The organism is Kitasatospora sp. NPDC048298 (genome assembly GCF_043201465.1).
Taxonomy (GTDB): Bacteria; Actinomycetota; Actinomycetes; order Streptomycetales; family Streptomycetaceae; genus Kitasatospora.
This window is the reverse complement of the sequence record NZ_JBICYZ010000070.1, coordinates 1-50,037: the sequence shown is the minus strand read 5'-3', so window position 1 is coordinate 50,037 and position 50,037 is coordinate 1. Positions and strand designations below refer to the sequence as shown.

Annotated in this window: 43 protein-coding genes; 29 read left to right on the top strand and 14 right to left on the bottom strand. The window is 73.1% G+C overall.

Annotated elements, in window-relative coordinates; all coding sequences use genetic code 11:
* Positions 1-309: 309 nt before the first annotated feature.
* The 3 genes from ACGF0D_RS35680 (at position 310) to ACGF0D_RS35670 (ending at position 2,442) form a co-directional block, all read left to right on the top strand.
* On the top strand, positions 310-1,020 hold the full coding sequence (locus tag ACGF0D_RS35680) for an ArsR/SmtB family transcription factor (RefSeq protein WP_392923447.1): 711 nt from the start codon (positions 310-312) through the stop codon (positions 1,018-1,020).
* Positions 1,017-1,766 (top strand): SRPBCC domain-containing protein, encoded by a 750-nt coding sequence (locus ACGF0D_RS35675; protein WP_392923444.1) that lies wholly within the window; start codon positions 1,017-1,019, stop codon positions 1,764-1,766. The genes ACGF0D_RS35680 and ACGF0D_RS35675 overlap by 4 nt, the downstream gene beginning before the upstream one ends.
* 103 nt (positions 1,767-1,869) lie before the next feature.
* On the top strand, positions 1,870-2,442 hold the full coding sequence (locus ACGF0D_RS35670; protein ID WP_392868857.1) for a dihydrofolate reductase family protein: 573 nt from the start codon (positions 1,870-1,872) through the stop codon (positions 2,440-2,442).
* A gap of 91 nt (positions 2,443-2,533) precedes the next feature.
* Here the strand turns inward: ACGF0D_RS35670 and ACGF0D_RS35665 are convergent, their stop codons facing one another.
* Entirely contained in the window at positions 2,534-3,373 is an 840-nt protein-coding gene (locus tag ACGF0D_RS35665; protein WP_392923441.1) for a class I SAM-dependent methyltransferase, read from the bottom strand.
* 157 nt (positions 3,374-3,530) lie between these two features.
* On the opposite strand from ACGF0D_RS35665, the gene ACGF0D_RS35660 reads away from it, so the two are divergent.
* The 4 genes from ACGF0D_RS35660 (at position 3,531) to ACGF0D_RS35645 (ending at position 7,646) form a co-directional block, all read left to right on the top strand.
* Positions 3,531-4,121, top strand: coding sequence for a DinB family protein (locus tag ACGF0D_RS35660; RefSeq protein WP_392923439.1), 591 nt, complete (start codon positions 3,531-3,533; stop codon positions 4,119-4,121).
* Positions 4,122-4,280: 159 nt separating this feature from the next.
* The gene (locus ACGF0D_RS35655) at positions 4,281-5,495 is read left to right on the top strand and encodes an SUKH-4 family immunity protein (RefSeq protein ID WP_392923437.1); all 1,215 of its coding nucleotides are present in this window, start codon (positions 4,281-4,283) and stop codon (positions 5,493-5,495) included.
* 196 nt (positions 5,496-5,691) lie between these two features.
* Positions 5,692-6,756: a DUF2332 domain-containing protein gene (locus ACGF0D_RS35650; RefSeq protein ID WP_392868861.1), complete on the top strand. Its 1,065-nt coding sequence runs from the start codon at positions 5,692-5,694 to the stop codon at positions 6,754-6,756.
* 131 nt (positions 6,757-6,887) lie between these two features.
* Entirely contained in the window at positions 6,888-7,646 is a 759-nt protein-coding gene (locus ACGF0D_RS35645; protein ID WP_392923434.1) for a MerR family transcriptional regulator, read from the top strand.
* 246 nt (positions 7,647-7,892) lie between these two features.
* Here ACGF0D_RS35645 and ACGF0D_RS35640 read toward each other — a convergent pair whose 3' ends face one another.
* Positions 7,893-10,286 (bottom strand): FtsX-like permease family protein, encoded by a 2,394-nt coding sequence (locus tag ACGF0D_RS35640; RefSeq protein WP_392923432.1) that lies wholly within the window; start codon positions 10,284-10,286, stop codon positions 7,893-7,895.
* On the bottom strand, positions 10,283-11,053 hold the full coding sequence (locus ACGF0D_RS35635; RefSeq protein WP_392870021.1) for an ABC transporter ATP-binding protein: 771 nt from the start codon (positions 11,051-11,053) through the stop codon (positions 10,283-10,285). Before ACGF0D_RS35635 ends, ACGF0D_RS35640 begins: the two co-directional genes overlap by 4 nt.
* A gap of 220 nt (positions 11,054-11,273) precedes the next feature.
* Between ACGF0D_RS35635 and ACGF0D_RS35630 the strand changes: the two genes are divergently transcribed.
* The 4 genes from ACGF0D_RS35630 (at position 11,274) to ACGF0D_RS35615 (ending at position 15,858) form a co-directional block, all read left to right on the top strand.
* Positions 11,274-12,722, top strand: coding sequence for a histidine kinase (locus tag ACGF0D_RS35630; protein WP_392923429.1), 1,449 nt, complete (start codon positions 11,274-11,276; stop codon positions 12,720-12,722).
* On the top strand, positions 12,674-13,321 hold the full coding sequence (locus ACGF0D_RS35625) for a response regulator (RefSeq protein ID WP_392868869.1): 648 nt from the start codon (positions 12,674-12,676) through the stop codon (positions 13,319-13,321). The genes ACGF0D_RS35630 and ACGF0D_RS35625 overlap by 49 nt, the downstream gene beginning before the upstream one ends.
* Positions 13,322-13,748: 427 nt before the next feature.
* Positions 13,749-14,837: an isopenicillin N synthase family dioxygenase gene (locus ACGF0D_RS35620; protein WP_392923427.1), complete on the top strand. Its 1,089-nt coding sequence runs from the start codon at positions 13,749-13,751 to the stop codon at positions 14,835-14,837.
* A 268-nt stretch (positions 14,838-15,105) separates the two neighbouring features.
* Positions 15,106-15,858 (top strand): MerR family transcriptional regulator, encoded by a 753-nt coding sequence (locus tag ACGF0D_RS35615; protein ID WP_392923424.1) that lies wholly within the window; start codon positions 15,106-15,108, stop codon positions 15,856-15,858.
* A 152-nt stretch (positions 15,859-16,010) separates the two neighbouring features.
* Here ACGF0D_RS35615 and ACGF0D_RS35610 read toward each other — a convergent pair whose 3' ends face one another.
* The 4 genes from ACGF0D_RS35610 to ACGF0D_RS35595 form a co-directional block, all read right to left on the bottom strand.
* Complete coding sequence (locus ACGF0D_RS35610) at positions 16,011-18,248, bottom strand: 3-hydroxyacyl-CoA dehydrogenase NAD-binding domain-containing protein (RefSeq protein WP_392923422.1); 2,238 nt, start codon at positions 18,246-18,248, stop codon at positions 16,011-16,013.
* A gap of 33 nt (positions 18,249-18,281) precedes the next feature.
* A complete protein-coding gene (locus ACGF0D_RS35605; RefSeq protein ID WP_224279338.1) occupies positions 18,282-19,496 on the bottom strand; it encodes an acetyl-CoA C-acetyltransferase in 1,215 nt (404 codons plus the stop codon).
* A gap of 141 nt (positions 19,497-19,637) precedes the next feature.
* The gene (locus ACGF0D_RS35600) at positions 19,638-20,780 is read right to left on the bottom strand and encodes an acyl-CoA dehydrogenase family protein (protein ID WP_392923419.1); all 1,143 of its coding nucleotides are present in this window, start codon (positions 20,778-20,780) and stop codon (positions 19,638-19,640) included.
* A gap of 2 nt (positions 20,781-20,782) precedes the next feature.
* Positions 20,783-21,964, bottom strand: a complete 1,182-nt coding sequence (locus ACGF0D_RS35595) for a CaiB/BaiF CoA transferase family protein (protein ID WP_392923416.1) — start codon at positions 21,962-21,964, stop codon at positions 20,783-20,785.
* A 255-nt stretch (positions 21,965-22,219) separates the two neighbouring features.
* Here ACGF0D_RS35595 and ACGF0D_RS35590 point away from each other — a divergent pair, with 255 nt between their 5' ends.
* The 9 genes from ACGF0D_RS35590 (at position 22,220) to ACGF0D_RS35550 (ending at position 31,615) form a co-directional block, all read left to right on the top strand.
* The gene (locus tag ACGF0D_RS35590; RefSeq protein ID WP_392923414.1) at positions 22,220-22,687 is read left to right on the top strand and encodes a hypothetical protein; all 468 of its coding nucleotides are present in this window, start codon (positions 22,220-22,222) and stop codon (positions 22,685-22,687) included.
* A gap of 23 nt (positions 22,688-22,710) precedes the next feature.
* Positions 22,711-24,834: a hypothetical protein gene (locus tag ACGF0D_RS35585; protein WP_392923411.1), complete on the top strand. Its 2,124-nt coding sequence runs from the start codon at positions 22,711-22,713 to the stop codon at positions 24,832-24,834.
* 1 nt (position 24,835) lies between these two features.
* Positions 24,836-25,897, top strand: coding sequence for a hypothetical protein (locus ACGF0D_RS35580; protein ID WP_392923408.1), 1,062 nt, complete (start codon positions 24,836-24,838; stop codon positions 25,895-25,897).
* A 32-nt stretch (positions 25,898-25,929) separates the two neighbouring features.
* Positions 25,930-27,003 (top strand): hypothetical protein, encoded by a 1,074-nt coding sequence (locus ACGF0D_RS35575; RefSeq protein WP_392923405.1) that lies wholly within the window; start codon positions 25,930-25,932, stop codon positions 27,001-27,003.
* 79 nt (positions 27,004-27,082) lie between these two features.
* Positions 27,083-27,634, top strand: coding sequence for a GNAT family N-acetyltransferase (locus ACGF0D_RS35570; protein ID WP_392923402.1), 552 nt, complete (start codon positions 27,083-27,085; stop codon positions 27,632-27,634).
* A 126-nt stretch (positions 27,635-27,760) separates the two neighbouring features.
* Entirely contained in the window at positions 27,761-28,738 is a 978-nt protein-coding gene (locus tag ACGF0D_RS35565) for a hypothetical protein (RefSeq protein ID WP_392868890.1), read from the top strand.
* Positions 28,735-30,063, top strand: coding sequence for a sensor histidine kinase (locus ACGF0D_RS35560; protein WP_392923400.1), 1,329 nt, complete (start codon positions 28,735-28,737; stop codon positions 30,061-30,063). The genes ACGF0D_RS35565 and ACGF0D_RS35560 overlap by 4 nt, the downstream gene beginning before the upstream one ends.
* A gap of 8 nt (positions 30,064-30,071) precedes the next feature.
* Complete coding sequence (locus tag ACGF0D_RS35555) at positions 30,072-30,764, top strand: response regulator (protein WP_392870024.1); 693 nt, start codon at positions 30,072-30,074, stop codon at positions 30,762-30,764.
* Positions 30,765-30,922: 158 nt separating this feature from the next.
* Positions 30,923-31,615 carry a Pr6Pr family membrane protein gene (locus ACGF0D_RS35550; RefSeq protein ID WP_392923397.1) on the top strand — a complete coding sequence of 231 codons (693 nt, stop codon included), beginning with the start codon at positions 30,923-30,925 and terminating at the stop codon, positions 31,613-31,615.
* A 24-nt stretch (positions 31,616-31,639) separates the two neighbouring features.
* Here the strand turns inward: ACGF0D_RS35550 and ACGF0D_RS35545 are convergent, their stop codons facing one another.
* Both ACGF0D_RS35545 and ACGF0D_RS35540 read right to left on the bottom strand, forming a co-directional pair.
* Positions 31,640-32,029 (bottom strand): toxin Doc, encoded by a 390-nt coding sequence (locus ACGF0D_RS35545; protein WP_392868896.1) that lies wholly within the window; start codon positions 32,027-32,029, stop codon positions 31,640-31,642.
* A gap of 109 nt (positions 32,030-32,138) precedes the next feature.
* The gene (locus ACGF0D_RS35540; RefSeq protein ID WP_224280451.1) at positions 32,139-32,351 is read right to left on the bottom strand and encodes a hypothetical protein; all 213 of its coding nucleotides are present in this window, start codon (positions 32,349-32,351) and stop codon (positions 32,139-32,141) included.
* A gap of 263 nt (positions 32,352-32,614) precedes the next feature.
* Between ACGF0D_RS35540 and ACGF0D_RS35535 the strand changes: the two genes are divergently transcribed.
* The gene (locus ACGF0D_RS35535; protein WP_392923395.1) at positions 32,615-34,105 is read left to right on the top strand and encodes a S41 family peptidase; all 1,491 of its coding nucleotides are present in this window, start codon (positions 32,615-32,617) and stop codon (positions 34,103-34,105) included.
* A gap of 48 nt (positions 34,106-34,153) precedes the next feature.
* On the opposite strand, the gene ACGF0D_RS35530 is transcribed toward ACGF0D_RS35535, so the two are convergent.
* Positions 34,154-35,767 (bottom strand): ABC-F family ATP-binding cassette domain-containing protein, encoded by a 1,614-nt coding sequence (locus ACGF0D_RS35530; protein WP_392868900.1) that lies wholly within the window; start codon positions 35,765-35,767, stop codon positions 34,154-34,156.
* Between the two features lie 608 nt (positions 35,768-36,375).
* Between ACGF0D_RS35530 and ACGF0D_RS35525 the strand changes: the two genes are divergently transcribed.
* The 4 genes from ACGF0D_RS35525 to ACGF0D_RS35510 all read left to right on the top strand — a co-directional run bounded on the left by ACGF0D_RS35525 (position 36,376) and on the right by ACGF0D_RS35510 (position 41,028).
* Positions 36,376-37,581, top strand: a complete 1,206-nt coding sequence (locus tag ACGF0D_RS35525; protein WP_392923394.1) for a hypothetical protein — start codon at positions 36,376-36,378, stop codon at positions 37,579-37,581.
* Positions 37,582-37,757: 176 nt separating this feature from the next.
* Positions 37,758-39,395, top strand: coding sequence for an ABC-F family ATP-binding cassette domain-containing protein (locus tag ACGF0D_RS35520; protein ID WP_392868904.1), 1,638 nt, complete (start codon positions 37,758-37,760; stop codon positions 39,393-39,395).
* A 227-nt stretch (positions 39,396-39,622) separates the two neighbouring features.
* Positions 39,623-40,306: a nitroreductase family protein gene (locus tag ACGF0D_RS35515; RefSeq protein WP_392868906.1), complete on the top strand. Its 684-nt coding sequence runs from the start codon at positions 39,623-39,625 to the stop codon at positions 40,304-40,306.
* Between the two features lie 119 nt (positions 40,307-40,425).
* Positions 40,426-41,028, top strand: a complete 603-nt coding sequence (locus ACGF0D_RS35510) for a GNAT family N-acetyltransferase (RefSeq protein WP_392868908.1) — start codon at positions 40,426-40,428, stop codon at positions 41,026-41,028.
* A 130-nt stretch (positions 41,029-41,158) separates the two neighbouring features.
* Here ACGF0D_RS35510 and ACGF0D_RS35505 read toward each other — a convergent pair whose 3' ends face one another.
* Positions 41,159-42,112, bottom strand: a complete 954-nt coding sequence (locus ACGF0D_RS35505; protein WP_392868910.1) for an aldo/keto reductase — start codon at positions 42,110-42,112, stop codon at positions 41,159-41,161.
* Positions 42,113-42,204: 92 nt separating this feature from the next.
* Positions 42,205-42,879 carry a GDSL-type esterase/lipase family protein gene (locus ACGF0D_RS35500; RefSeq protein ID WP_392868912.1) on the bottom strand — a complete coding sequence of 225 codons (675 nt, stop codon included), beginning with the start codon at positions 42,877-42,879 and terminating at the stop codon, positions 42,205-42,207.
* A gap of 271 nt (positions 42,880-43,150) precedes the next feature.
* Here ACGF0D_RS35500 and ACGF0D_RS35495 point away from each other — a divergent pair, with 271 nt between their 5' ends.
* From ACGF0D_RS35495 to ACGF0D_RS35485, 3 genes are all read left to right on the top strand, one after another.
* Positions 43,151-43,747: a choice-of-anchor C family protein gene (locus ACGF0D_RS35495; protein WP_392923392.1), complete on the top strand. Its 597-nt coding sequence runs from the start codon at positions 43,151-43,153 to the stop codon at positions 43,745-43,747.
* Between the two features lie 251 nt (positions 43,748-43,998).
* Positions 43,999-45,522, top strand: a complete 1,524-nt coding sequence (locus ACGF0D_RS35490; protein ID WP_392923390.1) for a carbohydrate binding domain-containing protein — start codon at positions 43,999-44,001, stop codon at positions 45,520-45,522.
* 175 nt (positions 45,523-45,697) lie between these two features.
* On the top strand, positions 45,698-47,101 hold the full coding sequence (locus tag ACGF0D_RS35485; protein WP_392923389.1) for an SDR family NAD(P)-dependent oxidoreductase: 1,404 nt from the start codon (positions 45,698-45,700) through the stop codon (positions 47,099-47,101).
* A gap of 31 nt (positions 47,102-47,132) precedes the next feature.
* On the opposite strand, the gene ACGF0D_RS35480 is transcribed toward ACGF0D_RS35485, so the two are convergent.
* Positions 47,133-47,564, bottom strand: coding sequence for a hypothetical protein (locus ACGF0D_RS35480; protein ID WP_392923387.1), 432 nt, complete (start codon positions 47,562-47,564; stop codon positions 47,133-47,135).
* A gap of 76 nt (positions 47,565-47,640) precedes the next feature.
* Complete coding sequence (locus ACGF0D_RS35475) at positions 47,641-48,228, bottom strand: TetR/AcrR family transcriptional regulator (RefSeq protein WP_392923385.1); 588 nt, start codon at positions 48,226-48,228, stop codon at positions 47,641-47,643.
* Between the two features lie 110 nt (positions 48,229-48,338).
* Between ACGF0D_RS35475 and ACGF0D_RS35470 the strand changes: the two genes are divergently transcribed.
* A complete protein-coding gene (locus ACGF0D_RS35470; protein ID WP_392923383.1) occupies positions 48,339-49,358 on the top strand; it encodes a hypothetical protein in 1,020 nt (339 codons plus the stop codon).
* Positions 49,359-50,037 lie beyond the last annotated feature (679 nt).

The following is a 50,037-nucleotide window of genomic DNA, read 5'->3' as shown; positions in this document are numbered from 1 at the left end:
TCGCCAGCAACCCCACCCGGTCAAACCTCGATGGCAGGAACCTAGCGGTGATCAAACTTCGGTGACAAACGGTGAAGCTTCGCTGTCACAAGACACACCGGGAGGACGGGTCCGGAGGCACGTCGGCGCCGTTACGCCGTCGGGTGACGGCGCCGGGCGGGTGACGCCGGGCGGGTGACGCCGGGCGGGTGACGCCGGGCGGGTGACGGCGGGCGGGTGACGGCGGGCGGGTGAAGGTGCTCGCCCGACCGGACTACCGACAAGTGTTTTTTCCTTGACAAATTTTTTTGTCGGATAGAAGCTGGAACGGTGCTGGAAGTCGCCGTGATCGAAGAACCCGCCGCGGCCGAGGCCTCGCTGGACCCGATGCGGTCACGCCTCCTCGCCGCCCTGACCGAGCCCGCCTCGGCCGCCATGCTGGCCGCCCGGCTGGGACTGCCCCGGCAGAAGGTCAACTACCACCTGAAGGAACTGGAGCGGCACGGCCTCGTCGAACTCGCCGAGGAGCGCCGCAAGGGCAACGTCACCGAACGGGTGTACCGCGCCACCGCGGCCTCCTACGTGATCTCCCCCAGCGTCCTGGCCGCCGTCAGCCCGGACCCCACCCGCTCCCCCGACCAGCTCTCCGCCCGCTGGCTGCTGGCGCTCGGCTCCCGGCTGGTGCAGGAGGTCGGGGCCCTGCTGACCGGAGCCTCCCGGGCCCGCCGGCGGGTCGCCAGCTTCGGCATCGACGCGCAGGTGCGGTTCGCCTCCGCCGCCGACCGGGCCGCCTTCGCCGAGGAGCTGGCCCAGTCCGTGGCCACCCTCGTCAGCCGCTACCACGACGAGTCCGCGCCCGGGGGCCGCAGCCACCGGGTGGTCGTCGGACTCCACCAGATCCCCGCCGCACCACCCGAGGCCGAGGCCGAGGCCAAGGCCGGAGCGGGGACGGAACCGGTCGGGGCCGAGGTGGCGGCCGGGGACATCGCCGCTGCGGCGGACGAGGCCGGGAGCACACCGAACCAGGAGGACCCGCGATGACCCACCCGTTCGAGATCGGGCTGGAGACCTCCCTGCCGGCGAGCCCGGAACAGGTCTGGGAGGCGATCGCCACCGGGCCGGGGATCGACTCCTGGTTCATGGGCCGCAACGAGCTGGACCCGCGCGAGGGCGGCACCGCCGTCATGGAGACCGGGGGCCACCGCGAGGAGGCGGTCGTCACCGCCTACGAGCCCGGCAAGCGCCTGGCCACCCGTACGGCCACCGGCGAGGACGGCCGGTTCATGGCCTTCGAGTACCTGATCGAGGGCCGGGACGGCGGCGCCACCGTCCTCCGCGTCGTCCACAGCGGCCTGCTCGGCGACGACTGGCAGGACGAGTACGACGCGCTGCGCCGTGGCTGGCCCTTCCACCTCCACACGCTCCACGAGTACCTCACCCACTTCCCCGGACGCACCGCCGTCCCCGTCTTCGCCGCCGCGCCGTCGGCCGGGCGGCCGGAACCGGAGGTCCGGGCCCTCCTCGCCCGCGCCCTGTCGCTGCCGCTCCCGGTCACCACGGGCACGCGGGCCCACGGGGAACCGGCGGGCCTGCCGCCGCTGGACGGCGAAGTGGTCTGGGCGGACGACGAACGCGTCGAGGTCCGTACCGCCGACGGGCTCTACACCTTCCACCACGGCTCCGGCCTGGTGCTGCTGTTCCACCACCTCTTCGGCCCGGTTCCGGACGGGGCCGAGGCCGAGGCCGAGGCCGCCTGGCAGCAGTGGCTGGCCGAGGCCCTCGCCTGACCTGCCACTTCGGGCCTTCGGGCCGACAGACCCGATCCCGGCCCAGACTCAGCCCCAGACCCAGACCCAGACTCAGCCCCGCGAGAGAACCGAGGAACCACTCATGCGCACCCTGATCAGCACCGCCTTCATCTCGCTCGACGGCGTGGTCGAGGGCCCCGGCGGCGAACCCGGCTACCGGAACTCCGGCTGGACCTTCAAGGACATCGAGTTCCTCCCCGAGGCGTTCGAGATCAAGGGGCGGGAACAGGAGGAGGCCACCGCGATGCTGCTCGGCCGGGTCAGCTACCAGGCGTTCAGCCCGGTGTGGCCGGACATGGCGGAGTTCGCCCACTACAAGACGCTGCCGAAGTACGTCGTCTCCACCACCCTCACCGAGGACGACCTGGTGTCGAACTGGGGCGAGACCACCATCCTGCGCTCGCTCGACGAGGTCGCCGCGCTGAAGGAGACCGAGGGCGGCCCGATCATCCTCCACGGCAGCGCCGCCCTGAACCGCGCCCTCTCCGACGCCGGCCTGATCGACCGCTACCACCTGCTCGTCTTCCCGCTGCTGCTCGGCGCCGGCAAGCGCATGTTCAGCACGACGGACAAGGACGCCCAGAAGCTGAAGCTGGTCGAGCACGAGGTGTACGGGAACGGCCTCCAGAAGCAGGTCTTCGACGTGGTCCGCTGACCGGCAGGGCCCGTCCGCCCCGCCCAGGCTGTCGCCTCCCTGACCGTCAGCTCCCTGGCCGCCACCTCTCCGGCCGTCAGTTCCCTGATGGTCAACGCCCGTCCGCCGTGCGCCAGACGAACACCTCGCTGCTCGGCTGCCGCTCCGAGAAGCGCCCCGACGACGAGGTCCGGGCGAGGAGTCGACGGAGGTCCGACTCGAAGGCCGGACGGCGCTCGGCGAACAGGTGCGGGGCCGAGGAGGAGAGCGCGAAGACGCCCGCGACCGCGTCGTCGGCCGTGCGCTCCAGCGGCCGCCCGCCCGGGACGACGATCCGCCGCGGACCGGTGAAGCCCGCCCGGGCGAGGACGGCGGCCTCGTCGTCCGGCGTGCCGTGCGGCAGCAGCCCCTGCCCGGCGCGGCGGACCGGGCCGAGGTAGCGCCGGACCAGTTCCCCGATCGCGGCGTACGGGACCGGCGGGTGCGGCAGCCCCTCGGTGGGACGCGGTTCGCCCTTCAGGTCCGAGATGTGCGCCAGGGCGCCGCCGGGCCGCAGCATGCGCCGCACGGTCGCCGCCACCAGGTCGCGGTCCATCCAGTGGAAGGACTGGCCGAAGACCGCCAGTGTGAAGGTGCCGAGCCCCGACGGCAGTTCCTCGGCCCGGGCCCGCACCCAGGTGGCCTTGGGCTCCGCGGCGCCCGCCCGGCGCGCCTCGGCGATCATCCCGGCGTCCGGGTCCACCCCGACGACCTCACCGAACAGGTGCGCCAGGCCCAGCGCCAGCGTGCCCGGCCCGCACCCCACGTCGAGCAGCCGTCCCCGCCCGTCGAGCCCCAGTTCCTCGACCAACGCCTCCGCCAGTCCAGGGGCGTACGGGAGTCTGCCGCGGGTGTAGTGGGCGGCCGTTCCGGCGAACAGCGTCTCGTCCCAGGACCAGGCCTCGTCGGTCATCTCCGCTCCTTCGAAGGGGCCTGACGTTCGGTGAACAGCCTTGATCATGGCACGTGTTGACGCTCGGTCCCGGCCGGCCGGGACCGAGCGGGACGGCCGTGGCCGGCCGGGACGGGAAACCGATGGACAGGCATCCCGCGGCCAACAGACTGGTCCCATGACTTCGACCGACGACAAGAACGATCTCCGGATCTACATCCAGGATGCCCGCGACGCCCTGCTCTGGAAGCTCGAAGGCCTCTCCGAGTACGACCTGCGCCGCCCGCTCACCCCCACCGGGACCAACCTGCTGGGCCTGGTCAAGCACGTCACCGGCGCCGAGGCGCTGTACTTCGGCGACACCTTCGGCCGTCTCTTCCCCGAACCGGCCCCCGTGTGGATCACCGGACAGACCGAGCCCAACGGCGACATGTGGGCGCGGGCGGACGAGAGCACCGAGGAGATCGTCGGGCGCTACCGACGGGTCTGGGCCCACTCCGACGCCACCATCGAGGCCCTGCCGCTGGACGCCGTCGGCAAGGTGCCGTTCGGTGCCCGCCACGAGCAGACCCTCCACCGGGTGCTCGTCCACATGATCGCCGAGACCCACCGTCACGTCGGCCACGCCGACCTGGTCCGCGAACTCGTGGACGGCGCCACCGGCCAGCGCTCCGACGGCGCCAACACCGCCCCCGGCGACGCCGACTGGTGGCGGGCCCACCGCGACCGCGTGGAGCAGGCGGCCCGGGAGGCCGGCGGCCTCGGCTGAGGAGGAAGGGGGCGGGGTTCAGCGGGGGTGAGGCGAGGCTCGCGGGGGTGAGGCGAGGTTCGCGGGGGTGAGGCGGGGAGGGTCTGAGCCGCCGCAAAGGGCCCGGCGCCGCAGCAACCGGTCGGCTCCCACCGGCTGCCCCGCCCGGCGAGTGCCCCGGTGCTGTCGGGGCGGGCCGCTAGGGTCTGGGGGTCACGGGGTAGGCCGGGAGAGGTGGGGCACGTGGGGTGTCAGCGGGTGGTGGAGCTTCCGGCTGGGGTGGTACACGCGGGGAGTCGGGAGTTCCTGGCGCGGGAGGGGCTGCCGGAGACCGGGGCGTTCCTGGACTTCGAGGTGCTCGGAGACGGGGAGCCGGCGGCGGTCTCCGCAGAGGCGGAGCGGCTGTTCGTCCTCGGGGAGACGGCGTACTCCACACCGTTCGCCGCCGACGGCAGCCTGGTGCTGCTGGACGGGGTGACCGGTGAGGTCTTCCTGGACAACAGCGGCCCACGGCGGGACCTGCTGGCCTCCGGCGTCGCCGCGCTGGCGGGCCTGGTGCGCGAGGTGGACGCGGTGGCCGAGGCGGCCCGGCGCCCGGCGGCACTGGACGGGCGGCGCGGCCCGACCGTGATGGCCGAGGTGCTGGCGGAGGCCGAGCGACGGATGCGGGAGATCGACCCCGGGCTGTTCGGCGACGGCTCAGCCCCACCCCCGCACTGGGGCACCGCGCTGCTGGTGCGGGCGTTGGGCTGGGGTGCGCTGCCGGGCGGCCCGGGCGGGCCCGCGTACGAGGTGGCCCCGGAGCTGGTGGCGGAGCTGGCGGCGCTGACGGACCAGGACGGCGGCCCCGGCCGGGTACACCTCTTCCGGCCCGAGGACCTGCCCGCCGCCCTGGTGCACGGGCCGACCCGACGGCTGCTGACCGAGGTCGGCCTGCCGCTGGGCGGGGCGATGTTCGGGGTGTGCGATGAGCCGCTGGTCACCATGGGCGAGGCGTATCCCGAGTACTTCGACGGTGAGGAGGAGCGCCCGTACCAGCGGGAGTTCCTCGCCCTCGGAGACTGGCCGACCGATCTGACGATCGCCCTGGACGGCGCCACCGGCCGACTGGAGCTGCCGGACTGGTACGACGACGGCCAGCCCGAGGCCTACCTGAACCGTGACCTCTCCGCCCTGCTCTACTCCCTCTGGACGTACGAGCGGCTGCGCGCCGAGTGGGACCGCTGGGAGTACGGCCGGGCCCGGGAGACCTGGGCGGTGTTCGATCCGCAGGCGCTGCTGAGCGCGGTGGTGGACGGGCTGGTAGAGGCCGTCGACCCCGAGGCGTTCGCCTCGCCCGGCTGCTCGTGGCGGCTGCTCGCCGAGGACGGGCACATGGGCGGTCTGCTCGGCTGAGCGCGTCCGGTCGGCGTGGCCTTCCGTCGGCGCGGTCCTCGGTCGGCATGGCCTTCCGTCGGCATGGCCACGGGCCGGTTCTGGGTCGGTTCCGGGCCGGTTCCGGATCTGTTCCGGGCGGAGGGCGGCACGTCGGACCGGGCGTAGTCTGGGCCGATTCGATCACTCGAGAAGGCGTCGGAAGGACGTGTGGGGGATGCGCAGCGACACGGGGGACCTCTACCAGGCGTTCGCGGAGCGGGAGGCGCGCGGCAACTCACCGGTCTACCAGGAGCTGGCCGAACGCGTCGCCGGGGACGGGCAGTTGTGTGCGCTGCTCGACGGTCTTCCGGCCGCGAAGCGGCAGCCGAACCTGCTGTTCGGCGCGGTACGGCACCTGGGTGGGCCGGTGACGGACGGCTGGTCGGCCTTCAACGGCTGGGTGGCGGAGCACTGGGCCGAGGTCTCGGCGACGATGCTGGAGCGACGGACGCAGACCAACGAGGCGGGCCGTTGCGCCACCCTGCTGCCGCTGCTGGCCGCGCTGCCGCAACCGCTTGCCCTGATCGAGGTGGGCGCCTCGGCGGGGCTCTGCCTGTACCCGGACCGGTACCGGTATCGGTACCGCTTCCTGGCCGGGGAGGGGGAGGGAGTCGGGCTTGGTGCCGGCGCCACCGTCGCCGAGTTCGGCGCCGAGTTCGACACTGCGTTCGGCGCTGAGTTCGGCGCGGCGGCGAGCCCGGTGACGCTGGACTGCACGGTGACCGGGCCGGTGTCGTTCCCCGGCTCCCTTCGGGAGCGGCTGCCCGAGGTGGTCTGGCGGGCCGGGATCGACCTCAATCCGCTGGACGTGCGGGCCGAGGAGGACATGCGCTGGCTGGAATCGTTGGTCTGGCCCGAGCAGACCCACCGGTTGGACCGGCTGCGCGGCGCCGTCCGGGTCGCCCGGGCCGAACCGCCGTTGCTGGTGCGCGGCGATCTCAACGCGACGGTACGGGAGTTGGTGGCGCAGGCTCCGGCGGGGGCGACTCCGGTGGTGTTCCACAGCGCGGTGCTCGCGTACCTGCCGCCGGAGGGGCGGGAGGAGTTCGCGGCGACGATGCGCGGGCTTTCCGGGCACTGGATCTCCAATGAGGCGGTCTCGGTACTGCCGACCGTCGCCCGACGCCTCCCCCGCCCGGCACCGGCCGGCTCCGGTCTGTTCGTGCTCGCCCTGGACGAACGGCCGGTCGCGTTCACGGGGCCGCACGGACAGTCCCTGGACTGGTTCGGCGAGGCGTAGCCGGCGCGCTGGCGGCGGGGCGCCCTCGGGCTTGAAGCTGCCGCAGCGGCAGCTTCTACCGTCGTGACCAGGGCCGGAGAACCGGCCCCGGTCCATGCGAACGTGCGACGTGGAGACGAGGGAGGCGGACCATGGCCTGGCCCATCGCCGAAGTGGCCCGGATGTCCGGAGTGACTGCCCGAACACTGCGGCACTACGACGAGATCGGGCTGCTGCCCCCGGCCTGGATCGGCTCCAACGGCCACCGCTACTACGAGGAGCGGCAGTTGCTCCAGCTGCAACAGGTCCTGGTACTGCGGGCGCTGGGCGTGGGGCTGACCGAGATCGCCCGGATCCTGGGCGATCAGGTGGACGAGTTGGAGGCCCTGCGGGGCCACCGTCGGCGGCTGGTCGCCGAGCGCGACCGGCTCGACGCCCTGGCCGCCACCGTTTCCCGCACGATCGCCGACCTGGAACGCGCCCGGAAGGACGGCACGCCCATGACCATCAACCGCCCCGAAAACCTCTTCGAGGGCATCCAGCCCGACGACGTCGACGCGAGCCTGCGGGACTTCCCCGAGCACGCCGAGGCGGCCCGGCGCGCGACGGCCGCGATGACCCCGGCCGAGATCGAGGCCGGACAGCGCGAGCGGACCGCCCGCATGATCCACCTGGCGGAGCTGATGACGGCCGGCCACCCGGCCGACGCCGCGCCCGTGCAGAGCACGATCGACGAGGAGTACCAGCTGCTGCGCACCATCCGGTCCGTCCCGACCGAGGAGTACCTGGCGATCGCCCGTTCCTGCACCGAGAACGAGCAGTGGAGTGCCGCGTACGAGGCCATCGCCCCGGGCCTGGCCGCGTACCAGCGCGCCGCCATGGAGGCGTACGCAGCGGCTCGGCTGTCCTGAGTCGGGCCTGGTCGGGCGGCCGGGCCGACGCGCGATCTTTGGTCGCGCTGGGCTGCCCGTCCGGCTCGGGCGGGATCGGCTCTGTCCGATCCCGCTCGGCTCGGCCCGGCCTGACTCGGTCCAGTCCAGCTCGGTCCGGTCCGGCTCGGTCCGGTCCGGCTCTGCCGGGGAGCCTTACCGGGGGCTCCCCTGGGCTCCCTGGCAGAAGCCGGGCGCAGGGCGTGTCCTCTCCTCTCTCCCCCGCCGTCACTCCGTCCGCAGCGCCGTGACCGTCCTGGTGCGGGCCGCCCAGGTGGCCGGGAGGACGGCTCCGAGCAGGGCCAGCACCAGGCCGCCGAGTATCAGCGGCCCCGCCACCGAGGGGTCGAACACGGCGAGGTCGGCGTCCGGCACACCGATTCCGGCGGCTCGGGCCATCGCGGGCATCACCTGGTGGTGCACCAGGATGCCGAGCGGGACCCCGATCAGCCCGGCCGCCAGCCCGCTGGCGCAGACCGAGGTGAGCACCATGCCGACGGTCTGCCGGGGTGACATCCCGAGTGCCTTGAGCACCCCGAGGTCGTGCACCCGTTCCCTGGTGTCCAGCAGCACGGTGTTCAGCACTCCGAGCCCCGCCACCACGGAGAGCAGCAGTGTGAGCGTGCCCGCCAGGGTGTTCATCGCCAGCACCACGATGTTGAGGTGCTCCCCGCCGAGGTCGGCGCCCAGGCCCAGGGGTTTCACGACCTGGTCCAGCCCTTCGGCGTAGGCCTGTGCGTCGGTACCCGGGGTGAGGTCGATGTGGAAGGTGAGCGCCTCGGCGTGGATCGCGCCGCCGAGCGGCACCAGTGTGGACCGGTCCGTGAACACCAGGTCGTTGGTGGCCAGAACCTCGCCGGTGATCTTCGCCGGGGTGCTGCGTCCGTGGTCGGTGAGGGTGACGGTGTCACCGACCTTCGCCTGGTTGGCCCGCAGGTAGGCGGCGGCCACCACGACCTCGCCGGGGCCCTGGAACCAACGGCCGGAGATCAGTTGGAAGCCGCTCCAGGAAGCGTCTCCGCTGAGCGCGACCACCTCGGAGCGCCCGGTGTTGCCGGCCAGGGCGACCGGGGTCGGGGCGCTGCTGTACCAGGCCCGGGTGCCCGGGCGGGAGTCGATGGCCTTGGCCACGGCCGCCTCGTCCACCTGGTCGGCCAACGGCGCGGAGCCCTCGATCGGGGCCTGGACCACCACCTTGCCCGCGCGGCCGGCCATCAGGCCGTCCTGGAGGGAGCTCAGCGAGAGCGTCAGGCCCACGCAGAGGGTGACCCCGACCGTGCCGAGTACCACGGCGGCACCCGTGGTCGCCGAACGGCCCGGCCGGTTGAGCGGGGAGGCCAGTCCGAGGCTGAGGGCCCGTGGCACCGGAAGTCGGCCGATCAGCTCCTGTGCCCGGGACAGCGGGCCGGCCGCCCCGGCCCCGTCGGCCGCGCCGCGGGCGGCCGCCCGCTTGGCGCCCGGCGCCGTCCGGCCGACCGCGAGCGCCTCCACCGTCCGCAGCCGCCCGGCCCGCAGCGCCGGCACCAGCGCGGTGCCCGCCACAGCCCCCAGGGCCACCACCGCGACCACGACGTCCACCCAGACCGGGATGCCGAGCAGTCCGCCGCGCAGGGCCTTGTGGGCCAGCCCGAGGACCGGGACGGACAGCAGGTTGCCGAGGAGTACCCCGAGCGCCGTGCCGACCCCGGCGGGGATCAGCGCCTGGCCGACGTAGGCGCGCACCACCTGGGCCGGGGTGAAGCCCAGGGACTTGAGGATGCCGATCCGCCGGGTGGCGGCGCTGACGGCGCCGCTGACCACGACGCCGATGATCAGCACCGACATGGCCAGCCCGAGCGCCCCGAAGGCCGTGACGAACGGGACGAACGTCGAGGCCGTCCGGTTCGCCTCCTCCTGGACGGGCCGGTAGGAGGTGGCCTTGGCGAGCGCCCCGGCCGGGACGGCGCCGGCGAGCGCGGCGCGGTCGACCTCCACCTCGGCGTCGCTGTCGGCGTGGGCGAAGCGGTAGAGGTACTGGGCGGCGGGCGTGGTGCCGGGCGCCGTCAACCCGGGCACCTGCTCGGGGGCGACCCAGCCGTCCGCGCTCCAGGAGACCGAGGCCGCCAGGCCGACGACCTTGAGCGTCGGGTGCCCCGGAAGGCCTGGGAACTCCATGGTGTCGCCGACCGCCAGCGGGGAGTGCCCGTCCAGGAACACCACCTCCCCGGGGCCTGCGACCCAGCGGCCCTCGGTGATCCGCAGATCGTCCAGCGCGCCCTTCTCGCCGCGGCCGACCAGCGTCGTCGGCGGCAGGGGGCTCCCGGCCGGCGGGATCCTGGTGCCTGGGCCGGAGCGCGGCTGGACGGTGACCGCCTGGTAGGGGCCGGCCGAGGCCGTCACGCCCGGCACGCGGGCCGCCGCGGCGAGCTGGGCCGGGCTCGCCTTGGCCTGGTCGTACAGCACGTTGAGGTGGGCGCCGTGCTGGTCGGCGAAGGAGCGCTGGTACGGGCCCCGGGCGGCGACCAGCAGCCCGAGCGCGAGGATGCACGCCGTCACCGACATCATCGTGGTGAGCACCATGACCAGGGTCTGCACCCGCCGGCGGCCGACCCCGGCGCGCACCACCTTGCCGAGCGCGCTCATCGGCCACCGCCCGGTACCGGCAGGGCGGCCGTGTCCCTGACCAGCCGGCCGTCGAGCAGTTCGATCGTCCGGTCGGCGCAGCCCTCGGCGAGCGCGGTGTCATGGGTGACCAGCAGGATCGTCTGGCCGTCCGCGTTCAGACCGCGCAGCAGGTCGCGGACGTCGGCGGCCGAGGCCGTGTCCAGCGCCCCGGTGGGCTCGTCGGCCAGCAGCAGCGGCGGGCGGTTCATCAGCGCCCGGGCCACCGCGACCCGTTGGCGCTCGCCGCCGGAGAGCCGGCCGGGGAAGGCCTTGGCGTGCCGGGCCACCCCCAGCCGCTCCAGCAGCTCCCCGGCCCGGGCCCGGGCCTGCTCCCGCCGCATCCCGGCCAGCTGGGCCGGGAGCATCACGTTGTCCTCCGCGTTCAGGTCGTCCAGCAGGTTGAAGAACTGGAACACCATGCCGATCCGCGCCCGCCGGTACTCGGCCAGCGCGGCCTCGCCGAGCCGGTGCACGGCCACGCCGTCCACCTCCACCTCGCCCTCGCTCGGGCGGTCGAGGCCGGCGATCAGGTTCAGCAGGGTGGACTTGCCGCTGCCCGATCGGCCGAGCACGGCCAGCGCCTCGCCGGCCCTGACCTCCAGGTCGAGCCCGGCCAGGGCGGGGCGGGCGGCGTCGGATCGGTCGTACGTCTTGCTGACGCCGCGGATCCGGATGATCGGCGCGTTCACGGGCCCTCCACGGTTCGAGATCCGGCACCGGGAATCCCGGTCCGGCTGACGGAACATCACGCTACGAATCCGCGGCGGGGTGCCGACAGCCGTCTGGACGGCCTCCTCGGGGTGTATCCAGATACACCCCGAACTGGGTGTTCAGGCCTAGAGCGCCGGAGGCTCCGGCCGGGCAGACTGACCCAGCGAAAGATCGGAACCGGGGCCCACGGGGGGCTCCGGAGCCGTGGCCTCGAGGCCTCCGGACGGGGGTCTCGGAAGGGAATGGGGGCGCGTCATGAACGCGGGAGTGCTGAACGGGGCGGCCCTGCGGGTCGGCCGGGCCTGCGCGGACGGGGTGCGTGCCTGGTACGCGGTGACGCTGGCCGTGACGGGCCTCCTCGCGCTGCTGGCGGGGCCGGTCCTGCTGGCCACCGCGCTGTTCGGTCCGGACGATCCCCGGGACTTCCACCCGGGCGGGCCGCTGATCCTGGCGGTGCCGATGGCGCCGGTCACCCTCTGGGCGCTGTGCTGGGCCACCGGGGGCGGCGGCCGGGCGCTCGGCGCCGCGCTGTTCGCCCCGGGGGCGATAGCGCTGATGGCGGCGCACCTCTACGGCGGTGCCGCCCCCGGCGGCCGGGCCGGCTCGCTCTGGATGGCGCCCTCGCTGGTGGTGCTCGGGCTGTTCGGCGCCCGCTGGATCGCGACGGAGAGCAGGCGGACGGTCGGGAAGTGGAGCGGGCGGCCGATCCCGGTGCCGTACCGCGGTCCGGCCGGGGCCGGGCCCTGGCAGCGGCTGCGGGCCGGCGGCTGGCTCACCGACCCGGCAACGTGGCGGGACTTCGCCTGGACGCTGCTCACCGGCACCACCGTGCTGCTCGTCGCCGTGATCGTCCTGCTGGCGCCGATCGCCCTGGAGGTCTTCGGCCGGAACGAACGGTTCTTCGCCCTGGGCGTCGTCTACTCGATGGGCCTGACCATCTCCCCGCTGGCCGCCCTGTGGGCCGCGCCACCGGTCCTGAGGATCCACGAGAAGGCCGCCCGGGCCCTGCTCGGGCCGTCCCGGCGGGTCGAGCTCGCCCGCCAGGTCAGCCATCTCGCACGGACCAGGGCGGACACCATCGACGCCGGAGCGGCCGAGCTGCGCCGGATCGAGCGGGACCTGCACGACGGGGCGCAGGCCCGGCTGGTGGCGCTGGGCATGCTGCTGACGGTGGCCGAGCAGCTGAAGCACGACCCGGACGCCCTCGGGCCGCTGCTGGCCGAGGCCCGGCTGTCCTCGGTGAAGGCGCTGGGCGAGCTGCGGGACCTGGTCCGCGGCATCCATCCCCCGGTGCTCGCCGACCGCGGCCTGGCCGACGCGGTGCAGGCGACGGCGCTGGACCTGCCGCTGCCGGTCGGCTTCACCGGAAGCCTGCCCGGCCGGGCGCCGGCCCCGGTGGAGTCAGCCGCCTACTTCGCGGTGACGGAGCTGCTGGCCAACGTGGTCAAGCACGCCGGGGCCTCGCACGTGTGGATCGAGATAGGGCACAGTGACGGGCTGCTGCGGATATCGGTCACCGACGACGGGCGCGGCGGCGCCGAGCCGTCCCGGGGAACCGGCCTCAGCGGAACCGAACGCCGCCTGGCCGCCTTCGACGGGGTGCTCGCGATCAGCAGCCCGTCCGGCGGACCGACCATCGTGAACCTGGAGATCCCGTGCGCGTTGTCATCGCCGAAGACCTCTTCCTCCTCCGGGACGGCCTGACTCGGCTGCTGGAGGCCAACGGCATGAAGGTCACCGCGGCGGTGGAGGACGGCGAGCAACTGCTCGCCGCGGTGGCCGCGGACCGGCCCGACATCGCCGTGGTGGACGTCCGGCTGCCACCGGGCTTCACGGACGAGGGGCTGCGGGCCGCGCTGGCGGCCCGCCGGGCTCACCCGGGCCTGCCCGTCCTGGTGCTGTCGCAGTTCGTGGAGCAGCTGTACGCCCGCGAGTTGCTGGCCGGCAGCACCGGCGGGATCGGCTACCTGCTCAAGGACCGGGTGATGGACGGCACCCAGTTCATCGACGCCGTACGACGGGTCGCCCAGGGCGGCACCGCGATGGATCCGGAGGTGATCACCAGGCTGCTCACCCACAACTCCTCGGCCGGCCCGGTCTCCACCCTCTCCCCGCGCGAGCGGCAGGTGCTGGCGCTGATGGCGGAGGGGCGGTCCAACGCGGCGATCGCCCAGCAGCTGGTGATCACCGAGCGAGCCGTCGCCAAGCACACCGCGTCGATCTTCGTCCGGCTCGACCTCCAGCCCTCCGACGACGACAACCGCCGGGTCCTCGCCGTCCTGGCCTACCTCAACAAGTCCTGAAGGGAGCCGCCAAGGGATCGTCCATCCGAAGGGGTCCACTACCCGAAGGAGCCTGCCATCCGAAGGGGCCCGCCATCCGAAGGGAGCCATAAGCGGCCGCACTCCGGCACCGTCGCCCGCCACCCCACAACTTGATAGATCACCGACAAGTGGCGAGCGGCCCTCCGCTGCAGGGGGCTCGCCCGCCGCAGAACGGGTCAATTACGCTGGTGAGGTGCTCATCCTTGTTCGCCGCCGCCACGTGGACCTGCTCCGCGTGACGACCATGTCCTGTCGACGCTCCGGCTGAACCTCGCGCCACCCACCCTCACCGGCGGCCCCTGCCCGGCCGCCGCCACCTCCCGGCTCCCGGAGCACCCGCCGCACCAGGCGCAGCTCCGGCCGTCCCCGGTCGACCACCGGGACCAGCCGGGACGAGACCCAGCGGATGTCACACATGACGCAGCAGTACACGCCCATATCCGAGACCGGTACCGGCTCCACTCCGACGGACGCCCCTGCAGACGCCCCGGCGAACTCCCCGGCGGACGCCCTCCCGGTGATCGACCTCTCGCTCGCCGACGGCAGCCCGGACGACCGCCGCCGCCTGCACGACGAGCTCCGCACCGCGGCCACCGGCGTCGGCTTCTTCCAGCTCGTCGGTCACGGCGTCACCCCGGAGGAGACGACCGCGCTCACCCGGGCCATGCGCGCCTTCTTCGCGCTCCCCGAGGCCGACCGGCTCGCCGTGAGCAACCTCAACTCCCCCCACTACCGGGGCTACACCCGCACCGGCGACGAGCGCACCGGCGGCAACCAGGACTGGCGCGACCAGCTGGACATCGGCGCCGAGCTGCCCCCGCGCGTCCCCAGCGGCGGCGAGCCCCCGTACTGGTGGCTGGAGGGGCCCAACCAGTGGCCCGAGGCGCTCCCCGAGCTGCGCACCGCCACGCTCGGCTGGATCGACCACCTCGGAGAGGTCGCCCGCCGTCTGCTGCACGAACTCCTCACCGCGATCGGCGCCCGCCCCGACTTCTACGACGAGGCCTTCGCGGGCCACCCCCACCTGCGTCTCAAGCTGGTCCGCTACCCCGGCACCGCCCCGGACGGCGCCGGCCAGGGCGTCGGCTCCCACAAGGACTACGGCTTCATCACCCTGCTGCTGCAGGACACCGTCGGCGGCCTCCAGGTCGAGCGCGCGGACGGCACCTTCCTCGACGTCCCGCCCCTCGACGGCGCCTTCGTCGTCAACCTCGGCGAGCTGCTGGAGGTGGCCACGGACGGTTACCTCAAGGCCACCAGCCACCGCGTGGTGAGCCCGCCCGGCGCCCGCGAGCGCTTCTCCGTGCCGTTCTTCTACAACCCCCGCCTCGACGCCCACGTCGAGCCGCTGAACTTCCCGCTCGCCCACCACGCCCCCGGCGCCACCGAGGACCCGGACAACCCGCTCTTCGCCGACTTCGGCCTCAACGAGTGGAAGGGCTACACCCGGGCCCACCCCGAGGTCACCCGCCGCCACCACGCCGCCCTCGCCTGACCCCTCCCGGCGCCTCCACCCGACGCCCCGCCCGACGCCCGACGCCCTTCGCCTTCCGCCGGACACCGGCCCGGCGGAAGGCAGGGGCGTCGGCGTATCCGCACCCGTACGCCTCACCCCCGGCCCCACGCCCACGCGCACGCCTACGCCTACGCCCACCAAGCACCGCCCATCGTCCACCGCCCCTCCCCCATCGGTGGACCGGCCGGGACGGCACTGTCACACTGCTGCTGTCACAGCAGGAGTGTGCCAGCGCGGGAGGCGGCAGATGGGGGAGCACGGCGGGGCGGGGGCCGGGCTGCGGTTGACGGTGGACGAGCTGGCGGCCCGGGCCGGGGTGACGGTGCGGACGGTGCGGTTCTACGGAACGAAGGGCCTGCTGCCGCCGCCGGAGTTGGGGCCGCGGCGGGTGGGGCTGTACGGGGCGGCGCACCTGGACCGGCTGGAGCTGATCGAGGAGTTGCAGCGGCAGGGGCTGACGCTGGCCGCGATCGAGCGGTACCTGGCGCGGCTGCCGGAGGACAGCACGCCGCTGGACCTGGCGATCCACCGTGCGCTGGTGGCGTCCTGGACGCCGGAGACCCCGGAGGAGGCCACCAGGGCGCAGCTGGAGCGGCGGGCCGGGCGGGGGCTGGCGGAGGAGCAGGTCGAACGGCTCGCCGCGATGGGGGCGCTGGAGCGGACGGCGGATCCGGAGGTGTTCCGGGTGGATCCCGGGCTGCTGCCGCTGGGCGTGCGGATCCTGGACGTACCCATCCCGCTGGAGACGCTGCTGGCCGCCCGGGCGGTGGTGTTGGAGCACAGTCGGGCGACGGCACGGGAGTTGCACCGGCTGTTCCGCGAGACGGCGTGGAAGCCGTACCGGGAGAGCGAGCCCGCGCCGGAGGAGCTGGCCCGGATGCGGGCGCTGACGGACCACATCCAGCCGATGGTGGCGCAAGCCCTGGTCACGGCCTTCCAGCGGTCCCTGCGGGACGAACTGGACGAGGAGTTGAGCCAGGAGCCGGGCCCGGAGCGGTAGCGGAAGCCCGGTGAGGTCGCGGACCGCGGACCCCGGACCGCACACCACAGACCGCACACCGGTGACCACGGACCGCAGGCCGGACCGCAGGCCGCAGGCGCCGCGCGTCGCACGGCGCCTGCGGCCTCACCGGCCCCGGCTGGGAGCGCGGCTCAGTCCGTGAAGGTCCGCCCCTCGGCCGCGACCCGCTCCAGCAGCGCCGGCGGTGCGAACCGCTCGCCGTACGCGGCGGCGAGTTCGCGGGCGCGGGCCGCGAAGCCGGCCGGTCCGCCCTCGTACCCGTTGATGTACTGGAACACGCCGCCCGTCCAGGCCGGGAACCCGATGCCGAGGATCGAGCCGACGTTGGCATCGGCGACGGAGGTCAGCACGCCCTCCTCCAGGCAGCGCACCGAGTCCAGCGCCTCACTGAACAGCATCCGCTCCTTGAGGTCCTCGAACGGAACCTCAGCGGCAGAACCGACCCCAGAACCAACCCCAGAACCAACGACAGAACCGCCGGAAGAACCGCCGAAGTGCTCCAGCAGCCCCGGCCAGAGCCGCCCGCGCTTGCCGTCCTCGCCATACTCGTAGAAGCCCGCGCCGCCGCTGCGTCCCGGGCGGCCGAACTCGTCGACCATCCGGTCGACCACGGCGTCCGCCGGGTGCGGCGTCCAGGTGCCGCCGGCGGCCTCCACCGAACGCCGGTGCTCGTCGCGGATCTTGCGCGGCAGGGTGAGGGTGAGCTCGTCCATCAGGGAGAGCACCTTGGCGGGGTAGCCGGCCTGGGCGGCGGCCTGCTCGATGCTGGCCGGGTGGACGCCCTCGCCGACCATGGCGACGCCCTCGTTGAGGAACTGGCCGATCACCCGCGAGGTGAAGAAGCCGCGGGAGTCGTTGACCACGATCGGGGTCTTGTCGATCTGCCGGACCAGGTCGAAGGCGCGGGCCAGCGCCTCGTCGCCGGTCTGCGGCCCGCGGATGATCTCGACCAGCCGCATCTTGTCGACCGGCGAGAAGAAGTGCAGGCCGATGAAGTCGCCCTGGCGCTCGACGCCTTCGGCGAGCAGGCCGATCGGCAGGGTGGAGGTGTTGGAGCAGAGCAGCGCGTCGGGGCCGACGACGCCCTCGATCTCCTGGAACACCTTGTGCTTGAGCTCGGTGTTCTCGAAGACGGCCTCGATGACCGCGTCGCAGCCGGCCAGGTCGGTGGCCTCGGCGGTGGGGGTGATCCGGGCCAGCAGTTCGTCGCGCTTGGCCTCGGTGGAGCGCCCGCGGGCGACGGCCTTGTTCAACAGCCCCTCGGAGTAGGCCTTTCCGCGCTCGGCGGCCTCCAGGCTCACGTCCTTGAGCACGACCTCGATGCCGGCCCTGGCGCAGGCGTAGGCGATGCCCGCGCCCATCATCCCGGCGCCGAGCACCGCGACCTTGCGGACCAGTCGCTTCTCGACGCCCTTCGGCCGCCCGGCGCCGGAGTTGACCGCCTGCATGTCGAAGAACAGCGCCTGGATCATGTTCGCGCTGGTCTGCCCGCAGGCCAGCTCGGTGAAGTAGCGGGCCTCGATGGCCATCGCGGTGTCGACGTCCACCTGCGCGCTCTCCACGGCGGCGGCGAGGACGTTGCGCGGGGCCGGGTAGGGAGCGCCGTTGAGCTGCTTGCGCAGGTTGGCCGGGAAGGCGGGCAGGTTGGCGGCGAAGGCCGGGGTGGCCGGGGTGCCGCCGGGGATCTTGTAGCCCTTGACGTCCCAGGGCTGGACGGCGTTCGGGTTGGCCTCGATCCAGGCCTTCGCGCGGGCGGCCAACTCCTCGGGGGTGTCGACCAGTTCGTGCACCAGTCCATGCGACAGCGCCTGCGCCGGGCGGTACTGGCGGCCCTGGACGAGGAACTTCAGCAGGGCATCGGTGATGCCGAACAGCCGGACCGTACGGACCACACCGCCGCCGCCCGGCAGCAGGCCGAGGGTGACCTCGGGCAGGCCGATCCGGCTGGCGGGGGTGTCGAGCGCGATCCGGTGGTGGCAGGCGAGGGCGATCTCCAGGCCGCCACCGAGCGCGCTGCCGTTGACGGCGGCGACGACCGGCTTGCCGAGGGTCTCCAGCTTGCGCAGCGAACGCTTGATCCGCATGGACTTCTCGAAGACGGCCTCGGCGTCCTCGGGGCGGGCGGCGGAGAGCATCCGCAGGTCTCCCCCGGCGAAGAAGGTCTTCTTGCCGGAGGTGATCACCACGCCGCGCAGCGCGTCCGGGGAGGACTCCTGGGAGGCCAGGGCCGCCAGCCGCTCGACGACGGCCTCGAAGTCGGCGACGAAGGCCTCGTTCATGGTGTTGACGGACTGGGTGGGGTCGTCGAGGACGAGGGTGACCACGCCGTCCTGGTCCTGCTCCCAGCGGATGGTGGTGGTGTCGCTCATGGGTTCACGGTCTCCAGATCTGCGGGGAGGAAGTCAGATGCGCTCGACGATGGTGGCGATGCCCATGCCGCCGCCCACGCAGAGGGTGATCAGGCCGTAGCGCAGGTCGCGCCGCTCCAGTTCGTCGATCACGGTGCCGAGCAGCATCGCCCCGGTGGCGCCGAGCGGGTGGCCGAGCGCGATCGCGCCGCCGTTGACGTTCACCTGGTCGTGGCGGAAGCCGAGTTCGCGGATGAAGCGGAGCGCGACGGCGGCGAAGGCCTCGTTGATCTCGACCAGGTCGATGTCGGCGGCGGTGAGACCGGCCTTGGCGAGGGCCTTGTGGGTGGCCGGGGCGGGGCCGGTGAGCATGATGGTCGGCTCGGAGCCGGAGACGGCGGCGGAGACGATCCGGGCGCGCGGGCGCAGCCCGTACCGCTCGCCGACCTCACGGTTGCCGATCGCCACCAGCGCGGCTCCGTCCACGATGCCGGAGGAGTTGCCCGCGTGGTGGACGTGGTCGATGGCCTCGACCCAGTGGTACTTCTGGAGGGCGACGGCGTCGAAGCCGCCGGCCTCGCCGATGGCGGCGAAGGAGGGCTTGAGGCCGGCCAGGGTCTCGACGGTGGTGCCGGGGCGGATGAACTCGTCGCGCTCCAGCACGACCAGGCCGTTGCGGTCGCGCACCGGGACGACCGAGCGGTCGAACAGGCCGTCCGCCTGGGCCTTGGCGGCGCGGGCCTGGGACTCCGCGGCGAAGGCGTCCACGTCGGTGCGGGAGAAGCCCTCGATGGTGGCGATGAGGTCGGCGCCGATGCCCTGTGGGGCGAAGTTGGTCTCGTACGCGGTCATCGGGTCGGCGAACCAGGCGCCGCCGTCGGAGGCCATCTTCACCCGGGACATCGACTCCACACCACCGGCCAGGACGAGGTCCTCCCAGCCGGAACGGACCTTGGCGGCGGCCAGGTTGACGGCTTCCAGGCCGGAGGCGCAGAAGCGGTTCTCCTGGACGCCGGCGACGGTGTCGGGCAGGCCGGCCGCGATGGCGGCGATCCGGGCGATGTCGGAGCCCTGGTCGCCGACCGGGCTGACCACGCCGAGCACGATGTCGTCGATCGCGGCCGGGTCCAACCCGGGGTAGCGGTTGCGCAGTTCGTGGATCAGTCCGACGACGAGGTCGATCGGCTTGGTGCCGTGCAGCGAGCCGGAGGCCTTGCCCCGGCCGCGCGGGGTGCGGATCGCGTCGTAGACGTACGCTTCGGTGGTCACGGTGGGAACGCCTTTCAGCGGATTCTTCGGGGCAGTGGGTCTGTGGTCTGCGGAGCGGTGAACTTGAGGGGTAACGGGCTTGAGGAGTAACAGGCTCGCGGGGCAACGGGCTTGCGGGGCAACCCGATCGACGGAGGGACCTCAGCCGAGGATGGAACGCCCGACGATCTCCTTCATGATCTCGGTGGTGCCGCCGTAGATGGTCTGGATGCGGCCGTCGGTGAACGCCCGGGCGACCGGGAACTCGCTCATGTAGCCGTAGCCGCCGTGCAGCTGGAGGCAGCGGTCGGCGGTGCGCTTCTGCAGCTCGGTGGCCCACCACTTGGCCATCGAGGCGTCCGCCGGGGTGAGCGCGTAGCGGTTGTGCTCGGTGATGCAGCGGTCCACGAAGGCACGGGTGACGGCGCACTCGGTGGCCAGTTCGGCGATCTCGAAGCGGACGTGCTGGAGCTTGGCGAGCGGACGGCCGAAGGCCTCGCGCTGCTTGACGTAGTCGGTGGTGATCTCGACCAGGTACTCGGCGCCGGCGATCGCCGCGGCGGCGATGGTGAGCCGCTCCTGGGCGAGGTTCTGCATCAGGTGGACGAAGCCGCCGTTGAGCTCGCCGATCAGGTTCTCCTTGGGCACCCGGACGTCCTCGAAGAACAACTCGGCGGTGTCCTGGGCCTTCTGGCCGATCTTGTCGAGGTTGCGGCCGCGCTCGAAGCCGGGCGTGCCGCGCTCGATAGCCAGCAGGCTCAGCCCGTGCGCGCCGCCCTCGGGGGTGGTACGGGCGACCACGATCACCAGGTCGGCGAGGATGCCGTTGGAGATGAAGGTCTTGGCGCCGTTGAGCAGGTAGTGGTCGCCCCGGTCGAACGCCTGGGTGCGGATGCCCTGGAGGTCGGAGCCGGTGCCGGGCTCGGTCATCGCGATCGCGGTGATCAGCTCGCCCGAGCAGAAGCCGGGCAGCCAGCGGCGCTTCTGCTCCTCGGTGGCGAGCGAGGTGAGGTACGGGCCGATGATGTCGTTGTGCAGGCCGATGGCCAGGCCCGAGGCACCGGCCCGGGCGAACTCCTCGGCCAGCACCGCGGCGTAGCGGAAGTCCGGGGTGCCGCCACCACCGTACTCCTCGGGCACGGCGAGGCCGAGCAGGCCCTGGCGGCCGGCCGCGAGCCAGGCGGAGCGGTCGACGATGCCGGCCTTCTCCCAGCGGTCGTAGTGCGGCAGCACCTCCTTGGCCAGGAAGGCCCGCACGGTGGCCCGGAAGTCGTCGTGCTGCTCGGTGAAGATCTCGCGCTGCAACGCTACTCTCCTTGCTCTGCCGAAGCGTTGGGGGATGAGGCACTGACGTCGAGAGAGGGAACGCCCCAGTCCCGGGCCACCTCGGCGGTGTCCGCACCCGGCCGGGCCGGCGGGCGGCGCAGGGCACCCGGGGTGGCGGAGAAGCGCGGGGCGGGGGCCGGCTGGGTGACGCCGTCCACCTCGACGTACGTCCCGCGCGCCGACAGGTGGGTGTCCACAGATGCCTGACGCATCGTCAACACCGGTTCCACGCAGGCGTCGGAGCCCGCGAAGACGGCCTCCCACTCGACCCTGGTCCGGGTGGCGAAGCGGGCGGCGATCAGGGCCCGCAGTTCGGGCCAGCGGGCGAGCTCGTACTGGCCGGGCGCGTCCGTTCCCAGCTCCAGCAGCCGGGCGAACTCCGCGTAGAAACGCGGCTCCAGCGCGCCGACGGCCAGGTGGCCGCCGTCCGCCGCCCGGTAGACCGCGTAGAACGGCGCGCCGCCGTCCAGCAGGTTGACGCCCCGGCGGTCCTGCCAGTGGCCGGCCGCGAGCAGGCCCCACAGCATGCTGCCGAGGTGCGCCGCGCCGTCCACGATCGCCGCGTCGACCACCTGGCCGGTACCGGTGGCCCGGGCGTGGTGCAGTCCGGCGAGCAGGCCGACGACCAGGTAGAGCGAGCCGCCGGCGTAGTCGCCCAGCAGGTTGGCCGGGATGCCGGGGGGCTCCTCGGCCCCGCCCGGCGCCGCCACCATCCCAAGCACCCCGGCGACCGCCGCGTACCCGAGGTCGTGCCCGGCGGTCGCCGCCCGGGGGCCGTGCTGCCCCCAGCCGGTCATCCGCCCGTACACCAGCGCGGGGTTACGCGCCAGGCACGCGCCGGGCCCGACCCCGAGCCGTTCCGCGACGCCCGGCCGGTAGCCCTCGATCAGCAGGTCCGCCCGCTCGACCAGGTCCAGCACCCGCGCGGGGCCCTCGGGGGACTTCAGGTCGATCAGCACCGAGCGCTTGTTGCGGTTGCTGAGGTCGTACGCCGGGTCCGTGCCGAGCGGCGAGGGCTCCGGCCGGTCCACCCGCACCACGTCCGCCCCGAGGTCCCCCAACAGCATGGCCGCGAACGGCCCCGGCCCGATCCCGGCGAGCTCCACCACCCGCACACCCGCCAACGGCCCCCCGGCCTCCGGCGTCCTGCTCGCGTCACCCACTGGCTGCTGAACCCTTCCGACGGGTTTGACAGTAAAGCTGTAACACTCGGGATGATAGGCAAGCGACCCGCCGGTAACAAGACCTCCACCCTCGCGCCGGGCCGCCAATTCCCCCTTGACGCAGCCCCGCTGAACGCCGCCACTCCCCGCACATCCAGCGCCACGGAGGGTGGGTCGGTGTACTGACAACGGCTCCCTGTACGGTCTTCATGCCGCAGGGGAGCGGCTGCTTCACCGAATGGGGAGGATTCGCACATGGGTAGCCCGTACTTCACCACGGGACCGGTCGCACCGGCCAAGGACCCGATGCCGAGCTCAGGGCCCACGTACACCGCGAAGTCGCCGTACGCCCCTCCGGCCCCGGTCGGCGGCGGCAACCCCGCGCTCATCCCACCCGCCCTGGGCACCACCCGACTGGACACCCCGCACGAGCTCAACGCCTCGGCCGGGATAGCCCGGCAGATCGCCACCGACCTGGACAACGCCAACGGCAAGGCCGGCCCCGGCGCGCACAGCCTCACCGAGTACGCGAGCACCGCGTCGACCAGGATCCGCGGCTTCTCCTTCGGCGGCGCCCTCACCGGCAGCACCGAGCGCTGGCTGCAGCAGTGCAAGACCCTGCACGACAAGCTCGGCAACGCCGCCGGAAACCTCGACAAGACCCAGCGGTTCTACGGCGCCAACGAGGCCGGAATCACCGCCGACATGCGTTCGAACAACTGACAGGTACCGGGGGGAACAGACCGATGGTGTCCTTCAAGGAACTGCACGAGGCCGACTTCTCCGGGGTGAACGAAGCCGCCGAAGCCTGGGCCGGCGTGGCCAAGGCCCTCACCGCCCTGGACGGCCGGGTCGCCAAGGACCTCACCAGCACCGCACAACGGGCCGGATGGAAGGGCGACGCCGCCGACGCCGCGACCACGGCCATGCAGGGCATCGACGGCGACTTCAAGCAGGCCTCGGCCGTCGCCACCGCCCTCGCCGCGATCATGAAGACCGCCGCCGAGGACTTCGCCGCCGCCCGCCGCGACCTCGACACGGCGCTGCACGACGCGCAGGGCGACACCACCCTCAGCGTCACCGCCGACGGGACGGTCAACTGGACCGTCCCGAAGGAGGAGAGGAACGACCCCGAGGCCGAGCGCACGATCCGGGCCAACGCCCAGGCACTCTCGGACCGGCTCGGCAAGGCCGTCGCGAAGGCCACCGCCGCCGACCAGCGGGCCACCGTGGCCCTCCAGGGCGACATAGGCACCAGCACCACCGCCTTCAACGCCGCCCCGTACGGCGCCGGCCCGGTCGCCGACGCCAACCGGGCCAAGGACCTGATGTCCAAGGGCGGCAGCCTCTCCGACGACCAGCTCAAGCAGCTGCAGGCGCTCATGGCCGCCAACGCGGAGAACAAGGACTTCTCCACCACCCTGCTCAACGGCCTCAACTACGGCGGCAAGACGGGTCCGGACGCCCTGCTGGAGTACAGCAAGGTCTACGACGGCCTCGCGCGCGGCAACCACAACGCCAAGGGATACCAGGACGTCTACGGCAGCCTGTCCGTCGCACTGGCCACCGCCACCCGCGACGGCGGAATGGGCAAGGCCTGGGAGGACGGCCTGCTGGCCGCCGCCCGTCGCCCCGGGGCATCTGCGGCGGGTTACAACGACAACTACCCGGCGCTGACGGCACTGCTCAACGCGAGGGGCAGCTTCGACAAGGGCTTCCTGACCAAGGTCGGCACCGACCTGGTCGACTACGAGCGCGGCAGCAAACTCAAGGGCGAAGACCTGTGGGGCCCGGACTGGAGCAACATCTCCGGCCACCAGGGCGATCCGATGCGGGACCTCATGCAGACCATGAGCCGCCACCCCGAGGCGTCGAAGGAGTTCTTCGACCCCGCGGCCAACAAGAACCTCGCCTACCTGCTGAAGGACCGCCAGTGGCCCAACCAGGGCTACGAACACAACCAGTTGGACACGCTCGCGCGGGACACCTCCCGCGGTGCTTTCGGCGATGCCCTGGAGGCCGCCACCACCGGCCGCGATCCGCACGGCAGCCAGCCGCCGGTCCGCCCGCACGACGCGGCGATGGCGCGCATCATGTCCGACACGATCAGCCACTTCGGCGGCGATTCCGCCGGCCATGTGACCGAACTCCCCGTCGGACTGCGCCGGCCGTTCGGCAACATGATCGCCGACTACGCGGCCGACACGTACGAGATCATCGGCAAGGAGGTCAACGGGCACTCCGAGACCAGCGGGCTGGCCATCGACCGGGACCGCCTCATCCGGGTCATCCGAGGTGTGTCCGACGACCCGGAGGCGTTCAAGGCCATCCACTACGCCGAGAGCCAGGAGATCGCCCGGCGACTCGACTCCTACCCCGCCGACGCGTTCAGGCCGGACGGCACCGGGCGCCCCGGCCCCGGCATCGAAGGCTACGTACGGGAGGCCGGCCAGGTCCTGGGGGCGCTCAGCGGCGCACAGTCGGACGTCATGACCCGTCACCACGACGACGTCGTGTTCCAGAACAACTGGCAGGCGAAGATGAACTACCACCTCATCGGCACGCCCCTGACTCCCGTACCGGTCGTGGGCGACTTCGTCCAGCGCATGGTCGACGTCGGGACCTCGGAGTGGGCGAACGGGCTCAACAGCGAGCAGGACCAGCAGACGCAGGCGGACCTGTCCAAAATGTTCAACTCCGGAGAGAACCAGCTGAAGACGATGATCGTCGAGAAGGCCGGACTGGCCGGTCTCACCCAGGCGGAGATCAACTCGACCGCCGGTGTGCCCCAGAAGCTGCTGCACGACGTGTCCGAAAGCTACGGGACAGGCGTCAACCAGACATACCGCAACGCACTCGGAGGGCGCTGAGATGAAGAAGACACAGCACACCGCCGATCAGCCCGGCGACGGGAGCGCCGTCGGCGGGCGTCTGGACGCGGCGCTCGACCGACGGGGGTTCACCACCTGGCCGCTGCGGGTGCGGGCGGCGGTCGCCGTGGTGGCGGTGACGGCGGTCGTGGCCGGGGCCGGGGTGTTCCTGGTGGACAACCTGACCAACGCCTTCGGTCCGGACAGTGTGTGCGAGGGCGCCGTGAGCGCGGATCTACTGAACGACGCGCTCGGGCCGGGCAAGGTCAGCGATCAGGCGTTCGGCAACGGGTACCTGCGCAGCGGGTCAGCGTTCTGCATGGCGAAGGTGAGTTCCGGGGTCTTCGGCAACGAGCGGTCCGTCACCGTTGAGCTGCGCAAGAACGGCGACCTCTCCGTCGTCGCGAATGACGCGGAGGCCCGGCTGTTCGCCGCTTCGGCCAACGGCGGAGCGTCCGGCGCGGGCTTCGACCACCGGGCCTGGGCGCTGCTTCCCGAGGCGTGCGACAGCGGGCAGCGGATCACCGTCAGGGCGGACCGCGACAACCGGCCCGGGGCCGAGAAGCTCGCCGCGCTCGCCGTGTCGACGGCCGGCCGCGTCGCGTCACAACAGGGGTGCGGTACGTCGTCCATGCCCGCGCCGCACCAGCTCTCCGCTGCCGGGAAGGACCACGACCTCGACCGCAACGCCGTCTGCGGCCTGCCCGGGCTCACCGCGCCCGCCGGCCTCGGCGGCGCGGCCCTCCGGGAGACCGTGACCACCTCGACCGACCCGCTGTGGACCTGTCTCATCCACTCGGACGCGAGTCCGAGGTCCCCGATCACCTTCACCATCGGCACCGAGCCCCGGCTCCTGGCCCCGGCAACCCCGAAGGACGAACCGGGGATCGGCCGGGCCCGCTGGGTGCGGCCCGGCGAGATGACGGCGACTTGCCAGGGCCGGCCGACCACCTTCCGGATGGAACTCAACGGCTCCTGGAGCTCCGGACCGGATGGCGACTCCACCTGGCAGCAGTTCCTCACCGCCGGGGGCAAGGCGATCGGCTGCGAGCCGATCCTCTAGCCGGACGAACGACGAGCGAAGGGGGACACGCCATGGAACAGAACGACCCGGACGGCCAGGACGGCCGGCGGAGCGCGGCGGGGCGGCTGGACACCGCGCTCGACCGGCGGGGGTTCACCACGCGGGCGCTGCGGATGCGGTTGGCGACGGTGCTGGTGGCGTTCTCCCTCGTCCTCGTCGGGGCCCTGGGGTTCGTGTCGTACCGGCTGACGAACCTCGGTGGGCCGGACGCCGTGTGCGACGGGGCGGCCACGGCGGACCAGGTGCACGAGCTGCTGGGGTCCGGGCGGATCCGTGAGAGCAAGGGCAGCTATTCGGCGACGGAGAACCACACCGGGAACAGTTGCACGGCCACGGTCAGCTCCGGTGTGTTCAAGACCACCGAGAAGATCGTGCAGTTCACCATCGCTCTCAACACTGATGACGGACCGAGAGTGTTGGCCGCGTCGGATGCCCGGCTGTTCTCCGGTGACTCGGCCGGTTCGGTGACTCCGGCTGTCGCATGGGCCGTGCTCCCCGAGGGGTGTGAGAAGGGCGTGCGCGCCGAGGTGCGCGCCGACCAGCCGGGCCACGACGAGGCCCGAGCCCGCTTGGCCGTGGCCTTCGCCAACAAGGTCGCCAAGGCACGCGGCTGTGCCGATCGGGCCGTTGCGGCACCGAAGGAGCTGTCGGCGAAGGGCGCCGTGACGGACCCGGACTGGACCAACCTCTGCGGACTGCCCGGGTTCGCACCCGCCAGGAACCCCGAGGCCCAGTGGCGCATGCCGCAGCAGGTCACCACCGCCACCGCCCCGATCTGGTCGTGTCGGATCGGCGGGGACTCGCAGTACGACAGCCGGGTGCAGGAGTTCGCGATCACGACCGAGCCACGGACCACCGCCCTGACCCGGAAGGACGGCGCGAGCACGTCCGATCTGGGGCGGGCCCAGTGGGTGGCCGACGGGACGCTCGTCACCACGTGCCGGGGCAAGGACGTCTTCTTCACCATCACCGGTGGGATCACCTCGGGCCTCGAGAAGCCCTTCCTCTTCCCCGACCAGAAGGACCGGGTCCGCCAGTTCCTCACCGCCGGGGGCAAGGCGATCGGCTGCGAGCCGATCCTGTAGCGGCGGAAATCGACGGGCGAGTGTCGGAGTAATGGCCTATCTTGCGGGAGGCCTATTACGCACGACACGGGGAAGCGCCATGACCACCACCGACCTGACCGCCCGCACCGACCACACCGCCCGCACGATCGTCACCGTCTCCGAGCGGCTGGTGTTGACGCGGCCGCAGGAGGACGACGTGGAGGTGGTGTTCGCGATTCACGGGGATCCGGAGACCAACCGGTACAACCCGAACGGGCCGCAGCGGGAGATCGCCCAGGCGCAGGAGATGTTGGACGGGTTCGTCGCCGACTGGGTGCGGGACGGGGTGGGGTACTGCGCCGTCGCCACCCGGGAGGACCCGGGGGCGGTCATCGGGTTCGCCGGGCTGTACCTGCACACCCTGGACGGGGAGCGGGTGTTCAACCTCTACTACCGGTTCCGGCCGTCCGCCTGGGGCCTGGGGTACGCGGCGGAGGCGGCCCGGGCGGCGATGGCCGAGGCGCTGCCGCGCCACCCCGGCATCCCTGTGGTCGCCCTGATCCACGCCGACAACCTGCCCTCGCGCCGGCTCGCCGGGCGGCTCGGGCTGGTCGCCGACCCGGACGGCCGGACCGACGAGGAGGACCGGTTGATCCACCGCATGGCCTGAGGTCGGTCTGCCGCACGCCAGAGGTCGGCCCGCAGCGCGGTCCCGGCCGGAGATCCCCCGCCAGGGGGAGGGGGATCGCGCCCCCGGCGGAGGCCCCGGGGTGCGCCCCGGCGGGACCGTGGGGGCATGAGGATCAACGAGCACGTGTTGCGGGCCGGGGCGGCCTGGACGGCGGTGGCGGCGACCGGGCCGTACCTGACGCTGAAGCTGCTCTGGCTGACCGGGCATCCGGTGGGATCGGACGACCCCGGCGGGATGGACCGGCTGTGGCTGGTGAACCTGCTGACCTTCGGCATGGACGCGATCGCCGTGGCTCTGGCGCTGGCCTTCGTCCGCCCGTGGGGGCGGCGGGCGCCGGCCGGGCTCGTGGCGTTCCCGATGTGGGTGGCGACCGGGCTGCTCGGCACCATCCTGGTCGCGCTGCCGCTGTACCTGCTGAGCCTGCTGGTGCTCGGGCCGGAGCGCGCCGACCCGGACGACAAGGGCGTCGGCGACTGGGTCTTCCTCGTCGTGTACGGCGGCTTCGCCGTCCAGGGCCTCGCCCTGCTCACCGCCTTCGCGCTGTACGCCCGCCGGCGCTGGGCCGGGCTGCTGCGGGAGCGGATCGGCGACCTGCCCGACTCCCCCACGCTGGCCGTGCAGCGTTCCCTCGCCTGTGTCGCCGCGCTGCTCGCCGTGGGCGTCGCGGCGGGCCGGGCCTACTGGGCGCTCGGGGGTGCCGCCGGACTGCCTCAGGTCATGGTGGAGGAGCGGAACCGGGGCGTGGCGGTGATGGACGGGGTCTGCGCGGTGATGGCGGTGGCCGCGGCGGCGGCGCTGCTGGTCCTGGTCTTCCGGTTCCGTCCGGGGCGCCGGCTGCTCGGGCCGCTGCTGGTGGTCTGGACGGCGGCCGGCTCGCTGTTCGGTTGGGGCGCCTGGCAGGTGGTGGCCTTCGGGGCGACGACGACCCGGGTGACCGAGTTGCGGATGGCCGTGCCCGGGCTGATGCCCCTGGTGCAGGCCGCCCAGGTGGTGGCCGCGGTGCTGGTCCTGGCGGTCGGGGCGATGGCGCTGGCCGAACTGGGCGCCCGCCGGCGCACCGCTGCCGTAGAGTCGCGCGGGTGATCACGGGGGTGGGCGACAGGTTGCGGCGTACGGCGCGCGCGGACGGCCGGTTGCCGCGTACGGCGCGCGCGGACGGCCGGTTGCGGCGCACGGCGGGAGCCGCGCTGGGGCGGCGGGCCCGGCTGCGCTGGGTGCACCTGGTGCTGGGCGGCGCGCTGCTGATGCCGTACTGGATGCTGTCGGTGGTGCTGTTCGGCGCGCTCAACCCGAACCAGTCACCCGCCCGCCAACTGCTGCTGTACGTCCTGTCGTTGGCCACCTCGCTGCCGATGGCCGCCGTCACCGCGCTGGTGCCGATGGTGCGGGGGCTGGAGGGCGCGGCCGCGCGGGCGCTGTGCTCGGCGCCTCACCCGGAGGAGCTGGCCGCCGGACCGGCCCGCTCCTGGGCCGCCCGCCGGCGCACCGCGCTCTGGTACGTGCTGCACCTGCTGTTCGGCGGGGTGGTCGCCGGGATGACGCTGGCCGGCACTCCCTTCGCGGTGGTGCTGGTCTGCGGCTTCTCGGGGACGGAGGAGTTCGTCCGGATGTGGCAACGGCACTTCCCCGCCTGGCTGGCCAGCGGCCCCGCCCTCGGCCTCGGCCTGCTGCTGCTGATCGTCGGCACCAACGCCGCCTGCGGCGCGCTGCTCGCCCGCTGGGCGCCCGCCCTGCTCGGCCCGACCCCGGAGGAGCGGGTGGCCGCCGCCGAGCGCCGGGCCACGGTGCTCGCCCAGCGCAACCGGCTGGCCCGCGAGCTGCACGACTCGGTCGGGCACGCGCTCAGCGCCGTCGGCATCCAGGCCTCGGCCGCCGCCCGGGTGTTGCGCAGCAACCCGGACTTCGCCGCCGAGGCGCTCGCAGCGATCGAGGAGACCGCCCGGGCGGCCGTCGCCGAACTCGACACCGTGCTCGGGCTGTTGCGCGAGGAGGACCCGCGGGCCGCCGAACCGGCCGGGCCCACCCTCGCCGGGCTGGACGACCTGCTGCGCCAACTCGGCCGCGCCGGGGTGGCGGTGGACGCCGAGCTGGCGCCCGGGCTGGCCGGCCTGCCCGAGGCGGTCTCCCGCGAGGCGTACCGGATCGTGCAGGAGGGCCTGACCAACGTGCTGCGCCACGCCGGACCCGCCCCGGCCGGGCTGCGGGTCGCACTGACGGGCGGCCGGCTGGAGATCGAACTGACCAACCCGCTCGGCCCCGCCCGACCGAGCCGCCCCGGCGGCGGACGCGGGCTGCGCGGGATCGCGGAGCGGGCGGCGGCACTGCACGGCGGCAGCGCGGCGGGGTCGGGCGAGGACGGAACGACGTGGCGGCTGGCCGTCTGGCTGCCGGTGGGAGGGACGACGTGAACGAGGGCATGGACAGCGGCGCGGAGCGGGGTGTCGACAGCATCCGGGTGGTGATCGCGGACGACGAGCGGCTGGTCCGCCTGGGCCTGCGGGTGGTGATCGAGAGCGAGCCGGACCTCACCGTGGTCGGCGAGGCCGCGGACGGCGCCGAGGTCGTCCCGCTGGTGCGCGAACTGCGCCCGGACGTGGTGCTGATGGACGTCCGGATGCCCGGTATCGACGGCATCCGGGCCACCGAGCAGCTGGTCGGCGGGATGGCTCCGCCGCCGCGCATCCTGGTGGTCACCACCTTCGAGCACGACGACCACGTGTACGACGCGCTGCGCGCGGGCGCCGCCGGGTTCCTGCTGAAGCGGGCCCGGGCGGAGGAGATGGTGCAGGCCGTGCGACTGGTCGCGCGCGGCGACTCGCTGCTGTTCCCGGCGGCCGTCCGCGACCTCGCGCTGCGCCACGGCGCGGACCGGCGCCGGGAGGCCGGGGCGGCGGACCGGGGCCCGATCGGGCGGCTGACCGAGCGGGAGGGGCAGGTGCTGCGGCTGATGGCCACCGGGCTCAGCAACGGCGAGATCGCGCGGCAGCTGGTGGTGAGCCAGGAGACGGTGAAGACGCACGTCGGCAGCGTGCTGGCCAAGCTGGGCGCGCGGGACCGCACCCAGGCCGTCATCGCGGCGTACGAGTCGGGCTTCGTACTGCCCGGCTGACAGGCCGAACTGACGGATCGCCAGGCCTCGGCAGGGGAGCCCGGGGGCCGAAGTGGTTCGAACACGGATTCCATCCGCTCGGCCCCAGCGAGTAGAGTGCAGCCTTCCCCCTTGACGCCCGATACCTCCCGTATCGCCTGAAACGAACTGGTGGCCGCATGACAGTCCGGACCCGGCCCGCGCTGTGGTGGCGCATGGGCATCGTGCTCTCGGCGGGCCTCGGCCTGATCCTCGGAACCGCACCGCTGGTGTACTTCACCGTGCAGAGCAACGTGATCGTGTTCGGCTACTTCGTCGGCGCGGTGTACTGGATGCTCAAGCGCGACACCGTGGACGCGCCCGCGCCCCGGCTGCGCGGCGCCGCCACGCTGTACATCCTGATCACCGGGCTGGTCTCGCACATCCTGCTCGAACACGGTGCCAACCCACTGCCCGGGCTGGTCAGCGGACCGGACAGGCTGGCGCACTGGTCGTCGTTCTTCCTGCACTACGTGACGCCGGTGATGGTGATCGTCGACTGGCTGGTGCTCAGGCCGCGCAACGCCGCGGCCTGGAAGGACATACCGCTCTGGCTGGCCTTCCCGCTCGGCTACGCGGCGATCGTCCTCACCCGCAACGCACTGTTCGACGACTACCCGCTGCCGTACCCCTACTTCTTCTTCGACCCGACCGCCAAGGGCTACGGCTACGTCTGGGGCCAGATCGCCCTGCTGACCGTCGAGTTCGTGGTGCTCGCCGCAGTCGTCGTCGGGCTGGACCGGCTCGGGACGCGGATCACGGGCAGGCTGCGGCCGGCGCCGCAGGGCGCGGGCGCGGGCACGGGCACGGGCACGGGCACGGCCTCGGACTGACGATGACGCGGCGGTCGGCCGGCCTCAGATCCGCCAGGCGCGGATCCGGTCGGCCGCCGCGTACACGTCCGCCCGGCCCTCCGCTATGTCGCGGGCCAGCTCCACCAACGCCCCGTAGGGCGAGTCGATCCCCTCCCCGGCCGCGTGCATGTACGCGGCCGTCGTCATGCAGGCGTACAGGTTGTTGCGCACCGGCAGCGGGCGCAGCAGCACGATGGTGTGCATCAGGGTGGCCGCGCACCAGGCCGGGTCCGCTTCGTGGCCGAGTTGGGCGGTGTTCACCCGGTGCCGGGCGACGGCGGCCTGGAGCGCCGAGTAGTCCCGCACGCTGAGGTCCTCCGGGGAGGCCAGTTCCTGGACGTCGAGGAGCCAGCGCAGGTCGACGTGGAGCAGCGCCGCTCCCCCGCCCCTCACCGTGTCACGCCCGCACCGGCCGCACCGGCCGCACCAGCACCCGCCGCGCTCGCGCTCGCGCCCGCCGTAGCCACAGTGGCCGCCGCTCGCACCGCCGCCGCACGGCCGCTCACGCCGCGGGCGCGTCCTCGGGGAACGCGGCGTCGAACTCGGCCCGGTGCGCCTTCCAGAACGCCACCGCGTGGTCGACGAAGACCCTCCGCTGCTGCTCCCGCACGCTCAGGTCGTGGACGTACGCCTTCACCGTCTTGCCGTCCGCGGCGGCGGCCTCGCGGATCGCGGCGAGCTCGTGCTCCGTGTACTCGATGTTGAGCGCAGGCATGTCGCCGATGGTACTGGAGCCAGGGGCAGTTGGGGCCGTGGACGGCGGATTTTCACCCGCACTCAAAACGGCGCTTGTCGAGAGCGCCGGGGGCTATTCCGCCCGGCACGGATCGGCCCGGAGGAGGAAGCGGATGGGCCCGGAGGAGGAAGCGGGTGCGCCACCCGGGATGACGACCGGGCGACGGGGCCGGCCGTAGCGTCGGCGGGGAGCGGTGGCGGAGGGGTTCCGCGGGGGAGACCGGGGTTCGGCGGAGGCCGGAGATGACACGCAGGAACATCAGCAGGACGGCGGCCGCGGCGGTGGCGCTCGCGGCGGCCGTGGGATTGGCGGCGCCGGGGGCGGCCGCGGCCCAGGGGGCGACCGCGGCCCAGGGAGGGCGGGCGAACCCGCTGGAGGGGGTCTGGCGATTGGAGGGCTACGGTCTGCTGGTCGCGGTCTCCGGGAGCCGGCTCACCACGTACGACGTGACGGCACACAGCTGCGTGCCCGGGTGGATCACCGGGACGCAGACGGCCGCGCCCGGACCGGACGGCACCATCCGCTACGAGATGGGCGACAACGCCCTGACACTCACCCCCAAGGGCCGCAACCGGGCCGTCGAACGCGAGGAGGGCGGGGTCGGCAGCAAGTCGCTCGACCGTCTGGACGCCCTGCCGCCGCTGTGCGCCGAGCCGGTTCCGAACGACCCGCTGGCGGTCTTCGACCGGTTCTGGGAGAACTTCGAGGAGAACTACCCCTTCTTCGCCGCCAAGGGCATCGACTGGCACGCCGTCCGGGACGAGAAGCGGCGCACGATCACCCCGACGACGACCGTCGACCAGCTGCAGGACCTCTTCGTGGACATGCTCCGCCCGCTCGGCGACGCCCACACCGGACTGGCCCGGGTCGTCGACGGGCACCCGAGGTCGGTCTTCGGCGGACAGCGGCCCGGGACGACGGAGGAGACCGAGGAACTGACCGCCCGGGCCCGACAGGCCTCGGCCGCCCAGCTCACCGGCCCGGAGCAGCTCTTCGCCGACGGTCGGCTCGGCGTGGGCCGGCTCCCCGACGGCATCGGCTACTTCCGGGTGAGCAGCTTCGGCAGGTACACCGAGGGCGGCCACCAGAACCAGCTCGCCGAACTGGACCGGGCGCTGGACGCCCTGTTGGCCGGGCCGGACCGCCCCACCGGCCTGGTCGTCGACGTACGGCTGAACGGCGGCGGCTCGGACGCGCTCGGGCTGCACATCGCCGCCCGGCTCACCGATCGCCCCTACGTCGCCTACCGGAAGGTGGCGCGCAACGACCCGGCCGACCCGACGAGGTTCACCCGGCCCGAGCCGGTCACCGTACGGCCCTCGGCGGGCGGGCACTTCACCGGGCCGGTGGCGGTCCTCACCTCCTCGATCTCCACCAGCGCCGCGGAGACCTTCACCCAGGCCATGATGGGCCGCTCCCCGAAGGTGCTCCGGGTCGGCGAGAACACCCAGGGCGTCTTCTCCGACGTGATGATCAAGACGCTCTCGCCGGATCTGCTAGTCGGCCTGCCGAACGAGAAGTACCTCACCCGGGGCGGCGGCACCTTCGACGGACCGGGCATCCCGCCGAACGTCCGCACCCCGGTGTTCACCCCCGACGAGCTGGCCGGGCTCAGGGACTCGGCCCTGAGCACGGCCCGCCGGATGCTCACCGAGGACGCCCGGGGCACCCGGGATTCCCAGGGCGCCCAGGACTCCCGGGACTCCCAGAGCGACGAGGACCGGCAGCGGTAGCCGCCACCTCGGCCGATTCGGCCGAGGTGGCCACCTCGGCCACACTCGCTACATCGGCGCCACCGCCCGCAGTTCGCCGTCCAGCTCCAGCCACCGGGTGAGCCCCAGGCCGCGCAGGAACGGCAGGTCGTGGCTGGCCACGATCAGCGCGCCCTGGTACGCGGCCAGTGCCTGGGTGAGCTGGCGGACGCTGGCGAGGTCCAGGTTGTTGGTCGGCTCGTCGAGCAGCAGCAGCTGCGGCGGCGGGTCGGCCAGCAGCAGGGCGGCCAGCGTCGCGCGGAAGCGCTCGCCGCCGGAGAGGGTGGCGGCGGGCTGGTCAGCCCGGGCACCGCGGAACAGGAAGCGGGCGAGCCGGGCGCGGACCGCGTTGTCCCCGGCGGCGGGGGCGAACCGCTTGACGTTCTCCACCACGGAGCTCCCGTCGTCCAGCAGGTCGAGCCGCTGCGGGAGGTGCCGCAGCGGCACCGGGGTGATGACCTCCCCTGCCAGCGGGGCGAGTTCGCCCGCGATGGTGCGCAGCAGGGTGGTCTTGCCGGCGCCGTTGCGGCCGACCAGGGCGATCCGCTCGGGCCCGCGCAGGTCGAGGGCGGCGGTGGTGCCGTAGGGCAGCCGGACCTTGTCCAGGGTGAGCACGGTGCGCCCGGCCGGGACGGCGGTGCGGGGCAGGTCGATCCTGATCTCGGCGTCGTCCCGCACCGCCTCCTCGGCCACGCTGAGCCGGGCCTTGGCCTCCTCCAGGCGCTCGGTGTGCATGCCCTGGAGACGGCCGGCCGTCTCCTGGCCCTTGCGCTTGAGCATCCCGGCGAAGATGTGCGGGTCGTTGCGGGTGACCGAGCGCTTCTTCCCGTACGCGGCGCTGCGGTCCAGCCGGATCCGGGCCTCGGCCAAGTCCCGTTTCTGGCGCTGGACGTCGGCCTCGGCGTTGCGCAGCTGCCGCTCGGCCGTCTCCTGCTGGGCCGCGAGGGTGCGTTCGTAGTCCTCGAAGTTTCCTCCGTACCAGGTGACTTCGCCGTCCCTGAGGTCGGCGATCTGGTCGACGTGCCGGAGCAGCTCGCGGTCGTGGCTGACGATCAGCATCACGCCGTTCCAGCCGGCCACCGTCTCGTAGAGCCGCTCGCGGGCGGCCCGGTCGAGGTTGTTGGTGGGCTCGTCGAGCAGCAGGACGTCGGGACGGGCCATCAGCAGGGCGGCCAGCCGCAGCAACACCGCCTCGCCGCCGGAGAGTTCGCCGGTGGTGCGGTCGAGGCCGAGGCGGTGCAGGCCGAGCCGGTCGAGGGTGGCGCGGGCGCGCTCCTCGACGTCCCAGTCGTCACCGATCGCGTCGAAGTGGCGCTGGTCGGTGTCGCCGGACTCGATGGCGTGCAGGGCCTCGCGGGTGGCGCGGATGCCGAGCGCCTCGTCCACCCTCAGGGTGGTGTCGAGCGTCAATCCCTGGGGCAGGTAGCCGAGTTCGCCGCCCACCCGGACGGTGCCGCCGGTGGGGGTGAGGTCGCCGGCGATCAGCCGCAGCAGGGTGGACTTGCCCGCGCCGTTGAGCCCGATCAGGCCCGTGCGGCCGGGGCCGACGGCGAGGTGGAAGCCGTCCAGGACGGGCTTGCCGTCGGGCCACTCGAACGAGAGCTCGGTGCAGAGGACGGCGGTGGTGGTGGGTTGGTGTGCCATACAGGCCTCCCGGGGTGGTTGCCGAAGGGGTGGTGAGCAACACGGGGAGACACCGCGGGTGCGGAACCGGGGACGGCCGGAGGAAACGAAGGGGTGGCGTCACGCAGGGGAGCGCCACGGGCCGTGACTGAGGTCGCACACTCGCGCACCGCGCAACGGCAGCAGGGCCTGCGCGGCGGGGGCGGTGTCCCGGGACCTCAGTAGAGCAACGGCCTTCTCCTTGTCTGGCTGATGACCCGGACCACGCTAGGCAACCGGCACGAGGCGTGCAACCGATTTATCCGGCGGAGGCCCCGGCGGCGCCACGACGAAGGCCCCACGGAGGCCCCGGCGGCGCCACGACGGACGACCCACGCAGGCCCCGACGGCGCCGCGACGGACGACCCACGGAGGCTCCACGGAGGCCCCGACGGACGACCCACGGAGGCCCCACGGAGGCCCGGTGCCGATCCCGTGCCGATCCGGTGACGGCCGCGTCCCGGTCCGGGGCGGGTGCCGAGAGGCCGCCGGCCGCATGGCAGACTCCTCACCTGCCATGCCCGCGGCCGAGTGGGGCCGCGCCCGGGGAACGGGCCGCATGGCGGTAGTCAACAGGGGGATTTGAACGCATGTCACCGATATCCCGGCCGAGCCGTGCCGTCCTGGGCGCCTCCGTCGCCGCGCTGACCATGGTGGTCGCCACCGCCTGCGGGCCGGACAACGTCGACCCGCCCGCGACCGCGGCTCCCACCGCCGGGGCCAGCGCCGCCGGCACCCCGGGGGCGGCTCCGATCAAGCTTCCGACGCTCGAGGAGCTCAAGACCTGGAAGCTGGAGGACTGGGACAAGTGGGCCCAGGCCAACGTGATCACCCCGGCGGTCAAGGGTTACTGGACGCTGCAGAAGCTGCTGGAGGCCAAGCCGAAGCCGCTGCCGCAGCCCGCGCCGGACGCGACCCAGCCGCCCGCACAGCCCACCGGCGCGCCCACCGCCGCCGCGCCCACCACGCAGCCCACCGCGGCCCAGCCCGGCGGCGCCGACCAGCTGCCCGCCGTCGTCCCGGCCAAGCCCGTGGCGCACCCGTTCCCGAAGAACATGCACGTCAACGGCAAGATCTTCTTCAAGGACGGCAACGAGGACTACGTCTGCTCCGGCACCGTCGTCTCCGACCCGGCCAACCCGGGCAAGAGCAACCTGGTGTGGACCGCCAGCCACTGCCTGCACGGCGGCAAGGGCAACAAGTACTACACCGACATCACCTTCGCCCCGGCCTTCAACAGCAACGGTGTGCTGAGCAACGGCAACAAGCAGGCCAAGCTGGAGGACGCCGAGCCGTACGGCGAGTGGACCGCCACCTCCGGCATGGTCTCGCCGCAGTGGGCCGCCGAGGCCGACCCGGAGAAGGGCGGCCCCTGGAGCCAGTACGACTTCGGGATCATCAAGGTCGCCAACCCCAACCCGGGCGGCAAGTCGCTGGAGGAGACCGTCGGCGGTTCCGTCCCGCTCTGGTTCAACGCCCCGCGTGACCAGGTCGGTGCCGTCAGCAACTACGGCTTCCCGGAGGGCAAGCCCTTCGACGGCGTGGAGCTGGAGCACTGCGACGGCGGCAAGCCGTCCAAGAAGACCGGCGACCCGAGCCGCCCGGCGATGCTGCTGATCGGCTGCAACATGACCGGCGGCAGCAGCGGCGGCGGCTGGTACGCGACCAAGGACGGCAAGCCCGCCCTGGTCAGCGACACCTCCATCGGCAACGGCGCGAACACCTACGAGGCCGGTCCATACCTGGAGGACGTCGCCCAGCACATGTTCGAGTACTTCTCGAAGAAGGCCAAGTGATCAGCACCGGGTGACCAGCCCGGAGTGATCGGCGTCGAGTGATCAGGGCCGAGTGATCAGGCCGGTGATCCGGGGACGTCAGGCCCGGGTGATCCGGGGGCGGGGGCCGCGGCGGGACAGCCGCGGCCTCCGCTTTTTCGGCCGCGCGCCCCGCTCCTCCTACAATCGGCCCCATCATGAGCGCGACACTCGTAGTCAAGGACCTCAGCGCCGGCCACGGCGAACGCACCCTCTTCTCCGGCCTGGACCTGGTCATCGCCCCCGGCGACGTGATCGGCCTGGTCGGCGTGAACGGCGCCGGCAAGTCGACCCTGCTGCGCCTGCTGGCCGGCCTGGACACCCCCGAGGGCGGGTCGCTGCGGCTGAGCCCGGCGAGCGCCAACGTCGGCCACCTGCCGCAGGAGCCGGAGCGCCGCGAGGGCGAGTCGGTGCGCGACTTCCTGGCCCGCCGCACCGGCGTGGCGGCCGCGCAGGCCGCGCTGGACGAGGCCACCGAGGGCCTGGTCGAGGGCCGGGCAGGCGCCGACGACGCGTACGCCACCGGCCTGGAGCGCTGGCTGGACCTCGGCGGCGCCGACCTGGAGGAGCGCGCCGAGGAGGTCGCCGACTCGCTCGGGCTGAAGGTCTCGCTGGACCTGCCGATGACCGCCCTGTCCGGCGGCCAGGCCGCCCGGGCCGGCCTCGCCTCGCTGCTGCTCTCCCGCTACGACGTCTTCCTGCTCGACGAGCCCACCAACGACCTCGACCTGGACGGCCTGGAGCGGCTGGAGTCCTTCGTCAAGGGCCTGCGCGCGGGCACCGTGCTGATCAGTCACGACCGCGAGTTCCTGGCCCGCACCGTGACCAAGGTGCTGGAGCTGGACCTGCACCAGCAGGAGATCAACCTGTACGGCGGCGGTTACGAGGCGTACCTGGAGGAGCGCGCGGTGGCCCGCCGGCACGCCCGCGAGGAGTACGAGGAGTACGCCGACACCAAGGCCGGGCTGGAGGCCCGGGCGCGGATGCAGCGCGGCTGGATGGAGAACGGCGTGCGCAACGCCCGCCGCAAGTCCTCCGACAACGACAAGATCGGCCGCGCGATGCGCACCGAGTCCACCGAGAAGCAGGCCGCCAAGGCCCGGCAGACCCAGCGGATGATCGAGCGGCTGGACGTGGTCGAGGAGCCGCGCAAGGAGTGGGAGCTGCGGATGGAGATCGCCACCGCGCCGCGCTCCGGCTCGGTGGTCGCCACCCTGCGCGGGGCGAGCGCCACGCGCGGCGACTTCGCCTTCGGTCCCGTGGACCTGCAGATCGACTGGGCCGACCGGGTCGCCATCACCGGCGCCAACGGCGCGGGCAAGTCCACACTGCTGGCCGCCCTGCTGGGCCGGCTCGAACTCGACGCCGGCAGCGCCTCGCTGGGCTCCGGCGTGGTGGTCGGCGAGGTGGACCAGGCGCGCGGGCTGTTCCTCGGCGGGGAGCCGCTGCTGGAGGCCTTCGCGGCGGCCGTGCCGGAGCTCTCACCGGAGGACGTGCGCACCCTGCTGGCCAAGTTCGGCCTCAAGGCGGTGCACGTGCTGCGCCCGGCCGACACCCTCTCCCCCGGCGAGCGCACCCGGGCCGCGCTGGCGCTGCTGCAGGCCCGCGGGGTGAACCTGCTGGTGCTGGACGAGCCCACCAACCACCTGGACCTGCCCGCGATCGAGCAGTTGGAGTCGGCGCTCGGCTCGTACACCGGCACCCTGCTGCTGGTCACCCACGACCGGCGGATGCTGGACACGGTGTCGGTGAACCGGCGGATCGAGGTCCGGGACGGGCGGGTGCACGAGCACTGAGCCGGTTGGGGCGGCCGGGTCGACACCGGCCTCCGGGTCGGTGCCGATCTCCGGATCGGTACCGGTCTCCGGATCGGTACCGGCCTCCGGATCGGTGCCGGCCTCCGGATCGGTGCCGGCCTCCGAGTCGGCGCCGGCCTCCGAGTCGGCGCTCGACCGGCGATTGGTCTCTACCTCTCGGTCTGTACCTCTTCCCGGAGGGGCCGTCATGTGCTGTGCTGTCCGCCATGGTTGACAGCACAGACAGCGCCGTGGCGGGAACGTCCCACCCGACCGTCCCGCTCACCCCCATGACGGTGCCCGCCCACGAGGCCGAGGCCCGCAGCAGGTCCTTCCACGAGGTGATGGCCCAGCGCCGGACCGTCCGCGACTACTCCACCCGCCCGATCCCGGACGGGGTGGTCGAGTGGGCGGTCCGGACCGCGAGCACCGCGCCCAGCGGCGCACACGTCCAGCCCTGGCGGTTCGTGGTGATCACCGACCCGGAGCGCAAGCGGCGGCTGCGCGAGGCGGCCGAGGCCGAGGAGCGCGAGTTCTACCGCCACCGGGCGTCGGAGGAGTGGCTGGCCGCGCTCGCCCCGATCGGCACCGACTGGCGCAAGCCGTTCCTGGAGGACGCGCCGGCCGTGATCGTGGTGTTCGAGGTGCACAAGGGCCCCGACTCGCCGCGCCCGTACTACACCAAGGAGTCGGTGGGGATCGCGGTCGGTCTGCTGCTGGCCACGCTGCACCAGGCCGGACTGGCCACGCTGACCCACACCCCGAGCCCGATGAAGTTCCTCAACGAGGTGTGCGACCGCCCGGCGGAGGAGCGCGCGGCGTACGTGATCCCGGTCGGCTACCCCGCCGAGGGGGCGCGCGTGCCGGACCTGCGGCGCAAGGACCTGGACGAGGTGATGGTCCGGCTCTGACGCGCCGGGGTGCGACCGGGCGCGGCCGGGCCGGTCAGCACCGGCTCGTGGCCGGACGCGCCCGCCGCCGGAGGCAATCCGGGTGCTGACAGGTCCTGGCCAAGGTGATAATCGCCGTCATGAGCCAAGCACAGTCACGGTCCTGTGGCCTCGCTCCGCCGGTCGTGGAGGCGACCGCCGGGCGGCCGCCGGAACAGCTGCGGCTGCCCGGCGGCCTCTGGCTGCGGCGGCGCCGCAGCACCCACGCGGCGGCGCTGAACCGGGCCGTCCGCGCCAACCTGGAGCACCTGCGGCCCTGGATGGAGTGGGCGGCCGAGGCCCCCTCCCGGGCACAGACCGCCGAGCTGACCAGGGCCGGCGCGGCCGCCTGGGAGGCCGGCACCGACTTCATGTACCTGGCCGGCCTGGACGCCGAACCCGGCGGTGTGATCGGCGCCCTCGGCCTGCACGGGCGGATCGGCCCGGGCGGGCTGGAGATCGGCTACTGGGTCGCCGCCGGGCACGTCGGCCGCGGCATCGCCACCGCCGCGGCCGGGGCGCTGACCGAGGCCGCGCTGGCGCTGCCCGGGATCACTCGGGTGGAGATCCGCTGCGACCAGGCGAACGGCGCCAGCGCGGCCGTCCCGCGCAAGCTCGGCTACCGGCTGGACCGGATCGCCGAGGCCGCCGTCCGGGCTCCGGGCGAGACCGGACGGCAGCTGGTGTGGGTGATGGAGCGCTGACCGGCTGCCGTCCGGGCGTCGACGGCACCGTCGGTGACGCCCGCCGGTCGCGGCACCGTCAGAAGCGGCCCGTCAGTGGCGCCCGGACGTCGGCAGCACCGTCAGTGGCGCCCGGACGTCGGCACCACCGTCAGTAGCGCCCGCCGGTCGCGGCCGGCAGCGCGTCCAGTTCGGCCAGGTCCGCCGCCGAGAGCTCGACCGCGGCCGCGCCCACGTTGTCCTCCAGGTAGCGCGGCGTCCTGGTGCCCGGGATCGGGAAGACGTAGCGGCCCTGCGCCAGCACCCAGGCCAGCGCGACCTGCGCGGGGGTGGCGCCGATCCGTCCGGCGACCGTCCGGACCCTCCCGACCAGCTCCAGGTTGGCCTTCAGCGCGTCCTGCTGGAAGCGCGGCAGCCGGCGCCGGAAGTCGCCCTCGGGCAGCTCCTCGAAGGACGTGATGCCGCCGGTCAGAAAGCCGCGGCCGAGCGGGGAGAACGGCAGGAAGGCGATGCCCTGCGACTCGGTGTACGGCAGCACGTCGGCCAGCACGTCCCGGGTCCACAGCGACAGCTCGGACTGCACCGAGGCCACCGGGTGCACGGACTGCGCCCGCTTGATCTCCTCGACCGTCGCCTCGGAGAGGCCGATGCTGCGCGCCTTGCCCGCCGCGACGACCTCGGCGAACGCGCCCCAGGTCTCCTCGATCGGGACGTCCGGGTCGACCCGGTGCAGCTGGTAGAGGTCGACGTGGTCGGTGCCCAGCCGGCGCAGGCTCTCGTCGATCGAGCGGCGCACGTGCTCGGGGCGGCCGTTGCGCTCGTGCTGGCCCGAGCCGCCCGGCACGATGCCCACCTTGGTGGCCAGGAAGGCGCGCTCCCGGTACGGGCCCGCCAGCGCGGCGCCGACCACCTCCTCGTTGGTGTACGGGCCGTACATGTCGGCGGTGTCGATCAGGCCGACGCCGAGGTCCAGCGCCTGCCGGATTACCCGGACCGAGTTCTCGTCGTCCCGGCTCTGCATGTCGTAGGCCCAGGTCATGCCCATGCAGCCGAGACCGATGACGCCGATCTCGGGGCCGCTGGTACCGAACGAGGCGTTGCGCATGACGGTGCTCCCATCGTGGGTTCCGCGGGGTCCGTGGTGGCCGCCGCGGGTGTAAGCGTGGTGGTGCGTGCGGTGGTGCGTGATCAACGCCCTCAGCATTCACCTTGGAGTGCACTCAAGGTCAAGCCCGTTCGGAGCCGGTCGAGTTCGGCCCTGTTCCCAATCCAATCCCGAAAACCGCCCGCCAGGACCAGCTCCGCGAGCCGCCCGTACCCGCCCGATCCCGGGTGCGCGCCGTCCCCGGCCGCCGTCTCGGCCGTCCAGACCGGATCGGCCGCCAGGGCCTCGGTGACGTCGACGAAGGGGACCTCGGACGCGGCGCAGGTCCCGGCCATCGCCGGAACGAGCCGCCGCAGCCGTTCCCGGTGGGCCGCTCCCCCGCAGACCACCGGCGGCGGACCGACCACCAGGGCGCCGAGGCCGAGTTCGCGGGCGTCGTCGAGCAGCGCCGCGAGGTTCCGCAGGGTCCGGTCGGGTGCCACCCGTGGCACTCCGTCCTCGACCATCGCGTCGTTGGCGCCGAAGGAGAGCACCAGCCGGTTGTCCGCGCCGGGGACGGTCCGCGCCTCGACCTCGGTCCGCCAGCGGCGCCGCACCTGCGCCGAAGTCTCGCGCCGGACACCGAGGTTGAAGGCGGTGGCGCCCGGGGCGGCGGCCTGCAGCACCCGGCCGACCCAGCCGCGGAACTCCGGGTCGCCGAGCCCCTGGACGAAGGAGTCGCCGAGGAAGCAGATCCGGGGGGCGTCGAAGCTGGTTCGTATGGTCATCGGCCCACCGTAGGGGTGTGAGCGGGGCGCGCGCTTCCGGTTTCACCACCGGGTACGAAGCCTCCGGCCGTCAACCCTCGTTGTTCGCCCCCTGATCTTTCACCCGGCCATCACCGGTGGCCACCCGCCAAACCGGCGCGCGAGAGCCCGCTCACGAACCGCCCGCACCACCGGGCGCCACCGGTCCGGACTTGGCAGGGTCGGCCGCGACCGTCGACGCTCTGACCACGGCCGACCAACACAGCCGCCCACCAGGGAAGTTGGGGAACACATGTCGCTCTCGCGCACCCGCATCGCCGCCGTCGCCCTGCTCGCGGCCACCGCCACCGCACTCACCGCCCCGGCGCAGGCCGACGGCGGGCACCGCACGGCCGGCCGCTTCGACGGCGGCGGCTTCGAGTACCCCAAGGCCCCGGCGAACGCCTTCGCCACCCTGGGCACGGGCCAGGCCATCGGCCCGTGGCGGATCACCGCGGGCAACGTCGACCTGATCGGCGCGGGCTTCTGGCAGGCCGCCGAGGGCGACCAGTCCGTCGACCTCAACGGCAGCACCCCCGGCAGCGTCGCCCAGACCTTCACCACCGTGCCCGGCACCACCTACACGGTGACGTACGCGCTGGCCGGCAACCCGGCGGGCGGCGTCCCGGTGCGGACCGGCGTGGCCCGGATCGACGGCCAGGACTTCCAGGCGTTCAGCTTCGACGTCACCGGTCGGACGACCGCCGCGATGGGTTACGTGGGGCGGCAGTTCACCTTCGTCGCGCAGAACCCCACCACCACCCTGGGCTTCAGCAGCACCGTGGCCGGCGCGTACGGGCCGGTGATCGACAACGTCCAGGTCAAGGAGTGCAAGTCCTGCTGCGACTGACCGGCCGGCGGCTGACTGGAGGCCGGTTGGAGGCCACAGACCACCGCCGGCGCCGCCGTCTTAACCGTTCCTAAAACCTGCCCTCGGTGAAGCGTACGGGCCCGGGAAGTGCTTGACGTGCACAGCTGGTCTAGTCCAGTTTGATGCTCAGCACCGCGCTCCCCACGCACCGGACCACCCCCAGGCCGCCGCCCGCCCCGTGTCTCCCCCCTCGCGGCGCGGGCGGCCACCACGTCCCGAGAGGCACCCCCATGCCCAGCGCGCCCCAGCACGCCCCCACGCACCGCCGCCCCGCCCGCCGGACCACCCTGCTGAGCCTCGCCGCCGCCACCGCGCTCGCCGCCGGAGGCCTGGCCGCCCTCGCCGGGAACGCCGGCGCCGCCGACGGGAACCTGCTCGCCAACGGCGGCCTGGAGAGCGGTGCGCTCGGCCCCTGGAGCTGCTCCGCCGGCACCGGCAGCGTGGTCAACTCCGGTGCGCACAGCGGGACGTACGCCCTCAAGGGGGCGGTGAGCGCCGGCGACACCGCGCAGTGCGGCCAGACCGTCAGCGTCCAGCCCAACACCAAGTACACCCTCAGCGCCTGGGTGCAGGGCCAGTACGTCTACCTCGGCGCCACCGGCAGCGGCGTCACCGACCCGGCCACCTGGACCGCGGGCGGCGCCAACTGGCAGCAGCTGTCCACCAGTTTCACCACCGGACCGGCCACCACCAGCGTCACCGTCTACCTGCACGGCTGGTACGGGCAGGGCGGCTACCTCGCCGACGACGTCGTCCTGACCGGCCCCGGCGGCGGCAACCCGTCTACCCCGCCGCCGAGTTCGACCCCGCCGAGCCCGACCGGCAGCCCGACCGGCACGCCCACCGGCGGCCCGACCACCCCGGCGCCGAACGTCGCGCTCCCGGTCGCCCCGTACATCGACATGGGCGCCTGGCCGACCCCCTCGATGCCCGCCATGGCCAAGGCGGGCGGCCTCAAGGGCTACACGATGGGCTTCGTCACCGGCGTCGGCTGCAAGGCCAGCTGGTTCAACGCCTACGACCCGCGCACCGCCTGGGCCAAGGACCAGGTGGACGCGCTGCGCGCGGCCGGCGGCGACGTCAAGGTCTCCTTCGGCGGCGCGGCCGGCACCGAACTCGCCGCCGCCTGCACCACGGTGGACTCGCTGTTCGCCGAGTACGACGCCGTGGTGAACGCCTACGGCCTGCGCTACGTCGACTTCGACATCGAGGGCGCGGCCATCGCCGACACCGCCGCCAACGAGCGCCGCTCCGCCGCGCTCGCCAAGCTGAAGCAGGCCCACCCCGGCCTCAGGATCTCCTTCACCCTGCCCGTCCTGCCCGAGGGCCTGACCGCCGAGGGCGTCGCCATCGTCAAGTCCGCCCGGGACGCCGGGGTGGCCGTCGACCTGGTCAACATCATGGCGATGGACTACTACCGCAGCGGGACCGACTACGGCAACGCCGCCGTGCAGGCCGCGCAGTCGCTGTTCGGCCAGCTCAAGGCGCTCTACCCGGCGAAGACCGACGCCCAGCTGTGGGCGATGGTCGGCGTCACCCCGATGATCGGCGAGAACGACGACCACCAGATCTACAACCAGGCCGACGCCCAGCAGTTGGTGGCCTTCGCCCGGCAGAACCACATCGGGATGCTCTCCTTCTGGGACGCCACCCGGGACGCCAACGCCTGCACCGGGGGCTCGCTGTCCACGTGCACCAACATCCCGCAGCAGCCGTACGAGTTCGCGAAGATCCTCGGCCAGTACGCGGGCTGAGCCCACGGGCCACCGCCGGCCGCACATCACCACCCCGCGCCACGGCCTCACGTCACCACCCGAGGCCACCACCTGAGATCACCACCTGACGTCACCCACCGGCGGAAATTGGCATCTCATCGTCCCGGACCGTCCGTTACAGTCCCTCCCACCTGTACGGCACGAGGGGGCGGACATGACGGTCCGGGACGACCACGACCAGCTGATCACCATCCATCCGGCGGGCGACGCCGCCTGCGCCGGCGACGTCACCGCCGAGGAACTCGCCGCCTTCAGCCGCACCCTCGGCCGGCTGCGGGCGCTCCCCGCCCACGACCGCACCCGGCTGCACGCCGAGCGGCAGCTCAGCTCCTTCGTGATGGAGAGCCGCAAGCGCCGCCGCCAGGAGGCCCGGCAGGCCCTGCGGCAGACCGACGCCGATCTGCTCGCCACCACCGCGACCGGCAGCCGGACCCGCCGCGAGGACGCGCCGCTGACGCCCGCGAACGGGCCGGTCGGCGAGCTGCTGGTGCCGCGCAAGTGCTACGTCTGCAAGCAGCCGTACCGCCAGGTCGACGGCTTCTACCACATGCTCTGCCCCGACTGCGCGGCCGACAACACCGCCCGCCGGGCCCTGGGCACCGACCTGCGCGGGCGCCGGGCGCTGCTCACCGGCGGGCGGGTGAAGATCGGCTTCCAGCTCGCCCTGATGATGCTGCGGGACGGTGCCGACCTGATCGTCACCAGCCGCTTCCCGCAGGACACCGTCCGCCGCTTCCGCGCCGCCGAGGGCAGCGGGCAGTGGTGGGACCGGCTCAGCGTCGTCGGCATCGACCTCCGCGACCCGCGTCAGGTCATCGGCCTGACCGAGCGGCTGCGCGCCGAGGGGCGCCCGCTCGACATCCTGGTCAACAACGCCGCGCAGACCCTGCGCCGTCCGCCGGAGTCGTACGCGCTGCTGGCCGCGGGCGAGCAGGACGCCCTACCCGCCGCCGACCGCCGGGCGATCGACCACGCGCCCGGCTTCCGGCCGGTCACCGGTCTCGCCCAACTGCCTTCGGGCGCCGGGTTGTTGCTGGATATCGCCGACGAGGCCGGGCTGCTGCCCGACCTCGCGCCCGCCAACTCCTGGTCCGCCACGCTCGGTTCGCTCGACCCGGCGGAGGTCCTGGAGACCCAGCTGGTCAACGCGCTGGCCCCGGCCCTGCTCTGCGACCGGCTGCTCCCCCTGCTGCTGACCTCGCCGCACCCCGCCCGCTACATCGTCAACGTCACGGCGGTGGAGGGCCGGTTCGCCGTCCGCAACAAGACCGCCCGGCACCCGCACACCAACATGGCGAAGGCCGCGCTCAACATGCTCACCCGCACCAGCGCCGCCGAACTCGCCACCCGGGGCGTGCACATGTGCGCCGTCGACACCGGCTGGATCACCGACGAGAACCCGGCCCCGAAGAAGGCCCACCTCGCCGCCCAGGGGTTCCGCACCCCGCTGGACATCGTGGACGGCGCGGCCCGGGTCTACGACCCGATCGTCCGCGGCGAGGCCGGGGACCCGGTGTCGGGGGTGTTCCTCAAGGACTACCGGGTGGCGCCGTGGTGACGCACCCGCGGCGACGGGCGGCCGGAACGGCTCAGGTGTCGTAGCGGCCGCACCAGGGGGCGTCGAAGCCGAGGCCGTCCGGGTACAGCTCGAAGTGGACCCGCTCGTCCTCCCCGGCGTCCTCGTCCACCTCGTCCTCCTCGTAGTCCTCGCGGACCAGGCCGAACAGCTCGCCGTCGACGTGCACGGCGAACGGGGCGATCGCGATGTCCCCGTACTCCCGGCCCGGCAGGGCGTCGAGCCACTCCGCCAACAGGCGCTCGGCCTCCGGCTCCGCGTCGGTGGAGCGTATCTGCGAGTCGAGGTGCCGACCGGCGGCGTCGAAGCGGTGCAGGACGGCGTAGTACCGACCGACGCCGAGACAGAGGGCCGAGGCGAGGAACTGGCCGCCCTGCCAGCGGCCGATGGTGTCGGTGCGGTAGTCGGGCTCGTGCTTGATCGGGATGACCTCGGGAACGTTCACGGTCGAACCCTACGGGTGACCTGCGACAACGGCCCGGCGCGGGAAGCGTGCCCGGCGGCCGGTGGAACGCGGCTCGCTAGCCCTGCGCCCGTCCGCGCACCAGCGGCAGGTACACCTCGTCCACGATCTCCACCAGGACGTCGTCCGGCGCGATCGGCACCCCGCGCACCACGAACTCGTTGCGCAGCAGCACCACCGCCACCGTCGCCACCCGGGGGTGCAGCACCTCGGGGGCCGCCTCGCCGCGGGCGACCGCACGGCCCAGGACGGTGAGCCAGGGGGCGGCCGCGGCGTCGCCGGACTGGTCCTGCAGCTGCGCCAGGAACTCCGTCGAACCGCCGGCCGCGGCCAGCAGCTCGCGCAGCACGGCACCCAGCGGGGAACTCCAGTGGCGGTTCGCCTGGCGCAGCAACTCCAGTGCGTCGCCGCGCAGTTCACCGGTGTCCGGGACCGGGGCCGCCTTCGCGAGCTGCTTGTACGCGGCGAGGCCGAGCGCCAGCCGGTTGGGCCAGCGGCGGTAGATGGCGTTCTTGTTGGTGCCGGCGCGGGCGGCGACCTTGTCCATGGTCAGTCCGGCGAACCCGGCGTCGGTGAGCTCCTCCACCGCCGCCCGCAGGATCGCCTCCTCCAGCGCCGCCCCGCGCCGCCGCGTCTGCCCGGCCATGCCGCCGCCCTCTCCGTAGACCGCCCCCATCCTTCTTGCCGTCGGCGACTCCAGGCAACTACGGTACTGGGCGTACCGTAAATTTCCTCTCGCCGGAAAGGCAGGAAAGCATGCGTACCAAGGGAATCAGCTACGACACCGGATTCGTCAGGAACGGGACGTACTCCCGGGCCCGGTTCGACCCAGAGGTGGTGGAACGCGAGCTGCGGATCATCCGGGACGAGCTGCACTGCGACGCGGTCCGCATCATGGGCGGCGACGCCGACCGGATCGAGCTCGCCGCCCGGCGGGCCGCCGCGCTCGGCCTGGAGATCTGGTACTCCCCGTACCCTCTGGAGCTCACCGCGGAGGAGATGCTGGAGCTGTTCGCCGACTGCGCCGAGCGCGCGGAACGACTGCGGCAGGGCGGGGCCGAGGTGGTGTTCGTGGCAGGCGCCGAGCTCAGCCTGATGAACCCGGGCTTCCTGCCCGGTGCCGACACCGGCGAGCGGATCGCCCTGCTCGCCCGGCCCGAGCAGGTGCGCGAACACCTCGGCGCGGTCAGCGGCCGGGTCAACGCGTTCCTCGACCGGGCGGTGGCCACGGTACGCGAGCGCTTCGGCGGGCGGGTCACGTACGCCGCGGTGCCGCTGGAGCGGGTGGACTGGGAGCCCTTCGACCTGGTCTCGCTGGACCTGTACCGCTCCGCCGAGACCGCCGACCGCTTCGCCGACGGCGTCCGCGACCTCACGGCCCAGGGCAAGCCGGTCGCCGTCACCGAGTTCGGCTCCGCCACCTACCGCGGCGCCGGCGACCGCGGCGCACTCGGCCTGGACGTCGTCGAGTACGACGACAACGGACCGGTCCGCCTCGACGGCACCTACCAGCGCGACGAGGCCGCACAGGCCGCCCACCTGCGCGAACTGCTGGAAGCCTTCGACACCGGCGGCATCGACGCCACCTTCGTCTTCACCCTCGCCCTCTACGACCACGTCCACCGCCCGAACGGCGACCCCCGCGACGACCTCGACCTCGCCAGCTACGGCATCACCAAGACCTACGAGGACCGCCTGGCCACCACCTACCCCGGCGTCCCCTGGGACCCGAAGAAAGCTTTCTTCACCCTCGCCGAGTACTACGCCACCCACTGACCACACCCCCTGCTGCGCGAGAAGTCGGCCCATTCGACTTCTCGCGCAACGGACCACCAAGCACCGCCCGAGCCGCAGAGTCAGCCCCGCCGATCTCCCACGCAACCCGAAGCGCGGGTCGGCCATCGAAACCCCCAGAGCAAAGCACCATCAGGCGCAGGAAGTCGGCCCACCCGACTTCCTGCGCACCACCGGGGCAACCGTACGCAACACCGAACCGGCAGCACGCAGCCCAGAGACCCTCGTGGCCAGGAGAAAGCTTTCTTCACCACCGCCGAGAACTACGCCACCCACCAACCCCACCCCAACTACTGCACGAGAAGTCGACCTGGCCGACTTCCTGCGCAGGGAGGCGCAGCACATGGCATCGGGGAATCGTCCGGCCGGCCAGCACAAGAAGTCGGGCGAACCGACTTCTCACGCAGCACCCTGGAGAGGCACGGGACATCGGCACCCATACTGCTTCACCCGGGCGGCACTCCCGTGCACAGGAAGTCGACCTCGCCGACTTCTCATGCAGCCCGAAGCGGGGGTAGCCGTCGAAGCCCCCGAACAATGCACCAGCAGGCACAGGAAGTCGGCCTGGCGACTCTGCTGGCGAAGTATTTGATCTGGGTCAGGCCGCTGCTGCGATGGCGTGTTGGGTGCAGAGTGTGTGGATGCGGGTGGGGTGGCGGTC

Coding starts and splice junctions, on each gene's coding strand:
- ACGF0D_RS35635 (WP_392870021.1), bottom strand. CDS start 11,053: ATGTTCCGTCAGCCGGACCGGGATTCCCGGTGCCGGATCTCGAACCGT.
- ACGF0D_RS35505 (WP_392868910.1), bottom strand. CDS start 42,112: ATGCGCAACGCCTCGTTCGGTACCAGCGGCCCCGAGATCGGCGTCATC.
- ACGF0D_RS35510 (WP_392868908.1), top strand. CDS start 40,426: ATGAGCCAAGCACAGTCACGGTCCTGTGGCCTCGCTCCGCCGGTCGTG.
- ACGF0D_RS35675 (WP_392923444.1), top strand. CDS start 1,017: ATGACCCACCCGTTCGAGATCGGGCTGGAGACCTCCCTGCCGGCGAGC.
- ACGF0D_RS35650 (WP_392868861.1), top strand. CDS start 5,692: ATGCGCAGCGACACGGGGGACCTCTACCAGGCGTTCGCGGAGCGGGAG.
- ACGF0D_RS35475 (WP_392923385.1), bottom strand. CDS start 48,228: ATGGCCGGGCAGACGCGGCGGCGCGGGGCGGCGCTGGAGGAGGCGATC.
- ACGF0D_RS35645 (WP_392923434.1), top strand. CDS start 6,888: ATGGCCTGGCCCATCGCCGAAGTGGCCCGGATGTCCGGAGTGACTGCC.
- ACGF0D_RS35575 (WP_392923405.1), top strand. CDS start 25,930: ATGGAACAGAACGACCCGGACGGCCAGGACGGCCGGCGGAGCGCGGCG.
- ACGF0D_RS35470 (WP_392923383.1), top strand. CDS start 48,339: ATGCGTACCAAGGGAATCAGCTACGACACCGGATTCGTCAGGAACGGG.
- ACGF0D_RS35570 (WP_392923402.1), top strand. CDS start 27,083: ATGACCACCACCGACCTGACCGCCCGCACCGACCACACCGCCCGCACG.
- ACGF0D_RS35665 (WP_392923441.1), bottom strand. CDS start 3,373: ATGACCGACGAGGCCTGGTCCTGGGACGAGACGCTGTTCGCCGGAACG.
- ACGF0D_RS35660 (WP_392923439.1), top strand. CDS start 3,531: ATGACTTCGACCGACGACAAGAACGATCTCCGGATCTACATCCAGGAT.
- ACGF0D_RS35515 (WP_392868906.1), top strand. CDS start 39,623: ATGGTTGACAGCACAGACAGCGCCGTGGCGGGAACGTCCCACCCGACC.
- ACGF0D_RS35585 (WP_392923411.1), top strand. CDS start 22,711: ATGGTGTCCTTCAAGGAACTGCACGAGGCCGACTTCTCCGGGGTGAAC.
- ACGF0D_RS35630 (WP_392923429.1), top strand. CDS start 11,274: ATGAACGCGGGAGTGCTGAACGGGGCGGCCCTGCGGGTCGGCCGGGCC.
- ACGF0D_RS35640 (WP_392923432.1), bottom strand. CDS start 10,286: ATGAGCGCGCTCGGCAAGGTGGTGCGCGCCGGGGTCGGCCGCCGGCGG.
- ACGF0D_RS35540 (WP_224280451.1), bottom strand. CDS start 32,351: ATGCCTGCGCTCAACATCGAGTACACGGAGCACGAGCTCGCCGCGATC.
- ACGF0D_RS35530 (WP_392868900.1), bottom strand. CDS start 35,767: ATGGCACACCAACCCACCACCACCGCCGTCCTCTGCACCGAGCTCTCG.
- ACGF0D_RS35520 (WP_392868904.1), top strand. CDS start 37,758: ATGAGCGCGACACTCGTAGTCAAGGACCTCAGCGCCGGCCACGGCGAA.
- ACGF0D_RS35615 (WP_392923424.1), top strand. CDS start 15,106: ATGGGGGAGCACGGCGGGGCGGGGGCCGGGCTGCGGTTGACGGTGGAC.
- ACGF0D_RS35550 (WP_392923397.1), top strand. CDS start 30,923: ATGACAGTCCGGACCCGGCCCGCGCTGTGGTGGCGCATGGGCATCGTG.
- ACGF0D_RS35620 (WP_392923427.1), top strand. CDS start 13,749: ATGTCACACATGACGCAGCAGTACACGCCCATATCCGAGACCGGTACC.
- ACGF0D_RS35670 (WP_392868857.1), top strand. CDS start 1,870: ATGCGCACCCTGATCAGCACCGCCTTCATCTCGCTCGACGGCGTGGTC.
- ACGF0D_RS35525 (WP_392923394.1), top strand. CDS start 36,376: ATGTCACCGATATCCCGGCCGAGCCGTGCCGTCCTGGGCGCCTCCGTC.
- ACGF0D_RS35485 (WP_392923389.1), top strand. CDS start 45,698: ATGACGGTCCGGGACGACCACGACCAGCTGATCACCATCCATCCGGCG.
- ACGF0D_RS35500 (WP_392868912.1), bottom strand. CDS start 42,879: ATGACCATACGAACCAGCTTCGACGCCCCCCGGATCTGCTTCCTCGGC.
- ACGF0D_RS35610 (WP_392923422.1), bottom strand. CDS start 18,248: ATGAGCGACACCACCACCATCCGCTGGGAGCAGGACCAGGACGGCGTG.
- ACGF0D_RS35555 (WP_392870024.1), top strand. CDS start 30,072: ATGGACAGCGGCGCGGAGCGGGGTGTCGACAGCATCCGGGTGGTGATC.
- ACGF0D_RS35490 (WP_392923390.1), top strand. CDS start 43,999: ATGCCCAGCGCGCCCCAGCACGCCCCCACGCACCGCCGCCCCGCCCGC.
- ACGF0D_RS35495 (WP_392923392.1), top strand. CDS start 43,151: ATGTCGCTCTCGCGCACCCGCATCGCCGCCGTCGCCCTGCTCGCGGCC.
- ACGF0D_RS35565 (WP_392868890.1), top strand. CDS start 27,761: ATGAGGATCAACGAGCACGTGTTGCGGGCCGGGGCGGCCTGGACGGCG.
- ACGF0D_RS35535 (WP_392923395.1), top strand. CDS start 32,615: ATGACACGCAGGAACATCAGCAGGACGGCGGCCGCGGCGGTGGCGCTC.
- ACGF0D_RS35580 (WP_392923408.1), top strand. CDS start 24,836: ATGAAGAAGACACAGCACACCGCCGATCAGCCCGGCGACGGGAGCGCC.
- ACGF0D_RS35590 (WP_392923414.1), top strand. CDS start 22,220: ATGGGTAGCCCGTACTTCACCACGGGACCGGTCGCACCGGCCAAGGAC.